42 protein-coding genes and 1 pseudogene are annotated in these 47694 nt (G+C 70.4%); 28 read left to right on the top strand and 15 right to left on the bottom strand.

The window, feature by feature from the left end:
- The coding region (locus tag ACWCP8_RS18515; RefSeq protein WP_451116960.1) for a sterol carrier protein domain-containing protein at positions 1–176 on the top strand (176 nt) is incomplete at its 5' end.
- Between the two features lie 281 nt (positions 177–457).
- Here the strand turns inward: ACWCP8_RS18515 and ACWCP8_RS18510 are convergent.
- Positions 458–1267, bottom strand: a complete 810-nt coding sequence (locus tag ACWCP8_RS18510; protein WP_352262164.1) for an Fpg/Nei family DNA glycosylase — start codon at positions 1265–1267, stop codon at positions 458–460.
- A gap of 83 nt (positions 1268–1350) precedes the next feature.
- Positions 1351–1839, bottom strand: a complete 489-nt coding sequence (locus tag ACWCP8_RS18505) for a ribose-5-phosphate isomerase (protein ID WP_352262166.1) — start codon at positions 1837–1839, stop codon at positions 1351–1353.
- A gap of 252 nt (positions 1840–2091) precedes the next feature.
- On the opposite strand from ACWCP8_RS18505, the gene ACWCP8_RS18500 reads away from it, so the two are divergent.
- Positions 2092–3561, top strand: coding sequence for an amino acid permease (locus tag ACWCP8_RS18500; RefSeq protein WP_328627807.1), 1470 nt, complete (start codon positions 2092–2094; stop codon positions 3559–3561).
- Positions 3562–4215: 654 nt separating this feature from the next.
- On the opposite strand, the gene ACWCP8_RS18495 is transcribed toward ACWCP8_RS18500, so the two are convergent.
- Positions 4216–4809, bottom strand: coding sequence for a biotin transporter BioY (locus tag ACWCP8_RS18495; RefSeq protein WP_352262171.1), 594 nt, complete (start codon positions 4807–4809; stop codon positions 4216–4218).
- A gap of 260 nt (positions 4810–5069) precedes the next feature.
- Here ACWCP8_RS18495 and ACWCP8_RS18490 point away from each other — a divergent pair, with 260 nt between their 5' ends.
- Together ACWCP8_RS18490 and ACWCP8_RS18485 are read left to right on the top strand one after the other, a co-directional pair.
- Positions 5070–6461 (top strand): amino acid permease, encoded by a 1392-nt coding sequence (locus tag ACWCP8_RS18490; RefSeq protein WP_352262173.1) that lies wholly within the window; start codon positions 5070–5072, stop codon positions 6459–6461.
- A gap of 44 nt (positions 6462–6505) precedes the next feature.
- Positions 6506–6793: pseudogene (locus ACWCP8_RS18485) on the top strand (hypothetical protein); the annotation flags it as partial.
- Here the strand turns inward: ACWCP8_RS18485 and ACWCP8_RS18480 are convergent.
- Positions 6783–7415, bottom strand: coding sequence for a histidine phosphatase family protein (locus ACWCP8_RS18480; protein ID WP_352262175.1), 633 nt, complete (start codon positions 7413–7415; stop codon positions 6783–6785). The pseudogene ACWCP8_RS18485 and the gene ACWCP8_RS18480 sit on opposite strands and share 11 nt — an antisense overlap.
- Positions 7412–7885, bottom strand: a complete 474-nt coding sequence (locus ACWCP8_RS18475) for a hypothetical protein (RefSeq protein WP_451116935.1) — start codon at positions 7883–7885, stop codon at positions 7412–7414. Before ACWCP8_RS18475 ends, ACWCP8_RS18480 begins: the two co-directional genes overlap by 4 nt.
- Positions 7886–8074: 189 nt before the next feature.
- Between ACWCP8_RS18475 and ACWCP8_RS18470 the strand changes: the two genes are divergently transcribed.
- The 5 genes from ACWCP8_RS18470 (at position 8075) to ACWCP8_RS18450 (ending at position 11630) form a co-directional block, all read left to right on the top strand.
- Entirely contained in the window at positions 8075–8716 is a 642-nt protein-coding gene (locus ACWCP8_RS18470) for a superoxide dismutase (protein WP_451116933.1), read from the top strand.
- A gap of 157 nt (positions 8717–8873) precedes the next feature.
- Positions 8874–9212 carry a metalloregulator ArsR/SmtB family transcription factor gene (locus tag ACWCP8_RS18465; RefSeq protein ID WP_030970052.1) on the top strand — a complete coding sequence of 113 codons (339 nt, stop codon included), beginning with the start codon at positions 8874–8876 and terminating at the stop codon, positions 9210–9212.
- Entirely contained in the window at positions 9209–9940 is a 732-nt protein-coding gene (locus ACWCP8_RS18460) for a DUF2071 domain-containing protein (RefSeq protein ID WP_352262179.1), read from the top strand. The genes ACWCP8_RS18465 and ACWCP8_RS18460 overlap by 4 nt, the downstream gene beginning before the upstream one ends.
- 203 nt (positions 9941–10143) lie before the next feature.
- Positions 10144–10794, top strand: coding sequence for a CatB-related O-acetyltransferase (locus tag ACWCP8_RS18455; RefSeq protein ID WP_352262181.1), 651 nt, complete (start codon positions 10144–10146; stop codon positions 10792–10794).
- A complete protein-coding gene (locus ACWCP8_RS18450; RefSeq protein ID WP_451116930.1) occupies positions 10791–11630 on the top strand; it encodes an MOSC domain-containing protein in 840 nt (279 codons plus the stop codon). Before ACWCP8_RS18455 ends, ACWCP8_RS18450 begins: the two co-directional genes overlap by 4 nt.
- A gap of 6 nt (positions 11631–11636) precedes the next feature.
- On the opposite strand, the gene ACWCP8_RS18445 is transcribed toward ACWCP8_RS18450, so the two are convergent.
- Positions 11637–12215: a TetR/AcrR family transcriptional regulator gene (locus ACWCP8_RS18445; protein ID WP_352262184.1), complete on the bottom strand. Its 579-nt coding sequence runs from the start codon at positions 12213–12215 to the stop codon at positions 11637–11639.
- An 80-nt stretch (positions 12216–12295) separates the two neighbouring features.
- Between ACWCP8_RS18445 and ACWCP8_RS18440 the strand changes: the two genes are divergently transcribed.
- From ACWCP8_RS18440 to ACWCP8_RS18430, 3 genes are read left to right on the top strand one after another with little or no spacing between them, the layout of a single operon-like run.
- Complete coding sequence (locus ACWCP8_RS18440; RefSeq protein ID WP_382836225.1) at positions 12296–13114, top strand: NAD(P)H-binding protein; 819 nt, start codon at positions 12296–12298, stop codon at positions 13112–13114.
- Positions 13111–13500, top strand: coding sequence for a pyridoxamine 5'-phosphate oxidase family protein (locus ACWCP8_RS18435; protein WP_451116927.1), 390 nt, complete (start codon positions 13111–13113; stop codon positions 13498–13500). The genes ACWCP8_RS18440 and ACWCP8_RS18435 overlap by 4 nt, the downstream gene beginning before the upstream one ends.
- A gap of 11 nt (positions 13501–13511) precedes the next feature.
- A complete protein-coding gene (locus ACWCP8_RS18430) occupies positions 13512–14375 on the top strand; it encodes a haloalkane dehalogenase (RefSeq protein WP_352262189.1) in 864 nt (287 codons plus the stop codon).
- A 156-nt stretch (positions 14376–14531) separates the two neighbouring features.
- On the opposite strand, the gene ACWCP8_RS18425 is transcribed toward ACWCP8_RS18430, so the two are convergent.
- Complete coding sequence (locus ACWCP8_RS18425) at positions 14532–15182, bottom strand: mycothiol-dependent nitroreductase Rv2466c family protein (RefSeq protein ID WP_267005167.1); 651 nt, start codon at positions 15180–15182, stop codon at positions 14532–14534.
- Positions 15183–15313: 131 nt separating this feature from the next.
- Between ACWCP8_RS18425 and pepN (ACWCP8_RS18420) the strand changes: the two genes are divergently transcribed.
- The 4 genes from pepN (ACWCP8_RS18420) (at position 15314) to ACWCP8_RS18405 (ending at position 23933) form a co-directional block, all read left to right on the top strand.
- A complete protein-coding gene (gene pepN / locus ACWCP8_RS18420) occupies positions 15314–17932 on the top strand; it encodes an aminopeptidase N (RefSeq protein WP_451116924.1) in 2619 nt (872 codons plus the stop codon).
- A 259-nt stretch (positions 17933–18191) separates the two neighbouring features.
- A complete protein-coding gene (locus ACWCP8_RS18415; protein WP_451116922.1) occupies positions 18192–19247 on the top strand; it encodes a hypothetical protein in 1056 nt (351 codons plus the stop codon).
- 167 nt (positions 19248–19414) lie between these two features.
- Positions 19415–22714: a S8 family serine peptidase gene (locus tag ACWCP8_RS18410; protein WP_451116920.1), complete on the top strand. Its 3300-nt coding sequence runs from the start codon at positions 19415–19417 to the stop codon at positions 22712–22714.
- A gap of 190 nt (positions 22715–22904) precedes the next feature.
- Complete coding sequence (locus ACWCP8_RS18405; RefSeq protein ID WP_352262197.1) at positions 22905–23933, top strand: aspartate-semialdehyde dehydrogenase; 1029 nt, start codon at positions 22905–22907, stop codon at positions 23931–23933.
- 96 nt (positions 23934–24029) lie between these two features.
- Here ACWCP8_RS18405 and ACWCP8_RS18400 read toward each other — a convergent pair whose 3' ends face one another.
- Both ACWCP8_RS18400 and ACWCP8_RS18395 read right to left on the bottom strand, forming a co-directional pair.
- Positions 24030–24377 (bottom strand): type II toxin-antitoxin system PemK/MazF family toxin, encoded by a 348-nt coding sequence (locus tag ACWCP8_RS18400; RefSeq protein ID WP_352262199.1) that lies wholly within the window; start codon positions 24375–24377, stop codon positions 24030–24032.
- Positions 24370–24594, bottom strand: coding sequence for a ribbon-helix-helix domain-containing protein (locus tag ACWCP8_RS18395; RefSeq protein WP_030921349.1), 225 nt, complete (start codon positions 24592–24594; stop codon positions 24370–24372). The genes ACWCP8_RS18400 and ACWCP8_RS18395 overlap by 8 nt, the downstream gene beginning before the upstream one ends.
- A gap of 103 nt (positions 24595–24697) precedes the next feature.
- Between ACWCP8_RS18395 and pepN (ACWCP8_RS18390) the strand changes: the two genes are divergently transcribed.
- Positions 24698–27274, top strand: coding sequence for an aminopeptidase N (gene pepN / locus ACWCP8_RS18390; protein ID WP_451116917.1), 2577 nt, complete (start codon positions 24698–24700; stop codon positions 27272–27274).
- A 93-nt stretch (positions 27275–27367) separates the two neighbouring features.
- Here pepN (ACWCP8_RS18390) and alc read toward each other — a convergent pair whose 3' ends face one another.
- The 5 genes from alc to ACWCP8_RS18365 form a co-directional block, all read right to left on the bottom strand.
- Complete coding sequence (gene alc / locus ACWCP8_RS18385) at positions 27368–28513, bottom strand: allantoicase (protein ID WP_451116915.1); 1146 nt, start codon at positions 28511–28513, stop codon at positions 27368–27370.
- Positions 28514–28573: 60 nt separating this feature from the next.
- Positions 28574–29494, bottom strand: coding sequence for a LysR substrate-binding domain-containing protein (locus ACWCP8_RS18380; protein WP_451116913.1), 921 nt, complete (start codon positions 29492–29494; stop codon positions 28574–28576).
- Positions 29495–29637: 143 nt separating this feature from the next.
- Positions 29638–29868, bottom strand: coding sequence for a hypothetical protein (locus ACWCP8_RS18375; RefSeq protein ID WP_078852643.1), 231 nt, complete (start codon positions 29866–29868; stop codon positions 29638–29640).
- A 20-nt stretch (positions 29869–29888) separates the two neighbouring features.
- A complete protein-coding gene (gene malQ / locus ACWCP8_RS18370) occupies positions 29889–32195 on the bottom strand; it encodes a 4-alpha-glucanotransferase (RefSeq protein WP_451116911.1) in 2307 nt (768 codons plus the stop codon).
- Positions 32196–32426: a hypothetical protein gene (locus ACWCP8_RS18365; RefSeq protein WP_352262210.1), complete on the bottom strand. Its 231-nt coding sequence runs from the start codon at positions 32424–32426 to the stop codon at positions 32196–32198.
- Between the two features lie 310 nt (positions 32427–32736).
- Between ACWCP8_RS18365 and ACWCP8_RS18360 the strand changes: the two genes are divergently transcribed.
- The 4 genes from ACWCP8_RS18360 (at position 32737) to ACWCP8_RS18345 (ending at position 38474) form a co-directional block, all read left to right on the top strand.
- Positions 32737–35730 (top strand): beta-N-acetylglucosaminidase domain-containing protein, encoded by a 2994-nt coding sequence (locus ACWCP8_RS18360; protein ID WP_451116909.1) that lies wholly within the window; start codon positions 32737–32739, stop codon positions 35728–35730.
- Between the two features lie 113 nt (positions 35731–35843).
- Positions 35844–36404, top strand: coding sequence for a PadR family transcriptional regulator (locus ACWCP8_RS18355; protein ID WP_356001172.1), 561 nt, complete (start codon positions 35844–35846; stop codon positions 36402–36404).
- Complete coding sequence (locus ACWCP8_RS18350) at positions 36401–37144, top strand: ABC transporter ATP-binding protein (protein WP_425895318.1); 744 nt, start codon at positions 36401–36403, stop codon at positions 37142–37144. Before ACWCP8_RS18355 ends, ACWCP8_RS18350 begins: the two co-directional genes overlap by 4 nt.
- On the top strand, positions 37134–38474 hold the full coding sequence (locus tag ACWCP8_RS18345; protein WP_352262217.1) for an FtsX-like permease family protein: 1341 nt from the start codon (positions 37134–37136) through the stop codon (positions 38472–38474). Before ACWCP8_RS18350 ends, ACWCP8_RS18345 begins: the two co-directional genes overlap by 11 nt.
- A 52-nt stretch (positions 38475–38526) precedes the next feature.
- Here the strand turns inward: ACWCP8_RS18345 and ACWCP8_RS18340 are convergent, their stop codons facing one another.
- On the bottom strand, positions 38527–39063 hold the full coding sequence (locus ACWCP8_RS18340; protein WP_018552807.1) for an HNH endonuclease: 537 nt from the start codon (positions 39061–39063) through the stop codon (positions 38527–38529).
- A gap of 364 nt (positions 39064–39427) precedes the next feature.
- On the opposite strand from ACWCP8_RS18340, the gene ACWCP8_RS18335 reads away from it, so the two are divergent.
- The 7 genes from ACWCP8_RS18335 to ACWCP8_RS18305 all read left to right on the top strand — a co-directional run bounded on the left by ACWCP8_RS18335 (position 39428) and on the right by ACWCP8_RS18305 (position 47477).
- Positions 39428–40489, top strand: coding sequence for a mechanosensitive ion channel family protein (locus ACWCP8_RS18335; RefSeq protein ID WP_451116905.1), 1062 nt, complete (start codon positions 39428–39430; stop codon positions 40487–40489).
- A 229-nt stretch (positions 40490–40718) separates the two neighbouring features.
- The gene (locus ACWCP8_RS18330; protein ID WP_352262220.1) at positions 40719–41942 is read left to right on the top strand and encodes an ROK family transcriptional regulator; all 1224 of its coding nucleotides are present in this window, start codon (positions 40719–40721) and stop codon (positions 41940–41942) included.
- A gap of 101 nt (positions 41943–42043) precedes the next feature.
- Positions 42044–43381 (top strand): ABC transporter substrate-binding protein, encoded by a 1338-nt coding sequence (locus ACWCP8_RS18325; RefSeq protein WP_451116903.1) that lies wholly within the window; start codon positions 42044–42046, stop codon positions 43379–43381.
- Between the two features lie 7 nt (positions 43382–43388).
- Complete coding sequence (locus tag ACWCP8_RS18320; protein ID WP_352262224.1) at positions 43389–44330, top strand: carbohydrate ABC transporter permease; 942 nt, start codon at positions 43389–43391, stop codon at positions 44328–44330.
- A gap of 1 nt (position 44331) precedes the next feature.
- Positions 44332–45234: a carbohydrate ABC transporter permease gene (locus ACWCP8_RS18315; RefSeq protein WP_352262226.1), complete on the top strand. Its 903-nt coding sequence runs from the start codon at positions 44332–44334 to the stop codon at positions 45232–45234.
- A 3-nt stretch (positions 45235–45237) separates the two neighbouring features.
- A complete protein-coding gene (locus tag ACWCP8_RS18310) occupies positions 45238–46503 on the top strand; it encodes a 6-phospho-beta-glucosidase (protein ID WP_451116900.1) in 1266 nt (421 codons plus the stop codon).
- On the top strand, positions 46494–47477 hold the full coding sequence (locus tag ACWCP8_RS18305) for an N-acetylglucosamine kinase (RefSeq protein WP_451116898.1): 984 nt from the start codon (positions 46494–46496) through the stop codon (positions 47475–47477). Before ACWCP8_RS18310 ends, ACWCP8_RS18305 begins: the two co-directional genes overlap by 10 nt.
- The last annotated feature ends 217 nt before the right edge of the window (positions 47478–47694 follow it).

Below are 47694 nucleotides of genomic sequence, written 5' to 3'. Positions count from 1 at the left end.
ATCCGGCGGATCTGGCGCTTTCCGTACGGGAGCTGGGATCGGTGTACCTGGGCGGCGAATCGCTGGTCTCACTGGCACGGGCCGGGCGGGTACAGGAGCTGCGGGCGGGCGCGGTGGCGGAGGCGGCGTCGGCGTTCTCGGGGATGGTGGAGCCGTGGCTTCCGTGGGGGTTCTGAGGGCCGTCCCGTCATCCCTGGTGGATCAGCGCGCGGCGTCGGATGCGGTGCATCGCAAGACGGAGGGGCATCCCCGTACCGGGCGTATTCGGGCGCTCCGACAACGCAGCGAGGTGCCGTGGCTGTCGTCGTGCGCCCGCCAGGGATCACGGGACAGTCCTTGGCGGGGGTGACGTCGCCGGAGGCGCCCGGCGGTCGTTCGGGGCTCGGAGAAGACCCGCGGCCTCGAAGGCGCCTGCATGAAGGGAAATCAAGCCCGTCCGGCGATTGAGGACACGAGGCTAGGCGCGCTGGCAGGTCGGGCACCAGAAGAGGTTGCGGGCCGCCAGCTCCGCCGCGCGGATCTCCGCGCCGCAGATGTGGCACCCCTGCCGAGCCCGCCGGTACACGTACACCTCGCCCCCGTGGTCGTCCACCCGCGGCGCCCGCCCCATCGTCTCCGGCATGTGCTCCGGGCGCACCGTGTCGATCCGGTTGTTCCGTACACCCGCGCGCATCAGCGTCACCAGGTCCGCCCAGATCGCGTCCCACTCCGCACGGGTGAGGTCCTTGCCCTGGCGGAACGGGTCGATGCCGTGCCGGAACAGGACCTCCGCCCGGTACACGTTGCCGACGCCCGCGATGACCTTCTGGTCCATCAGCAGCGCGGCCACCGTGATACGGCTGCGTGAGATCCGCCGCCAGGCGCGTTCGCCGTCCTCGTCGGTCCGCAGCGGGTCCGGGCCCAGCCGGTCGTGTATCGCGCGCTTCTCGGGTTCCGTGATGAGGGCGCAGGTGGTCGGGCCGCGCAGGTCCGCGTGGTGGTCGTCGTTGGCCAGACGCAGACGGACGGTGTCCGTGGGCGGCGGAACCGGTGTCGTACCGAAGTGGAGCTTGCCGAACAGGCCGAGGTGGATGTGGATCCACCCGGCGTCCTCGAAGCCGAGGAACAGGTGTTTGCCGTGCGCGTCGACGCCGGTGAACCCACGGCCGTCGAGGAGCGCCGCGCTGTCCGAGAACCTGCCCTGCGGGCTGCTGACCCGCACCGGCCCGCCCACGAACCGGTCGCGGTGGTCCGCGGCCAGGCGGTGGATCGTGTGTCCCTCGGGCACGGCGGCGGCTCTCCTCGGTGTCGTGGGATATGGGGAAATGGCTGTGCCGCCGGGCAGGCCGGCGGCACGGGGGGGTGGGGCGGTCAGCCCTGCTGCGGGTGGTGGGCCGGGATCGGGGGAAGCTCGCCCGTCGTCTCGTACGCCGTCAGCATCTCGATGCGGCGGGTGTGACGCTCCTCACCCGAGTACGGCGTGGCGAGGAAGATCTCGACGAACTTCGTCGACTCCTCCACCGTGTGCATGCGGCCACCGATGGACACCACGTTGGCGTTGTTGTGCTCGCGGCCGAGAGCGGCGGTCTGCTCGCTCCAGGCGAGCGCGGCGCGTACGCCCTTCACCTTGTTGGCGGCCATCTGCTCGCCGTTGCCGGAGCCGCCGATCACGATGCCGAGGCTGCCCGCGTCCGCGGCCGTCTTCTCGGCGGCGCGCAGGCAGAACGGCGGGTAGTCGTCCTGGGCGTCGTAGATGTGGGGGCCACAGTCGACGGCTTCGTGGCCCTGGGCCGTGAGCCACTCGACGAGGTGGTTCTTGAGTTCGAAACCGGCATGGTCTGAGCCGAGGTACACGCGCATGTGTCGAGTGTGGCATGCGGATCACGGGGAAGCCGTCATCGGGGTCGGGACCCTCCGGGCCTACCCCGTGCGGAGCCCTTGTGCGGGGGGGGGTGTGTGCAACCCCACACCGGCAACGATCCGGACAATGATCCGGAAGAGGGGGTTCCGCTTCCGGGGTTCTGCGGGCTTCAATGCCTGGGACTCGCCGCCCACCACCGTGCAGCGGCACAGCCACGGAACCGAGTGATCCAGAACGTAAGGATTCGATCCATGACGCAAACGACTCTGGCAGGGCCGGGCCACCAGCCCGGCGAGCCGGGCCGGGCGGACAAGCCGGGCTCCTCGGACGGGCTCCAGGCCGGTCTCAAGAACCGTCACCTCTCGATGATCGCCATCGGCGGAGTGATCGGCGCGGGCCTCTTCGTGGGTTCCGGTGCCGGTATCGCCGCCGCGGGACCGGCCATTCTGCTCTCGTACGCGCTGGTCGGCCTCATGGTCGTCTTCGTGATGCGGATGCTCGGCGAGATGGCCGCGGCCCGGCCCAGCTCGGGCTCCTTCTCCGCCTACGCCGACCGGGCCCTCGGCCGCTGGGCCGGCTTCTCGATCGGCTGGCTGTACTGGTTCTTCTGGGTCGTGGTGCTCGCCGTCGAAGCCACGGCGGGTGCCAAGATCCTGGAGGGCTGGGTACCGGCCGTCCCGCAGTGGGCATGGGCACTGATCGTCATGTTGGTGCTCACCGCGACGAACCTGGTCTCGGTCAGTTCGTACGGAGAGTTCGAGTTCTGGTTCGCCGGGATCAAGGTCGTGGCGATCGCCGCGTTCGTGGTCGTCGGGCTGCTCGCCGTCTTCGGGCTGCTGCCGGGTTCGGACAACCCGGGCTCGGGGCTCGCGCATCTCACCGACAGTGGCGGCTTCTTCCCCCACGGGCCGGGTGCCATCCTCACCGGTGTGCTCATGGTCGTCTTCTCGTTCATGGGCAGCGAGATCGTGACACTGGCGGCCGGCGAGTCGGAGAACCCGCAGCGCGCCGTCCAGAAGGCCACCAACAGCGTGATCTGGCGGATCGCCGTCTTCTACCTGGGCTCGATCTTCATCGTGCTGACGCTGCTGCCGTGGAACGACGCGTCGATCCTCAAGGACGGCAGCTATGTCGCCGCACTGAACTCGATCGGCATTCCGCACGCCGGACAGGTGATGGACGTCATCGTGCTGACGGCCGTGCTGTCCTGCCTCAACTCCGGCCTCTACACGGCCTCGCGGATGGCGTTCTCGCTCGGCGAGCGCGGTGACGCACCGAAGGCGTTCGCCCGGACGAACAAGCGGGGCGTGCCGCGGGCGGCCATCCTGTCCTCCGTCGTCTTCGGCTTCGTCGCCGTGTTCTTCAACTACCAGTGGCCGGACACCGTCTTCCAGTTCCTGCTGAACTCCTCCGGTGCCGTCGCCCTGTTCGTCTGGCTGGTCATCTGCTTCACCCAGCTGCGGATGCGCGGCATCATCCTGCGCGAGTCGCCGGAGAAGCTGGTCGTGCGGATGTGGCTCTTCCCGTATCTGACCTGGGCGACCATCGCGATGATCTCGTTCGTGCTGGTCTACATGCTGACCGACGACAGCGGCCGTGAGCAGGTGCTGCTCTCGCTGCTCGTCGCAGCGATCGTGGTGGCGATCTCACTGGTACGTGAGGTCCGTCAGCGCAAGGCCGGAACGGCCGCGGTCACGGCGGACGCGTCCGCCGACGCCTGATCCAGCCCGTCCCTGCCTGACGGTCGATGTCGGGTATACCGGGGAGGCTCTCTCCTGCCGCACACCGGGCGAACGGAGAGCCTCTCCACGAACGACCAGCTGCCTGCCCCGATCACCTTCCGCCCCGGCGACCCCGGACATGCGGAGGAACTGGCCGGGTTCCGGACAGGTTCCGCGCTTCGGCCCGGACCTCGTCGGCGTCACCGATGCCGACGAGGTCCGGGCCGCCGCCGTGTACGCCGCCGGGCGCGGACGGCGCGATGCCGAGCGGACCGGGCGCGGACGGGCTCTGCGGACCCTGGCGTTGACCGGGCCGAGGGCGCCGATGATGACGGTGGTGCATCAGTCACCTGGGCAGGCCGCCGGCCGCGGTGCCCAATGCCGTACCGCGACCCCGCCTGTCCGGTGCGGCTGCTGTCGCCGCTCGCCTTAGGGACGTGACGGCGGTACAGGTGCTGTACGCGCGGGCATCCGGGGCCTTGGAGCCGCCGACCGTGGGTCGGTCGCTGAGCTTCTCGTTCGGCGGCGGGGACCGTACCGAATCACTTCACGACGCCCGGACACGGAAGAGGCTCGCCGGTCTGCTGTCGCAGTACGACCCGGCGAGCCTCTTCGGAGGGACTTACGGAAGCGCGTGAGGCGCGTGAGCCTCCGTCAGCCGCGGCGGCCGACGAGCTTCCAGGCGGCGGGCAGCGCGCCCATCGCCAGCGCCGCCTTCAGCGCGTCACCGAGCAGGAACGGCACCAGTCCGGCCGCGATCGCGGCGCTCGCCGACATCCCGGTGGACAGCGCCAGGTACGGGACACCGACCGCGTAGATGATCGCGGAGCCGAGCACCATGGTGCCGGCGGTGCGCAGCACGGAGCGGTCGCCGCCGCGGCGGGCGAGGGCGCCGACCACAGTGGCGGCGAGGAGCATGCCGAGGACGTAACCGAACGAGGCGCCGCCCGCGCCGGAGCTGCCGCCCGCGAACCACGGCATGCCCGCCATGCCGACGAGCGCGTACACGGCGAGGGAGAGAAAGCCGCGGCGGGCACCGAGCGCGGTGCCGACGAGGAGCGCGGCGAAGGTCTGGCCGGTGACGGGGACCGGGGAGCCGGGGACCGGGACGGCGATCTGCGCGGCGATGCCGGTGAGCGCGGCGCCGCCGACGACCAGGGCGGTGTCGATGGCGTAGCGGTGCCTGACGGCGGGCAGCAGGTCGGCGAGGACCGCTCCGGTACGGATGGGGGCGGCAGCAGTGCTCATCGGGACTCCGCGGTGGTGAGGGCAGGTGGGGACAGACTGAGGCTGACGTTAGCCCACGGGTTAACGCTCGATCACCATCAGCCGCCCACAAAGCGGCGGTTGACGGATTGGTGGGGTTCGGACAAAGACCGGTACGCAATCACGTGACGGCGTGATGCTCGTCACTGAGGTGGGGGCCTGGAGGGGGCGCCCGACGGGCTGGGTCTCGCAGCGTGAGACTGTAGGTTCCCCATAAATTATCCGAGAGTGACCCGCACCCCATGCACGACGCCCCTCCCCCCACGCAGCAGGAACCGCTCTCGCACGGGCTGAAGCAGCGCCATCTGACCATGCTCGGCCTGGGCGGGGTGATCGGCGCCGGGCTCTTCGTCGGTTCGGGCGCCGGGATCGCGGTCGCCGGGCCGGGCATCGTCGTGTCGTATCTGATCGCCGGCGCGCTCGCGATGCTGGTGATGCGGATGCTCGGCGAGATGTCGGCCGCGATACCCGCCTCCGGCGCCTTCTCCGTCCATGCCGAGCGAGCACTCGGCCGCTGGGCCGGGTTCAGCGTGGGGTGGCTCTACTGGTTCCTGCTGGTGGTCGTCCTCGCTGTGGAGGCGACGGCCGCCGCACAGATCGCCCACGGCTGGGTGCCGGGCGTGGACCAGTGGGCGTGGGTGCTGGCGTTCATGGTGGTGTTCACCGTCACCAATCTGACCGCGGTGAAGAACTTCGGCGAGTTCGAGTTCTGGTTCGCCGCGCTCAAGGTTGCCGCGATCGTGATCTTCCTGGTGCTCGGGCTGCTCGCCGTCTTCGGTCTGCTCCCGGACACCGATCCGGTCGGGCTGACCAATCTCACCGGGCAGGGCGGCTTCCTGCCGAACGGCTGGGGCGGCGTCGTCTCAGGTGTGCTGACCGTCGTCTTCGCGTTCGGCGGCCTGGAGGTCGTGACGATCGCCGCGGCCGAGACCGACAATCCGGCGCGCGCGGTGGGACGTGCGGTGCGCAGCGCGGTCGTGCGGATCCTCTTCTTCTACGTCGGCTCGATGCTGGTGATCGTCACGGTGCTGCCGTGGACCGCGCAGCAGGCCGGTCTGAGCCCGTACGTGAAGGTCCTGGACGCGATCGGGGTGCCGTCGGCCGGGCAGATCATGAACATCGTGGTGTTCGTGGCGCTGCTCTCCGCGCTGAACGCCAATCTCTACGGCGCGTCCCGGATGGTCTTCTCGCTGGCCGAACGCGGCGAGGGGCCGCGCGGGCTGCTCAAGGTGTCGGGGAGCGGTGGCGCGGGCGGAGTGCCGCGGCGGGCGGTCCTCGCCTCGGTGGCCTTCGGCTTCGTCTCCGTACTGCTCAATCTGAAGTGGCCCGACTCCGTCTTCCTCTATCTGCTCAACTCGGTGGGCGCGGTGCTGCTGTTCGTCTGGGGGCTGATCGCCGCGTCGCAGTTGCGGCTGCGCCGCCGGCTGGAGCGCGAGGCGCCCGAGGCACTGACCCTGCGGATGTGGTGCTTCCCGTGGCTGACCTGGGTGACGCTGGCCGCGCTCGTGGCCGTACTGGTGCTGATGCTGACCGATGACGTGGCGCGCCCGCAGGTGCTGTGGTCGGCGGGGGCGACGGGTCTGGTGCTGCTCGTCGCGGGGGCGCGGGAGCTGCGGGACCGGCGACGGGCCTGACGGGGCGGATCCGCGGCGGGCGTGTACGCAGGTGTTCACCTTGAGCCGAGTCCGAGAACCCGGTGCGGGGCGTCGCCGAGGCGGTCCGGACGGCGATGTGGCGGATCGCGCTCTTCCACGTCGGTTCGATGGCGGTCATCGTCACCCTTGTGCCGTGGGACGACCCGAAGGTCGCGACGCTGCTCGCGCCGGCTGCCATGGCCGCCGTCTTCCTGCTGATGCTGCGCCGGCCCGACACGCGTGACCAGCTGCTGGCGACCGGTGCGCTGACTGTCGTACTGGCGGTCATCGGTGTCGTACGCCAGCGCCGGGCCGCGGCCGTCAAGAACTGACGTCGGGGGCGCACGGCACGTTGAGGGAGAGCAGCGCGCCGCCCTCGTCCCCCAGCTGCACCTCGCTCACCGCCGCGTTGCGCAATTGCGGAAGGACCCGGCGGTAGGCGCCGAGCGGAATCGACAGCAGTTCGCACAGCACCAGCCGCAGCAGCGTGTTGTGTGCGACGACCAGTACCCGCTGCCCCGGATGGAAGTGTGCGATCCGGCGCAGGGCCGCCGTCCCCCGGGCCGCCGCCGTGCGCGGGTCCTCGGCCCCGGGGAAGGGATGGGTCACCGGGTCCGCGACATACGCCTCGGCCCAAGCCGGGTCCTCGGCGGCGAATTCGGCGAGGGTGCGCCCCTCCACCGCCCCGAAGTCGCACTCGCGCAGATCGTGTTCGCGCCCGGGTACGAGGCCGAGCGCCCGGCAGGCGGGTTCGGCGGTCTCGATGGCGCGGGAGACGGTCGACGTCCAGATCGCGGCGACCGGATGCCGGACCGCCCAGTCCGCCAGCTGCTCGGCCTGGCGGCGGCCCTCGTCGGTGAGTGCGACGTCGCTGACCCCGGCGTAGCGGTTCTGGGAGTGCCAGACGGTCTGTCCGTGCCGGGCGAGCAGCAGGGTCGTGGGGAAGATGGTCATCGGCTCTCCGTTCGGGCCCGGGCGTGGGCGGCGAGCGCCCCGGGCCGCCGGCCCCGCCGTTCCAGTTCGTCCACCAGCTTGAGGTACGGCGCGGTGTGGCGGGCAGTGCGCGCCGGGTACGGGCGCAGGACCTGCCGGATTCCGACCGTGTGGCCCGCCGCCGGCGGCTCGTGGTCGCGGGCCGAGGCGTCCAGTCGCGCCGGGACCTGCCCAGGGAAAGCGGCGGCCAGCGTCCCGCTGCCGCTGCCCGACGCTCCGCCGGGCAGCCAACTCCCTTCCGGGGCACGGTAGTTGCAAACCACACCGGTACGGTACCGGACCGGCGAGGCGGTGACGCCCTTGAGGACCGGGGTCGCACCGAGCACCGAATTCCGCGATCCGACGGGCGGCGCGCCGGAGGCGACACCCGAGGCGATCCGCGCCGCGCAGCCGCCCGTCACCCCGGCAGCGATGAACCTGCCCGCCGGCATGCCGGTCTCCTCGGCCCCGCTCGCCCGTCGCCGTACATCAGGCCGGCGGTGAGCCACCTGGCAGTGATCACGCGGGGCGGCCTGCAGCCTTGGACCGAAGGGCTGATCACACTCCCCCGTTCCTGCTGTTAGCCTGCTCTTGCATATAGATTGCAATAACAACAGGACAGCAGCTGGAGGGTTCGCCCCATGGCCACGTACACGCTCCCGGAACTCCCGTACGACTACGCGGCGCTCGAACCGGTCATCAACCCGCAGATCATCGAGCTCCACCACGACAAGCACCACGCCGCCTACGTCAAGGGCGCCAACGACACCCTGGAGCAGCTGGAGGAGGCACGGGACAAGGAGGCCTGGGGAGCCATCAACGGCCTGCAGAAGAACCTCGCGTTTCATCTCTCCGGCCACATCCTGCACTCGATCTACTGGCACAACATGAGCGGCGACGGCGGCGGCGAGCCCCTCGCGGCGGACGGTGTCGGCGACCTCGCGGACGCCATCACCGACTCCTTCGGCTCGTACGCGGGCTTCAAGTCCCAGCTGACGAAGGCCGCGGCCACCACGCAGGGTTCCGGCTGGGGGGTGCTGGCGCACGAGCCGCTCAGCGGCAGGCTGATCGTCGAGCAGGTCTACGACCACCAGGGCAACGTCGGCCAGGGATCCGTTCCGATCCTGGTCTTCGACGCCTGGGAGCACGCCTTCTACCTCCAGTACAAGAACCAGAAGGTCGACTTCATCGAGGCCATGTGGCGCGTCGTCAACTGGCAGGACGTGGCGAAGCGGTACGCGGCCGCCAAGGAGCGCGCCGACGTTCTGCTGCTCGCCCCCTGACCCGGGCGCACGGACGCCCTGCCTCGTGATCGTCTTCTCAACCTTCACCGGCAGGCGGTTGAACGGGGAGCCCCCGCGAGGACGTGACTCGCGGGGGCTCCCCCATTCCCGCATATTTAGCTTGTTTGCTAATTAGCCCATGTGCTAAACATCTGGCATGGCAACGACCGATGACGAGGCGAGCGCCTTCCGCGCCCTCGCCGATCCGACCAGGCGCCAGATCCTGGAGGACCTCCGAGGCGGCGAACTGGCGGCCGGGGAGATCGCGGCCCGGTTCGCGATCAGCGCACCGTCCATCTCCCGCCACCTCGGCGTACTGAAGGGCGCCGGACTGGTCACCGAGCGCCGCGACGGCAACCGCATCCTCTACTCGCTGGCCGAGGACCGGCTGGCGACCAGCATCGGACGGTTCCTGAGCTCCGTCTGCCCCGAGCAGATCGTCCTGCGCCACACCAAGTGGCGGTCCGCCACGCAAGAGGAAGGCGGCACATCATGATCCAGCCCCGACTCTCCAGCGTCATCGAGCGCCGCCTCCTGGTGAACTACCGGGTCACCCCGGACGCCGCCGCCCGCCTGCTGCCCGCCGGCCTGCGGCCCCAGTTGGTACGCGGCCACGCCGTCGCCGGTATCTGCCTCCTGCGCCTGGGCTCCGCACGCCCCACATGGGCGCCCCCGCCGGTGGGTCTGCGCAGCGAGAACGCCGCGCACCGCATCTCCGTCGAGTGGGACGGCCCGGACGGCGTCGAGACCGGCGTCTACATCACACGCCGCGACACCGACTCACGGATCAACTCCTGGGCGGGCGGGCGGATTTTCCCAGGTGAGCACGGTCGCGCCGACTTCACGGTGCACGAGACGCCCGAAGAGGTACGGGTCGCTCTCGCCACCCGGGACGGCGAGATCCGGGTCGACGTCACGGCCGAGGTCGCCGACGAACTGCGCGGCAGTGAACTCTTCACCGATCTCCTGGAGGCATCGGACTTCTTCCGCGCCGGGGCCAGGGGCCTGTCCCCGACGGCTTCAGGCCGCCGTCTCGACGCCATGGAACTGGAAACGGACGCGTGGCGGGTGGAAGCCGGGCGGGTCCGATCCGCGCGGTCGTCCTTCTTCGACGACCCGGACCGCTTCCCGCCCGGCACCGCGACCCTGGACAGCGTCCTGGTCATGCGCGACGTCACCGCCCGCTGGCGCCCGCTACCGACGAGGGCCACGGCCCGTCGCTGACGAGCAGTGTCCATCAGCCCGTCGTGCCCCTTGGCACCGACGGTCCGTACCGCGGTGGCACCCTGCGTCGGCCCGACTGCGACCGGTTCGGTGAACCGGCGCCCTCCCGGCACCTTGCGCCGAGGTCATGGCATTGCCCCCTCGGTATCGAGCGAGCCCTCGAGGAAACGCGAGCCCTTCGGGGTGAATGCGATGATGGCGCCATGAGTCCGGTCCCCGCCGACCCCACCGCTGTGCACCCCATGCCCGGACAGCCGCGTGTGGTCCTGCTGAAGCCCCTGGTGACGTCGGAGCTGATCGAGGTCGGCGCCTACTCGTACTACGACGACCCCGATGACGCGACCGCCTTCGAGACCCGCAATGTGCTGTATCACTACGGCCCGGAGAAGCTCGTCATCGGAAAGTTCTGCGCGCTCGGGACCGGGGTGCGGTTCCTCATGAACGGCGCCAACCACCGTATGGACGGCCCCTCCACGTTCCCGTTCCCCACCATGGGCGGCTCCTGGGCCGACCACTTCGACCTGCTGACCGGACTGCCGAACCGGGGCGACACCGTCGTCGGCAACGATGTCTGGTTCGGCTACGGCTCGACGGTCCTGCCAGGTGTACGGATCGGGCACGGCGCCGTCATCGGTGCCGGATCGGTCGTCGTCGGCGACGTCCCGGACTACGGCATCGTCGGTGGCAACCCGGCGCAGCTGATCCGTACCCGCTACGACGACGAGACCGTCACCCGGCTCCTCGCCGTCGCCTGGTGGGACTGGCCCATCGAGCTCATCACCCGGCACATCCGCACGATCATGTCCGGCAGCATCGACGCGCTCGAAGCGGCTGCCCGGGAGGGGACGTCATGACCATCACCGTTCAGGGACTGGCGTACTACCCCGTCAAGGGCTGCGGCGCTGTTCCGGTCGACCGGGCGGAGATCACCCGGACCGGCCTCGTGCACGACCGTACGTTCATGGTGGTGGACGCCGAGGACGGCGCGTTCCGCAGTCAGCGGACACACCCCGCGATGGCGGCGATCAGGGCCGAAGTCCTGCACGGCGGCGCCGTGTTGGCCCTCTCCGTGCCGGACCTGGAGCCCCTGGAGCTGGGCGTCGACCGGGACGGCCCGCGCCGTGCGGTCAGTATGTTCGACCGTCCGCTCGGCGAGGCGTGCGACCAGGGGGACGCGGTCGCCGAGTGGTTCTCGGAGGTGCTCGGTGCGAAGTCCCGGCTGGTACGGGCCGCGCCCGAGTTCGACCGCGACGGCTGGGGCGAGACCCCCGGCAAGGTCGCCTTCGCCGACGCCCATGCGGTGCTGGTCGCCTCCACCGCGTCGCTGGCCGGTCTCAACACCCGTATCGAGGCCCGTGGCGACGCGGCCGGCGTGCCGATGGACCGCTTCCGCCCGAACATCGTCCTGTCCGGCGCCGACGAGCCGCACTTCGAGGACCGGGTACGCCGGATGACCATCGGATCGGCCGAACTGGCGTACTCCGTGAGGGCGATGCGGTGCAACGTCCCGCTGGTGGACCAGTCGACCGGCCTCCGGGCGGGCCCGGAGCCGGTCCGGACCCTGGCGACGTACCGCCGCGAACCCGACTACGGCAACAAGGTCAGCTTCGGCGTGAAGAACGCGGTGATCCGCGAGGGTGTGGTGGCTGTCGGTGACGCGGTCGAGATCACGAGCCGGCTCGACGCGTGAACCCCGTCAGGCGAGCGAGTCGATCCAGCGTTCCAGCCGGCGCCCTTCGGCGGCCATCAGGTCGGGGTCCCGGAAGGTGTTGGTGAGCAGCGAGATCCCCTGGTAGGCGGCGATCAGGGCGACCGCGAGTTCACGGGAGTCACTGCGGCCCATCGCCCGGAACTGCTGCTCGACCCAGTCGAGCAGCACCTCAATGACCTTGGCGACCGACTGGTCGAGGCCGTCGGCCCGTTTGTCGAGTTCCGAGGCCATGGTCCCGGTGGGACAGCCGTACTGAGCCGTGAGCTCGCGCTGCTCGACCCAGCCGTTCAGGAGTGCCTTGAGCCGGTCCTGGGGCGCGGGAAGCTCGTCGAGCACGCCGATCATCGACCTCAGGCTCTGCGCATGCGCGTCGATCGCCGCCTCGACGAGCTGATCCTTGGTCTTGAAGTAGTAGTAGACGTTGCCCAACGGGACGTCGGCCGCTCGTGCGATGTCGGCGATCGTGGTCTGTTCGACACCTTGCTCGTGAAGTACCCGGGCCGCGGCGGCGGCCAGCCTTTCCCGCTTGCCCGGTGATTGCCGGACACCTTTTGAGTGAGTCACCTGACTAACTGTAGACGCGCGACGGGCGACCGGCTATCGTCACATCTAAGTCAGTCAACTAACTAACACATGGAGTACTCATGATCGTTGCAACGGGTGCGACCGGAAACGTCGGACGGGAACTCGTGCGGATCCTTGCCTCGGCCGGTGAGCAGGTGACGGCCGTCTCCCGGCGGCCTCCGGCGCAACTGCCCGACGGCGTACGGCACCAGCGGGCCGATCTCGCCGATCCGGAGAGCCTGCGCACCGCGCTGGACGGCGCCGACGCACTGTTCCTGCTCGTCGCGGGCGACGACCCGCAGGGCATCCTCGACATCGCAGCAGCGGGCGGGGTCCGGCGCGTCGTACTGCTCTCCTCCCAGGGGGTCGGGACGCGACCGGAGGCCTACCGTCACCCGGGAGCGTTCGAGGACGCCGTCCGCCGGACGGGCCTCGCATGGACGGTCCTGCGGTCCGGCGGCCTGAACTCCAACACCTTCGCGTGGGCCGAGTCGATCCGTACGCAGCGCACAGTCGCCGCACCCTTCGGCGACGTCGGGCTGCCCACCGTCGACCCGGCGGATGTCGCCGAGGTCGCGGCCGTGGTCCTGCGCGACGCCGGCCACGCGGGCCGTACGTACGAACTGACCGGGCCCGCGCCGGTCACCCAGCGGGAACGGGCCGAGGCGATCGGCGACGCGCTGGGCACTCCGGTCCGGTTCGTCGAGCAGACCCGCGAGGAGGCCCGCGCGCAGATGCTGCAGTTCATGCCCGCGCCGGTGGTGGAGGGCACGCTCGGCATCCTCGGCGAGCCACTGGCGGCGGAGCAGAAGGTCAGCCCCGACGTCGAACAGATCCTCGGCCGCGCGCCGCGCACCTTCGCCGACTGGGCCGCACGCGCCGCCGAGTCCTTCCGGTGAAACCACTGCCCGGCTCGGTGGAGGCATTCCTCGCCGAGCCCCTCCTCGCCACCTTGACCACCATGCGCCCCGACGGCTCGCCGCACGTGGTGCCCGTCCGCTTCACCTGGGACGGCGCCGCCGGCCTCGCCCGCGTCATGACGGTGGCCTCCTCGCGCAAAGCCAGGAACCTGGTCGCCGCACCGGGCGGCCGCGCCGTCCTCTGCCAGGCGGCGGGCTTTCGCTGGATCACGCTCGAAGGCGCCGCCGCGGTCCTTGCCGACCCGCTCCGCGTGGCCGAAGGGGTGTACCGCTACACCGCACGCTACGGGTCGCCGCCGCCCGAACCGCCGGACCGGATCGTGGTCGAGATCGCGGTGGACCGAATGATGAACCTCGACACCTGACAGGACCTGCCATGCCCGTACAGCCTGTACTCGACTCGACGATCTCCTACCGGGAATTCGGCACCGGCACGCCGATGGTCTTCCTGCACGGCAACCCCACCTCCTCCCACCTGTGGCGGAACGTTCTTCCGGCCATCGGTGCCCCGGGCCGCCTGCTGGCCCCGGACCTGATCGGGATGGGAGAGTCCGGCAAACCCGACATCGACTACACGTTCGCCGACCAGGCCCGTTACCTGGACGGCTGGTTCGAAGCGCTCGGTCTCGACGACGTGGTGCTGATCGGACACGACTGGGGCGGCGCACTCGGCTTCGACTGGGCCGCCCGGCATCCCGGACGCGTGCGCGGCATCGCGTTCACCGAGACCATCGTCAAGCCGATGTCCTGGCAGGAGTTCCCCGAAGGTGGTCGTCCGCTCTTCGAGGCGATGAAGACGCAAGGCGTGGGCGAGTCCATGATCCTCGACGACAACGCCTTCATCGAGCAGACGCTGCCCCAAACCGTCGCCACCCCTCTCGACCAGCGCGACGTGGACATATATCTGCGGCCGTATCCCACCAGGGAAAGCCGCCGTCCGTTGCTGCAGTGGCCGCGATCGATGCCGCTGGGCGGCGAACCCGCGGACGTCGTGGCCAGGATCGAGGCATACGACTCATGGTTGGCTACCAGCGCGGACGTGCCGAAACTGCTGCTCACCTTCGAACCCGGACCGGGAGCCATGACGAGCCCGGAGACCGTCGACTGGTGTGCGGCGAACATCGCCGGCCTCGAGATCGAGCACCACGACGTGGCCGCGGGACACCACAATCCCGAGGACCATCCACTCCTGATCGCCACAACCGTCGCAGCGTGGGCGGACCGCCACGAACTCCGCTGAACCGCCCGGCTGTTGCCCCTTCGGAGCCGATTGCCGGACCCGTCCGGACGCTGCGCCGGGTGGCCGGGCGGCTGCCGAAGCCCGCCCAGATGTACGCGTGACGCATCACGGTGCGGGTTCCGGACGGTGGGCCGGAACCCGCACCGGGTGGGTACGTCAGTCGAAGATCGGGCCCTGCGTCCGGGTCCGCTTGATCTCGTAGAAGCCGGGGATCGACGCCACCAGCAGCGTGCCGTCCCACAGCTTCGCCGCCTCCTCGCCCTTCGGGGCAGGGGTGACGACCGGGCCGAAGAAAGCGACCTGCTCGCCGTCGGAGCCCGGCACGGCGATGACCGGCGTGCCGACGTCCTGGCCGACCTTGTCGATGCCCTCCTGGTGGGAGGCGCGCAGCTCCGCGTCGTACGTGTCCGAGTCGGCGTACTCCGCGAGCTCGGCCGGCAGACCGACGTCTTCGAGCGCCGCCACGATCGCCTCACGGGTGGGGCCCTCGCCCTGGTTGTGGAAGCGGGTGCCGAGCGCGGTGTACAGCGGGCCGACGATGTCGTCGCCGTGCTTCTGCTGGGCGGCGACGACGACGCGGACCGGGCCCCAGGCCTTGGTCTCGAGCATGTCGCGGTACTCGTCGGGCAGCTCGTCGAGCCTGTTCTCGTTGAGGACGGCAAGGCTCATCACATGCCAGCGGACCTCGACGTCGCGGACCTTCTCCACCTCCAGCATCCAGCGGGAGGTCATCCACGCCCAGGGACAGAGCGGGTCGAACCAGAAATCGGCGGGCGTCTTGCCGTTCACCGTGGCGTTCTCAGACATGTCTCTCCTCAAGAGGCGATCGCACCTGTGCGCCAGAACACCGCCGAACGGCCCTGCCATTCCCGCGCGCCCCGGCCGGAAGGCACATGGGAGGATCAAACTGTTCGAACGTGACACAAAGGAGTGCACCAGTGCCCGGTCAAAACCTGTCCCGCGACGAAGCCCACGAGCGGGCCGAGCTGCTGACCGTCGACGGATACGACGTCGTGCTCGACCTGCGGTCCGCGATCGGTGATCCCGAGGGCGGCGGCGGGGACGGCGGGGACCGGCCGGCCGATCCCCGGACCTTCCGCTCGGTGACCACGATCCGGTTCCGCGCCGCGCGGGCGGGGGCGTCGACGTTCGCGGATCTGCTGGCGCCGAGCGTGACCTCGGTGACCCTGAACGGGCAGGCGCTCGACCCCGCCGTCGTCTTCGACGGGACGCGGGTGGCGCTGGACGGTCTGCCGGAGGGCGAGAACGTCCTCGTGGTCGACGCGCAGTGCGCGTACAGCCGTACGGGCGAGGGCATGCACCGGTTCGTCGACCCGGAGGACGGCGAGGTCTACCTCTACACGCAGTACGAGCCGGCCGACGCGCGGCGCGTCTTCGCGAACTTCGAGCAGCCCGACCTGAAGGCTCCCTTCCGCTTCGAGGTGACGGCGCCCGAGGGGTGGACGGTCTGGAGCAACGGGGCCGAGGAGTCCCGGGACGGCGGGGTCTGGCGGTTCGCCGAGACGAAGCCGATCTCGACGTACATCACGGCGGTCGTCGCCGGCCCGTACCACTATGTGACCGACTCGTACAGCCGTACCTTCGACGACGGCACGACGCTGGACATCCCGCTCGGCGCGCTCTGCCGCAAGGGACTCGCCCGGCACTTCGACGCGGACGATATCTTCCTCGTCACCAAGCAGGGCCTGGACTTCTTCCACGACAACTTCGACTACCCGTACCCGTTCGGGAAGTACGACCAGGCGTTCGTGCCCGAGTACAACCTCGGCGCGATGGAGAACCCGGGCTGCGTCACGTTCCGCGAGGAGTACATCTTCCGCGGCAAGGTGACGCAGGCGTCGTACGAGAGCCGCGCCAACGTCATCCTGCACGAGATGGCGCACATGTGGTTCGGCGACCTCGTCACCATGCAGTGGTGGGACGACCTGTGGCTGAAGGAGTCGTTCGCCGACTTCATGGGCGTCTTCGCCATGGTGGAGTCGACCCGCTTCAAGGACGGCTGGATCACCTTCGCCAACAACCGCAAGTCCTGGGCGTACCGCGCCGACCAGCTGCCGTCCACGCACCCGATCACGGCCGACATCCGTGACCTGGAGGACGCCAAGCTGAACTTCGACGGCATCACGTACGCCAAGGGTGCGTCGGTGCTGAAGCAACTGGTGGCGTACGCGGGACGGGACGCGTTCCTGGAGGGTGCCAGGCGCTACTTCAAGAAGCATGCGTACGGCAACACGCAGCTGGGCGACCTGCTGTCGGTGCTGGCCGAAACGTCCGGGCGGGACATGGTCACCTGGTCGCGGTCGTGGCTGCAGACGGCCGGCGTCAACTCGCTGACACCGGTGGTGACGTACGGCGCGGCGGACCGGATCACCGAGCTGGCGGTCCTCCAGGAGGCCGCCGACTCGCACCCCGAGCTGCGGCCGCACCGGGTCGCGGTCGGCCTGTACCGCCGTACGACCCGCGGCGACCTGGTGCGGTACGCGCGCGCCGAGGTGGATGTGGCGGGGCCGCGCACGGTGGTCGCCGCGCTGGCCGGCCTGGAGCGGCCCGAGCTGATCCTCGTCAACGACGACGACCTCACGTACTGCAAGGTCCGCTTCGACGAGGCGTCCCTCGCCACCCTGCGCGCGCACCTCGGGGACATCACCGACCCGCTGGCGCGGGCGCTGTGCTGGTCCGCGCTGTGGAACCTGACGCGTGACGGGCTGATGCCGGCCCAGGACTTCATCTCGCTCGTGCTGGCCTTCTCCGGCCAGGAGTCCGACATCGGCGTCCTGCAGATGCTGCATGCCTGGACCCGGACCGCTCTCGTCCACTACGCCGCCCCCGGGTGGCGTGAGGAGGGCGGACGGGCGCTGGCCGAGGGTGCGCTGCGGGAGCTGCGGATCGCCGAGCCGGGGAGCGAGCACCAGCTGGCGTGGGCGCGGTTCTTCGCGACGGTCGCGGACTCGGACGCGGACTTCCAGCTGCTGTCCTCACTGCTGGGGGAGTCCGCGCGGATCGACGGTCTGGAGGTCGACCAGGAGCTGCGGTGGGCGTTCCTGTCCGCGCTGGCCGCGCACGGGGTCGCCGGCGAGTCGGTGATCAATGCCGAACTGGCCCGGGACGACACGGCGTCCGGCAAGCGGCACCAGGTGCGGTGCCTGGCCTCGCGGCCGTCGGCTGCGGTCAAGGCGCAGGCGTGGGCGGCCGTGGTGGAGTCGGACGCGCTGTCCAACGCGCTGGTGGAGGCGACGATCGCGGGGTTCGGGCAGTCGTCGCAGCGGGAGTTGCTGGCGCCGTACGCGGCCCGGTACTTCGAAGCGATCGAACGGGTGTGGGCCGAGCGGTCGATCCAGATCGGGATGTCCGTGGTGAAGGGGCTGTTCCCGGCGCTGCAGGACGACCCGGCGACGCTGGCGGCGACGGACGCCTGGCTGGAGGCGCATGCGGATGCGGCACCGGCCTTGCGTCGGCTGGTGCTGGAGGCGCGGGACGATCTGGCACGGGCGCTGCGGGCGCAGGCGTGTGACGCGGGGGCGGGGGCCGGCCTCTGACGGGGCGCCCCGGGGCGAGCGCGGCAGCGTTGCCCTCAATCCCCGGACGGGCTTGATTTTCGGCCCGTCCGGGGCTGGGGCCGGCGGAATCGCCGGGCGGACCGGAGTGGCCCGCGTGGGCTGACGGGATGCACAATCCCCGGCGGGATCGCCCTTTTCGGTTGTCGAACGTGCGTACTTCAGGACGGCGTTGTCCTGAATTGTCGACGGGCGTGTAACAGGGGTTAGCCGCACCGCGGCCTGCGGCATACCCCGGAGCATGACCCAGAACACCCCTCTCTCCCCCTGTCACTTCCGCCTCCCCGTCGGCGAACGGCAACGCGTGCTGTCCGTCGAGCAGTTGAAGACACTCGGCGTGTCCCCCGCGCGGGCTGCCGCGCAGTGCCGGGCCGGTGGTCCGTGGCAGCAGCCGTTGCCCGGCGTGTATGTGCTGCACCCGGCGCCGCCCACCGGCGAGGAGCGCCTGCGGTCCGCCCTGCTGTACGTCGGGCGGCGGCGTACCGTCCCCGCGCAGGGCGGCGCGGCGCGGTCGACCGGGTACGGCGAGGCCATGGTCACCGGCCCGGCCGCGCTCGCCCTCCACGGGTTCTCCCTCGTACCGCCGATGAGTTCGCTCGACCGGATCGACGTGCTGGTGCCGCGCACCCGGCGGGTGCGGTCCGTCCGGTACGTGCACGTGGTGCGGACGACCGAACTGCCCTGCCCCGAGCAGCTCGCCGGCCTGCCGGTGGCCCCCGTGGCGCGGGCACTCGCGGACGCGGTCACCGGCCTCGGGGACACCGGCGCCGTACGGCTGCTGCTCACCGAGGCGGTCCGCGGCGGACACTGCGAACCCGCCGCGGTCGTACGTGAGCTGAGCCGCAGCAAGTTGCTGGACCGGCCCCACGTCGTGAACGCCGTCGACTCGCTGCTCGCCGAGGGGCGGGCGCTGGCGGAGAGCCGGCTGTACGAGATGGTGCGGACCTACGACCTGCCGGAGCCGCTCTGGAACGTGGACCTGCGACTGCCCGGCGGCCCGCACCTCGGTGGGGTGGACGCCTACTGGCCCGACCAGGCCGTCGCTGTCGAGCTCGACAGCCGGGCACCTCTGCACAGCACGCTCGACGACGACCGGCGCCAGGAGGAGCACGACGCCGAGTGGTCCGGCTACGCCGCCGAGCGGGAGCATCTGGAACGGCTCGGGGTCACCGTCGTCCACGTCGCACCGAGGAAGCTGCGCACCGCGGCGGAGCAGCAGGCGACCGTGGTGCGTACCGCGCTGATGGCGGCGGCCGACCGCGAACCCGCCGCGTATGTGGTCATCCTGCCCCGATGAAGGGCAGTTATCGACCCTTTCGTCCCTCGTGACGCATCGGCCCCAATGGCGGGAGTACGCCATGACCACATCTCGCCTCCCTCAACCCTCTACAAACCCAGGTCATTTGCGACAGGGTGAGCGGTCATCCGGTACCGAATTCCGGACTTTCTCTTTCACATACAGGGATGCTGATGACCTCCGAATCCCCCAGCTCCATATCCGGGGCGAGACGCGTGGCCCGAGTCGCGGCCGCTGCCGGTCTGGTGGCCGCACTGGCCACCTCCGGTGCCGCCCCGGTCTTCGCCGCCGACGCCCCGGCCACCACCACCCCCGTGAAGGCAGCCGCCGACAGCGACAAGCTCGGTGCGGCCGATGCCGATGCTCTGACCGAGGCGCAGGCCAAGGGCGAGAAGAACATCACCATGATGGTCGCCACCGCGCCCGGTGCGACCGAGCAGGTCGCCAAGCAGCTGGACGCCGTCAAGGGGGCCGTGCTGGGGCGTACGTACGACAAGCTCGGCTACGTCCGCGCGACCGTACCGACCTCGACCGCCGAGGCGACCATCAAGGCGGCCTCGAAGCTGACGTCCGTCGACGGCATCGATCTCAAGCAGGAGATCATGCTCGACGACCCGACGCCCTCGGGCGACCGGGCCGCCGGGGCGAGCACGACGTCCGCAGGCACCTACTCGGCGCCCAGCAGCAGGACGCCGGCGAAGAACCCGTACAACCCGTCCTTCGAGACGGGCGCGGTCGACTTCGTCCAGCAGCACCCGCAGGCCGACGGCCGCGGCGTGACCATCGGCATCCTGGACTCGGGTGTCGACCTCGGTCACCCGGCACTCCAGAAGACCACCACCGGCGAGCGCAAGATCGTCGACTGGGTGACCTCGACCGACCCGGTTTCCGACGGCGACTTGACCTGGCGGCGGATGAACACCGCGGTCTCCGGGCCGACGTTCACCTACAACGGCCGTACCTGGCAGGCTCCGGCCGGCTCGTACGACGTGAACATGTTCCGCGAGTCGGTCACCGCCGGCGGTGACGAGGCGGGCGACGTCAACCGGGACGGCGACACCACCGACGAGTGGGGCGTGCTCTACGACCCGGCCGCCGGGACCGTGCGCGTCGACCTGAACAACGACGGCGACTTCACCAACGACACCGCCATGAAGCCGTACAAGGACGGCTTCCAGGTCGGTTACTTCGGTACGGACAACCCGGCGACCGATGTCGTCGAGCGCGTCCCGTTCGTGGTGGAGACCCGCAAGGACGTCGTCTACAACGCGGCCGGCGCCAAGTCCGACTACGTCAACATCGGCGTCATCGAATCCGAGCACGGCACCCACGTCGCGGGCATCACCGCCGCGAACAGCCTGTTCGGCGGCAAGATGAACGGCGCCGCCCCCGGCGCCAAGCTCGTCTCCTCGCGCGCCTGCACCTGGTCCGGCGGCTGCACCAACATCGCGCTCACCGAGGGCATGACGGACCTCGTCGTGAACCGCCACGTCGACATCGTCAACATGTCGATCGGCGGCCTGCCGGCGCTGAACGACGGCAACAACGTGCGCGCTGCTATCTACAAGCGCCTCATCGACACCTACGGCGTCCAGCTGGTCATCTCGGCCGGCAACTCGGGCCCCGGCGTCAACACCATCGGTGACCCGGGCCTCGCGGACCATGTCATCTCCGTCGGCGCCACCATCTCCAAGGAGACCTGGGCGTCCAACTACGGCTCGGGGGTGGAGACGAAGTACAACATGATGCCGTTCTCCTCCCGCGGCCCGCGCGAGGACGGCGGCTTCACGCCGACGCTCTCCGCCCCGGGTGCGGCCATCAACTCCACCCAGACCTGGCTGCCCGGTTCGCCGGTCGCCGAGTCGGGTTACTCGCTCCCGGCCGGTTACTCGATGCTCCAGGGCACCTCGATGGCCTCCCCGCAGGCGACCGGCGCGGCCGCACTGCTCGTCTCGGCCGCCAAGCAGCAGCACATCGCGCTGAACCCGGCCGACCTGCGCACCGCGCTGACATCGACGGCCAAGCACATCCCGGGTATTCAGGCGTACGCCGAGGGCGCGGGTCTGATCAACATCCTCGGCGCCTGGGACGCGATCAAGGACGGCGCGACCGCCCACGATTACACCGTCCAGGCCCCGGTCGACACCGCGATCGACTACGCGCTGAAGACCCCGGGCTTCGGCACCGGCATCTACGACCGCGAGGGCGGCCTGCAGGCCGGCCAGCGCAAGACGTACGACGTCACCGTCACCCGCACCACGGGCCCGGCGACCCCCGTCAAGCACCGCCTGTCGCTCAAGAACAACGACGGCACCTTCCGCATCCTGGGCGAGGACACGGTCTGGCTGCCGCTGGGCAAGCCGGTCACCGTCAAGGTCCAGGCGCAGCCTTCCTCGGCAGGCACGCACAGCGCCATCGTCGAGGTCAATGACGCCCGCACGGTCGGCGTGGACCAGCAGATCCTGGCCACGGTCATCGTCTCCAAGCCGCTCGCCAAGCCGGCCTACACCTTCACGGCCTCCGGCTCGGTGCAGCGCAACAGCACCGAGTCGTACTTCGTGACGGTGCCCGCGGGCGCGAAGTCCCTGCAGGTCGCGATGGGCGGTCTCAAGGGCCTCAGCCAGACCCGGTTCATCGCGATCCACCCGTACGGTGTCCCGGTCGACGACACGGGGACGCCGAACTGCTACCCGAACTACAACCCGGCCAACACCTGCCGCCCCGACCTGCGCTCCTACGCGAACCCGCAGCCGGGCGTCTGGGAGATCGAGGTCGAGTCGCGGCGTACGTCACCGTACCTGGACAACCCGTACAAGCTGGATGTCTCGCTGCTCGGTGCCGCCTTCGACCCGGCCGTGCAGACCATCGCCTCGGCGAAGATCGGCACCCCGACCGCGGTGAACTGGAACGTCACCAACGGCTTCGCCGCCCTTGAGGGCAAGCTGAAGGGCGGCTCGCTCGGCTCGGCGAAGATCGACAAGCCGACCATCGGCCAGGACGACGTCAAGATCACCACGGTCACCATCGGTGAGGGCGTCGAGAACCTGGACGTCGCCATCGGCGGGGTCTCCGACAACGCCGCCGACCTGGACCTGTTCGTCTTCTACAACGGTGGGGCGACCCCGGTCGCCCAGTCCGCGGACGGCGACTCGGAAGAGGCGGTCAGCCTCAAGCACCCCGCCGCCGGTACCTACACCATCGAGGTCGACGGCTACTCGGTGCCGTCCGGGTCGACGACGTACAACTACCAGGACGTGTACTTCGCGCCGTCCCTCGGTTCGGTCAGCGTCGACGACTCGAAGGTCGTCTCCCTGGCCAACGGCGCTTCGGCGCCGGTCGGCGCCGATGTCACCGTCGCCGGTGCGGCACCCGAGGGCCGTGAGTTCTTCGGCAGGGTCCAGCTGCTGAACACGGCCGGCACTCCGGCAGGCACCGGCAGCGTCAAGATCGAGACGGTCACGCCGTAACCGCAGCATGCTGAATGTGTGATCCGTACGACAGTGGGGCGGGCGTTCCTGTGGACTCCCGCCCCACTGCTCTGTCCGGCCCGCGCCGGGACACTGTCCGTCTGCCGGACAATGGATTGGACAAGGAAGCCGTGGACAAACGCATCATGGAGCGGCAACCGTGCCAGTTCGTACGTTTGAAGGAGTCCCTGTGAAGGTCGGAATCGTCGGCGCCACCGGTCAGGTCGGCACAGTCATGCGCAGGATCCTGGCCGAGCGGAAATTCCCGACCGACCAGCTGCGGCTCTTCGCCTCCGCCCGCTCCGCAGGCTCCACGATCGAGTGGCAGGGCCGGCAGATCACCGTCGAGGACGCCTCCACCGCGGACTACACCGGTCTCGACATCGTGCTGTTCTCGGCCGGCGGCGCCACCTCGAAGGCCCTCGCCGAGAAGGTCGCCGCCCAGGGCGCCGTGGTGATCGACAACTCCTCCGCATGGCGCAAGGACCCCGAGGTCCCGCTCGTCGTCTCCGAGGTCAACGCGCACGCGATCAAGAACCGCCCCAAGGGCATCATCGCGAACCCGAACTGCACGACGATGGCCGCGATGCCCGTGCTGCGCCCGCTGCACGACGAGGCCGGTCTCGACGCACTGGTCGTCACCAGCTACCAGGCGGTCTCCGGCTCCGGTCTGGCCGGCGTCTCCGAGCTGCACGGACAGGCGTCCAAGGTGATCGCCGACGCCGACAAGCTCACCCACGACGGCGGCGCCGTCGAGTTCCCCGAGCCGGCCGTCTACAAGCGGCCCATCGCCTTCAACGTGCTGCCGCTGGCCGGTTCGATCGTCGACGACGGCTCCTTCGAGACCGACGAGGAGCAGAAGCTCCGCAACGAGTCCCGCAAGATCCTGGAGATCCCGGAGCTCAAGGTGTCCGGCACCTGCGTCCGGGTCCCGGTCTTCACCGGCCACTCGCTCCAGATCAACGCCCGCTTCGCCCGCCCGATCGGCGTGGAGCGCGCCTACGAGCTGCTCAAGGGTGCCGAGGGCGTCGAGCTCTCGGAGATCCCCACCCCGCTCCAGGCGGCCGGCCAGGACGTGTCGTACGTGGGCCGCATCCGGGCCGACGAGACCGTCGAGAACGGTCTGGCGCTCTTCGTCTCCGGCGACAACCTGCGCAAGGGCGCGGCGCTGAACGCCGTGCAGATCGCGGAGCTGGTCGCTGCCGAGCTGAACGGCTGACGCCCGTAAGCATGTGAAAGGGCGGCCACCGGTGCTCGGTGGCCGCCCTTTCGCATGCGCCGGAGAGCGTGTGCGGGCTCCGTCGTCCGCATGTGTTCAGAGCGCGAGGTGACGTCGCAGGGCGGCGTCGATCTCGGCCATGCGCGGGCGCGGGACGGTGCCGATCCGCTTCAGGACACGGTCCGGAGAGACTGCCCGGACCTGCTCGCACTGGACCTTCGAGTCCTTCAGCAGACGGCTCTCGTCAGCCCTGAGGAGGACCTGGAACGTGAGAACACGCGCGACGTTCGACGTCACCGGCACCACGGTGATCACACCTCGGCCGCTGAGCTCCGCCGACTGGTTGGCCGCGTTGTTGGACACGATCACAGCCGGCCTGACCTTGTTGGCCTCACTGCCTCTGGCCGGCTCCAGATCGACCAGATGGATATCGCCTCTACGCATCGGCGATTCCGTCCCCCACCGTGCGGTCCCAGAGCGCGGCGTCCTCGCTCGCGTCCCACTCCTCGAACGCCTCCGTGTACTCCGCCTCGAGTCCGGCGACACGCAGCAGCTCGATGGCGGCATGTATCACGGCGGACCGGGAATCCGCGTCGGTCTTCATGGCGTACTCGTCGACGAAGGCGACATCCTCCTGCGGCAAGCTCACACTGATCTTCATACCACAAATGCTACCGCAGTAGGCAAAGGGTGGCTACTCCGCTTCTTCCGGCGACCGGCGTGGAAGGATGACCGGAAACGTCACCATCGAAGGAGATGACCGCGTGCCTGGCACGAATCTGACCCGCGAAGAGGCACAAGAGCGGGCGCGCCTGCTGACCGTGGACGCGTACGAGATCGATCTCGACCTCTCCGGAGCGCAGGAGGGCGGCACCTACCGGTCCGTGACCACCGTCCGCTTCGACTCCGCCGAAGCCGGTGCGGAGACCTTCATCGACCTGGTCGCCCCGGCCGTGCACGAGGTCGAGCTGAACGGCAAGGCCCTGGACGTCGCGGCCGTCTTCCGCGACTCGCGGATCGCGCTGCCGCACCTGCACGCGGGCTCCAACGTGCTGCGGGTGGTCGCGGACTGCGCCTACACCAACACCGGCGAGGGTCTGCACCGGTTCGTCGACCAGGTCGACCAGCAGGCGTACCTGTACACGCAGTTCGAGGTCCCGGACGCGCGCCGGGTCTTCGCGAGCTTCGAGCAGCCCGACCTGAAGGCGACCTTCCAGTTCACCGTGAAGGCGCCGGCGGGCTGGACGGTCATCTCGAACTCCCCCACGCCGGAGCCCAAGGACGACATCTGGGTCTTCGAGCCGACGCCGCGCATCTCGACGTACATCACAGCCCTGATCGTCGGCCCGTACCACGCGGTACACAGCAGCTACGAGAAGGACGGCCAGTCCGTTCCGCTCGGCATCTACTGCCGCCCGTCGCTCGCCGAGTTCCTCGACGCGGACGCGATCTTCGACGTCACACGGCAGGGCTTCGACTGGTTCCAGGAGAAGTTCGACTACGCGTACCCGTTCGCCAAGTACGACCAGCTGTTCGTCCCGGAGTTCAACGCGGGCGCGATGGAGAACGCGGGCGCGGTCACCATCCGCGACCAGTACGTGTTCCGTTCGAAGGTGACGGACGCGGCGTACGAGACGCGCGCCGAGACGATCCTGCACGAGCTGGCCCACATGTGGTTCGGCGACCTCGTCACCATGGAGTGGTGGAACGACCTGTGGCTGAACGAGTCGTTCGCCACGTACACGTCGATCGCCTGCCAGGCGTACGCGGAGGGCTCGAAGTGGCCGCACTCGTGGACGACGTTCGCCAACTCCATGAAGACGTGGGCGTACCGCCAGGACCAGCTGCCGTCGACGCACCCGATCATGGCGGACATCCGTGACCTGGACGATGTCCTGGTCAACTTCGACGGCATCACGTACGCCAAGGGCGCCTCGGTCCTGAAGCAGCTCGTGGCGTACGTCGGCATGGACGAGTTCTTCAAGGGCGTCCAGGCGTACTTCAAGGCGCACGCGTTCGGGAACACCCGCCTGTCCGACCTGCTGGGCGCGCTGGAGGAGACCTCCGGCCGTGACCTGAAGACCTGGTCGAAGGCGTGGCTGGAGACGGCCGGCATCAACATCCTGCGCCCGGAGATCACCACCGACGGGAACGGTCACGTCACCTCGTTCACCGTCCTCCAGGAGGCCCCGGCGCTGCCCGCCGGTGCCAAGGGCGAGCCGACGCTGCGCCCGCACCGGATCGCGATCGGCTGCTACGACCTCGACGGGGCCGGAAAGCTGGTCCGCACGAACCGGATCGAGCTGGACGTCGACGGCGAGCGCACCGAGGTCCCGTTCCCGGCCGGCACCGCCCGCCCGGCGGTCGTCCTGCTCAACGACGACGACCTGTCGTACGCGAAGGTCCGGCTCGACGAGGAGTCGCTGCGGGTCGTCACCGAGCACCTCGGCGACTTCACCGAGTCGCTGCCGCGCGCCCTGTGCTGGGCCTCCGCCTGGGACATGACCCGCGACGGCGAACTGGCCACGCGCGACTACCTCTCGCTCGTGCTGTCCGGCATCGGCAAGGAGTCGGACATCGGCGTCGTCCAGTCGCTGCACCGCCAGGTGAAGCTGGCCCTGGACCTGTACGCGGCGCCGGAGTTCCGCGAGGCGGGCCTGACCCAGTGGACGGAGGCGACGCTCGCGCACCTGCGCGCCGCGGAGCCGGCCGGCGACCACCAGCTGGCCTGGGCCCGCGCCTTCGCGGCGACGGCCCGCACCCCTGTCCAGCTGGACCTGCTCCGGGCGCTGCTGGACGGCACGGAGACGGTCGAGGGTCTCGTCGTCGACACCGAGCTGCGCTGGGCGTTCGTGGAGCGGCTGGCCGCGGTCGGCCTGCTGGACGAGGACGAGATCGCCGCCGAGTACGAGCGCGACAAGACGGCCGCGGGCGAGCGTCACGCGGCGACGGCCCGCGCGGCGCGCCCGTCGGCCGACGCGAAGACGGAGGCCTGGGCCTCGGTCGTCGAGTCCGACAAGCTCCCGAACTCCCTCCAGGAGGCAGTCATCGGCGGATTCGTCCAGACCGACCAGCGCGAACTGCTGGCCCCGTACACCGAGAAGTTCTTCGCAGCGGTGAAGGATGTCTGGGACTCGCGGAGCCACGAGATGGCCCAGCAGATCGCCGTCGGCCTCTACCCGGCGCTCCAGGTCTCGCAGGACACCCTGGACGCAACGGACGCCTGGCTGGACTCGGCGGAGCCGAGCGCGGCACTGCGCCGGCTGGTCTCCGAGTCGCGGGCAGGCGTGGAGCGCGCGCTGAAGGCCCAGGCGGCGGACGCGGCCGCGGCGACCGCGTAGCGTCTGCCCACGAGCAGAGGGGTGCCCCGGACCGTCCGCACGGTCCGGGGCACCCCCGTTCCACAGCCGTTCGCCGGGTGGCGGCAACAGGGATTACGCGCTCGACTCCTCGTAGCGGGCCGCCAGTGCGGTGGCGCCCGGTTCCGTGAGTGTGCCGTGCAGGCGCATGCGGGCCACTCCGCCGTCCGGGAAGGCGTCGAGGCGGACGTGGGTGACCACTGCCTGGGCGTGGAGCGGGAAGCGGTGGAGGGTGTCGGGCTGGAGCCCGGTGCGGGGGATGATTTCGAACCATTCGCCCGTCTCGCCGTTGCGGCCCTGAAGGGCGGTCCAGCCGGCCGCATTGCCCTTGAGGCAGGCTGTGTCGATCTCGACCGCACGGACTGCCCCCTGGGCGACCAGGCGGAAGCGGACCCAGTCGTTCGTGTCGCGGACGCGGCGGCGGCGGTTCTCCCAGCCGTCGTCCATCTTGCGGGAGGTGCCGGGCAGGATGATCTGGGTCGGTGAGGAGTAGAAGCGGTCCGAGGCGTCCTCGTACACGCCGCCGTTGAGAACCGCGATCAGGTCGATCGTGCCGAGGGTCGCCAGCCAGGCGGGGTCGGGAACCACCTCGCCGTGGACGCGGAGGCGGGCGACGCCGCCGTCGGGGTGCTGGCAGAGGCGGATGTGGGTGTAGCGGCGGCCGCCGGTGATCTCGAAGCCGTTGGCGGCGTGGCCGCGCACGGGCGTCGGCGGGACGATCTCCTCCCACTTCACGTCGTCGGCAAGGAGCTCCGAGGGGCTGGGTGAGCCCTCGACCGATGTCGCCTGCATCGAGACGCGCTGTGGGTAGTTGCCGCGGAAGTGGGCGGTGTCGACGACGATGCCGCGGATGATGCCGGGGGCGCCGAGTCGGACGAGGGCCCAGTCGTGGTCCTCGGGGGCCGGGAAGGGGTGTGCGGCGTCGGAGCCGCGGCGGCGCCGGGTCTCCCAGCCGTCCATGATCTTGCCCTTGTGCCCGAAGTGCTCGGGGTCGAACACGGCGCGTTCACGGTTCAGCAGGTTCTCGCGCTCGGCGAAGAACTCGTCGTTCGCGGCGACCACGCCCGCGCCCAGGCGGCGGTCGGCGAGGTCCACCAGTTCGGCGAAGGGGAAGTCGCCGGTGCGGTAGTCGGCGTACGGGTCGCCCCCGCTGTACGGGGCCGCGTCATTGGCGTGGGGGTCGTTGTCCTTGGCAGGGTTCTCGTTCACGTCGGAGGTCATGTACGGAACTGTCGTACCGAATGACCTATCAGGTCCATCGAAAGTTTTCGCATGATTCTTTCAGTTCAGCTGAACGGTTCGCGCCGCACCGACCTGCTGAAGCACGGCCAGGACCCGGGCCACCGCCGGTCCGCCCTCCGCACCCTGCCGCACGGCGGCGACCACATGGCGCCGGGGCAGGTCCGCCCCCAGGACGCGCATCACCACACCGTTGCGGCGCTCCGCCGACGCCATCCGCGGGATCAGCGCGACACCCATGCCCGCTTCGACCATGGCGAGGATCGCGGTCCACCCGGAGGCGCTGTGCGCCTGCTCGGGTACGAATCCGGCGGCTTCGCACGCGGCCGTGGTGATCTCCGACCAGGGGCCCGAGCCGCCGAAGATCCACGGCTCGGCGGCGAGGTCGGCCAGCCGCAGCCCGGGGGCGTCCGCCAGCCGGTGTCCGGCGGGGAGGGCGACATCGAGCGGGTCGGCGAGCAGAGGGAGGAGGGTGAAGCGGGGGTCATGGGCGGTCGGCGCGTGCGCGGCGAGGGACAGCGCGAGATCGACGTCGCCGGCCGACAGGAGTTCGTACGCCTCCGCGGCCTCCGCCTCCCGTACCCGCAGGGACGGTCCGGGCCGGTCGTCGGCGCGCAGGAGCCGGACCGCCGGTACGACGAGGGCGGGCACGGCCGTCGGGAACGCCCCGACCCGCACCTCCCCCGCCTCGCCCCGCAGATACCCCGTCAACTCTGCGTCGGCACGTTCCAGTTGGGCGAAGACCGCTTCGGCGTGGCGGAGTACGAGATGTGCGGCGTCGGTGAGCCGGACCCGGCGGCCCTGGGCTTCCAGCAGGGGTACGCCGAGTTGCTTGGCCAGGTTGGAGAGCTGCTGGGACACCGCCGAGGGGGTCATCAGCAGCGACTCGGCCGTTGCCGTGACGGTCCCGCGCTCGCTCAGCACGCGCAGGATCCTGAGCTTCCTGATGTCCCACTCGGTCATGTCCGCACATTAGCCGCCGAGGCAGACCCGGCCCGTCCGGCCCCGGAACGCGGAGCAGGGCGCCTCGAAGTGCTCACGCACTTCGAGGCGCCCTGAGAAGCGCTGATGGAACTACGCGGGCCCGCCCCCGCGCAGCGGGAGGGTCAGGCCTGCTTCTTGGACTTGTCCAGGAGCATGACCAGGCCCACGATGATCACGAACAGGGCGATGGGCGCCACGACGTAGAGGCCGATCGTGTCCATCACGCTCAGGCCGGGGCCCGGGTCGTCACCGTCGTCACGGGTCAGCGCAAGCGCGGGGGACGACATGAGCAGCATCATCAGCGTCGTACCGGCCGCCACGGCGCCGGCGCGCATTGCGTTCTTCTTGTCCACGGTGCAAACGTAGCGAACGTCTAGGAGCGGCGCGCGCCCGGGGGTGCCGTACGGGGCGTCGACTGCTCTTTCGGGTGTCTGTCCACAGGCTTCAGTACCTCCATCAGATGGTGCAGACGCGGCGACGACGCAAGCTCCTCCAGGGTGACCGGGTGGCCTTCCGCATCCGCGACCGGCAGCCGCCAGTTGGGGTACTGGTCCCAGGTGCCGGGAAGATTCTGCGGACGGCGGTCGCCGACCGTGTCCGGGAGCCAGACGCCGACCATGCGGGCAGGGGTGCGCAGCAGGAAGCGGTGGACGGCGCGGACCGCCCCCTCCTCGTCGCCCTCCCCCTCCGGCAGCATGCCGAGCCGGGCGAGCAGGCCGAGCCACGTGGCGGTGTCGGCGGCGTCCTCGGCCTGTTCCTGCTCCAGGGTGCGGGTGAGCAGTCCCAGGCGGTGGCGGAGTGACACATGGTCGCCGGTCAGCCGGGCGGCGGTGGACGGCAGGTCGTGGGTGGTGGCGGTGGCGAGGCAGCCTTCCCGCCAGCGCTCCGGGGGCAGCGGGCGGCCGGTGCCCGTCCAGTCGCGCTCGAACCAGAGCACGGAGGTGCCGAGCACTCCGCGCCGGGCGAGCGCCTCGCGTACGCCCGGTTCGACCGTGCCGAGGTCCTCCCCTATGACGACCGCACCGGCCCGGTGCGCCTCCAGGACGAGGACGGCGAGCATCGCCTCGGCGTCATGGCTCACGTACGTGCCGTCGGTGGGCGGTCTTCCCTCGGGGACCCACCAGAGCCGGAACAGGCCCATGACGTGGTCGATGCGCAGGGCGCCGGCGTGGGCGAGGAGGCCGCGCAGCAGCCCGCGGTACAGGGCGTAGCCGGACGCGGCAAGGACGTCGGGGCGCCACGGCGGCAGCCCCCAGTCCTGACCGCGCGCGTTGAAGGCGTCCGGGGGCGCGCCGACCGACATGCCGTGCGCGAAGGCGTCCTGCTGGGCCCAGGCGTCGGCGCCGCCGGGGTGCACGCCGACGGCGAGGTCGTGGACGATGCCGACGGCCATCCCGGCGTCCCGCGCGACGCTCTGGGCGGCGGCGAGCTGGTTGTCGGTCAGCCAGGCGAGCCGGCAGTGGAAGTCGACCCGGTCGAGCAGCTCGGCACGCGCGCGGGCGACCTGCGGGGAGCGGGGGTCGCGCAGTGCGGACGGCCAGGCGTGCCAGTCGGAGCCGTGCACCTCCGCGAGGGCACACCACACGGCGTGGTCCTCCAGCGCCTGCCCCTGGGTGGCGAGGAAGTCGCAGTACGCGGCACGCCGGCCGGGGGTCAGCGGCACCTCCTGTACGAGCTCGAGAGCCTGACGCTTGAGGTCCCAGACGGCGTCCCGGTCGATCAGGGCGCCCTTGTTCAGCACGGTGTCGCTCAGTGTTTCGGCGCTCTGCCGCAGGTCGGCGAGGGCGGCCCGGTCCTGTACGTGCGCGTATTCCGGGATCGACTCGACGTGCAGATGGACGGGGTCGGGGAAGCGGCGCGAGGACGGGCGGTACGGCGACGGGTCGGTGGGTGTACCCGGCACGGCGGCGTGCAGCGGGTTGACCTGGACGAACCCGGCGCCGAGGGTCCGCCCCGACCAGGCGGCGAGATCGGCGAGGTCACCGAGGTCGCCCATGCCCCAGGAGCGGCCGGAGAGCAGGGAGTAGAGCTGGACGAGGAAGCCGTGGATGCGCCGTGGCGGCTGGGGCACCCGGGCCGGGGCGACGATCAGGGTGGTGGTCACGGTCCGGCCGTCCTGGGCACGGACGGTCAACCGGTGCACCCCGAGCGGGGGTTCGGTCCACCAGGCGGGGGTCGGGGCGGGTGCACCGGGAGCGGAATCGGTACTGCCGGTTCCGGTGGCCGTCCCGACGGGGGCCGTCCCAAGGGGGGCCGCTTCGAGGGCTTTGGCGGAGCCCGCTCCGGAGACCGTGTCGGCGGCGACACCGACGACCGTGCCGGCCGTCGCCGAAACGGCCGGATCCGGTCGCCCGCTCGGCACCCGCATCCGTGGCGGGGGAGGCGAACCGGCCGCGTCCCCGGGCTCGATCTCCAGCGTGGTACCGGGCCGCAGCGCGGTCAGGGCGGCCGGCAGCGGCTCCCCGGTCCACACCACCAGCGTGGGCGGGAGCAGCCGGGAGGCGGCCACCGACTCGGCGGCGGCAAGCGATTCCTGCACCGCTTCAGGGGTGGCGGCGTTCACGCCCAGCGCGGCGAGCACGGCGATGACCGTGTCGTCGGGGACGGACACCGTGACGTCCGCGGACGGTGCGTAGGAGGTGGCGACGCCGTGCAGTGCGGCGAGCCGGGACAAGCCCATTCAGACTCCTGGGGACTCCGTGCCCCGCGCAGCGCCGGGGGCGGTCGGCTCGCTGGTCAGTGGGGCGATGACGGCGAGCGGCGGCTCGCTGGTCAGAGGTGTGGCATCGGCGAGCGGCGGCTCGCTCGTCAGGGGTATGGCATCGGCGAACGCGGGCTCGCCGGTCGACGGTGCGGGGTCCGGCACCTGTTTGGACAGGGCGGAGAGCAGAAGCTGCGCGGCAGCGGACATGGCGGCCTCCTGGCCGTGGAGAACTGGACACAGCAGGCCTACCCAGCGGACACCGCCGCAGACATAGGCGTTACGACAACGATTTCGACGTGCTCCGGGTCACATTCCCTTCCCCAGCGGCCAGTTACCCGCAAGACGTCCGCCGTATTCGGCCATTCGACGACATCTCTGCTGCAGCCGGCCGGTCGCCCCCGGCGCCCCGCCCCATCCGCCACAACGGGCATATGCGGCACAACGGCCACACACATTGACACCCTCACGCGTGGGGTGGTGGGCTCGGAGCCCATCGGTGGGAGCGAGGGAGTGCGGCATGCGGCTCAGGCACAGAAAGCACGCGACGGCCGTCGCTGTCGCCGTGCTCGGCGGACTGCTCTCCACCGGGACCCCGGCCGCCTTCGCCGCGCCGTCGGACCCCGGCTCCCCCGCCGTCACCACACCCGACCGTACGGACGAGGGCGCGCTGCCCACCGTGTGGCCGCGGCCACAGACCATCAAGGCGTCCGGGGCGGCCGTACCGCTCCCCAACGAGGTGACCCTCGTCGCCGACGCGCACGCCGATCCGTACGCCGTCGACGCCGCCAGGCAGGTGCTGCGCGACGCGGGCGTGCGGACCGTGCACGAGGCGCTGCCGGGACGCGGGCCGGTCATCCGGCTCGGCGGCGACGGCGCGCAGGACGCCCTGCGCACGCTGCGCGCCCCCGAGCGCGCCGATCTGCCGTCCGGCGGCTACCGGATCGCGGTCGGCACGGTCGCGGGCCGCTCCACCGTCGCCCTGGACGGTGTCGGCGACGACGGCCTGTTCCACGCCGTGCAGACGCTGCGCCAGCTGGTCCGGAACGGGAGCGTCGCCGGGGTCACCGTGCGGGACTGGCCGGGCACCGCCGTACGCGGAATGACCGAGGGGTTCTACGGGCAGCCGTGGACCCGCGAGGAGCGGCTCGCGCAGATCGACTTCATGGGGCGCACGAAGCAGAACCGGTACCTCTACGCGGCGGGTGACGACCCGTACCGGCAGGCCCGCTGGCGTGATCCGTACCCCGCCGAGCGGCGCGCCGACTTCCGGGCACTGGCCGAACGGGCCCGCGCCCGGCACGTGACCCTCGGCTGGGCGGTCGCCCCGGGCCAGGCCATGTGCATGTCCTCCGACGGCGATGTGAGGGCGCTGACCCGGAAGATCGACGCGATGTGGGCGCTGGGCGTGCGCGTCTTCCAGCTCCAGTTCCAGGACGTCAGCTACAGCGAATGGCACTGCGACAACGACGCCGCCACGTTCGGCAGCGGCCCGGAGGCGGCGGCGAGGGCGCAGGCCCGGGTCGCGAGCGAGGTCGCCCGGCATCTCGCGCAGCGGCATCCGGGCTCGGAGCCGCTGTCGGTGATGCCGACGGAGTTCTACCAAAACGGGGCCACGGACTACCGGACCGCGCTCGCCAAGGAGCTGGACGACCGGGTGCAGATCGCCTGGACCGGGGTCGGCGTCGTACCGCGGACCATCACCGGACGGGAACTGGCCGGTGCACGCGCCACGTTCCGGCATCCGCTCGTCACGATGGACAACTACCCGGTCAACGACTACGCGCAGGACCGTATCTTCCTCGGCCCGTACACCGGCCGGGACCCTGCGGTCGCGATGGGCTCGGCGGCGCTGCTCGCCAATGCGATGGAGCAGCCGTCCGCGTCCCGCATCCCGCTGTTCACCGCAGCCGACTTCGCCTGGAACCCGAAGGGTTACCTGCCGCAGGAGTCCTGGCAGGCGGCGATCGACGATCTGGCGGGCGATGACGCGGAGGCCCGGGAGTCGCTGCGTGCGCTGGCCCGGAACAGTGCGACGTCCGTGCTGGGCGGCGACGAGTCGGCGTATCTGCAGCCGCTTTTCGCCGCGTTCTGGAAGTCCCGTACGACGGCGAATACGACGGCGCAGGCGGACGCGGCGCGCGAGCTACGGGCCGCCTTCACGGTGATGCGCCAGGCACCGCAGCGGCTGAAGGGCCCGGCGGACGGGCGGCTCGACGACGAAGTACGGCCGTGGACCGAGCAGTTGGCCCGGTACGGCCGGGCGGGCGAGCTCGCCGTCGACCTGCTGCAGGCCCAGGCGCGCGGCGACGGCGCGGCCGCATGGAAGGCGTCGCTGGCGCTGGAGCCGCTGCGGAAGGCCACCGGGGCGAGCAGTGCGACGGTCGGCAAGGGTGTCCTCGGTCCGTTCCTGGACCGGGTGCGCAAGGAGGCCGACGCGTGGACCGGCGCGGACCGGGACGCCGGCACGGTGACCGAGACCCCGGGCAGCTATACGGTCCGGCTGGAACGGGCCCGCCCGATGGAGGCCGTGACCGCGATGACCGTTCCCGGGGTGGGGGCGGACGCGACGCTGCAGGCCCATGTGCCGGGCGAGGGCTGGCGCAGCCTCGGCCCGGTGTCGCGGACCGGCTGGACCCAGACCGCGGCCGAGGGCCTCAGAACCGACGCGATCCGGCTGATCTGGCCCACGGGCTCCTTGGCGACGGCCCCGGGCGCGAGCGCGGACACGCTGCCGCCGATCGTCTCCGGAACCGTCATGGCATCCGAAGCCCCCCGGGTGCGCGCCCTCGTGCCGTGGTTCGGCGACGAACCCGCCGCCTGGCTCGATCTCGTACGCGGCGAGACCGACGCGGAGATCGGCGGCAGGCCGCAGCGGGTCCAGGCGCGGCTCGCCGCCCGCCGCCCCGCCGCGGTGCGCGGCGCACTCACCGCGAAGGCTCCGAAGGGCATCAAGGTGTCCGTCCCCGGCCGGACGACGGTACCGCGCGGCTCCCGTACCGACGTCCCGGTGGAGATCACGGTCCCGGCGAACACGCCGGCCGGCGAGTACGAGGTGCCCTTCAGATTCGGTGACGAGGAGAGCACCCTCACCGTCCGGGCCTACCCGCGCACCGCCGGCCCCGATCTGGTCCGCACCGCCACCGCCTCCTCGTCCGGCGACGAGACCCCGGACTTCCCGGCCGCGGCCGCCTCGGACGGCGATCCCACCACCCGCTGGTCGTCCCCGGCCGAGGACGGCGCCTGGTGGCAGGCGGAGTTGGCGGAGCCCGCCAGGATCGGCCAGGTGGTGCTGCAGTGGCAGGACGCGTACGCCTCCCGCTACCGCGTACAGGTCTCCGCGGACGGCCGCACCTGGCGTACGGCGGCGACCGTCCGGGACGGCAAGGGCGGCCGCGAGTCCGTCCGGATGGACGCGAAGGACACCCGCTTCCTCAGGATTCAGGGCGACGGCCGGGGCACCGAGTTCGGCTACTCGCTCTGGTCGGTGGAGGCGTACGCCGTCGCGGAGTAACCGCGCACATCCGGCACGAACTCCCCTGAAACACGAGTGGTTCACCACTCCTGCGGTAGTTGCCCACCGTCAAGTATTCACTCAGTACATATACCGAGTATATAGTCCGCCTCATGAGCACCCGCCATGTCCTTCTGGGACTGCTCGCCGGAGGTTCCAGCCACGGCTACGACCTCAAACGGCGGTACGACGAACGCTTTCCGCAGGCCCGCCCACTGGCCTACGGGCAGGTCTACACCACCCTGCAACGCCTGGTACGTGACGGTCTGGCCGCCGTCGAAGGCACCGATTCCGACGGTGGCCCCGAGCGCACCCTCTACCGCTCCACGGACGAAGGGTCACGCGAACTCGCCAGGTGGGCCGACGAGGTCACCCCGCCGGCACCTTTCGTGACGAACGAGATCTTCGCCAAGGTCGTCGTCTCGATCCTGGTCGCGGCTGCCGCCGGCGGCAGCGACCGCACGTCCGACGCAGCCGCGTATCTCCAGGCCCAGCGTGCCGCCCACATGGCGCGCATGCGCGAACTGACCGAACTCAAGACAACGCCGGGCACCGACCTCAGCACGGTGCTCTCCGCCGACTACGCCCTCGCCCATCTGGACGCCGACGTGCGGTGGATGACCACCACAGCGACCCGTCTCGCCACCCTGACCGCGGAGGTCGACACAGCATGAGTACGCAACCCGAGCAGCCCTCCCGGGCGACAGCGCCCCTGCTCACGGCCACAGGCCTGAAGAAGTCGTACGGGAGGGCCGCCCAGGCGCTGCGCGGCGCGTCGGTCGACCTCCACGCAGGTGAGATTCTCGCCGTCACCGGCGCCAGCGGCAGCGGAAAGTCCACGCTGCTGCACTGCCTGGCCGGGATCGTCCGTCCCGACGAGGGTTCGGTCTCGTACGGACAGGAGCGGCTCGACCGGATGCCCGAGGCGCGCCTCAGCGAGCTGCGGCGCACCGACTTCGGCGTGGTGTTCCAGTTCGGGCAGCTGATCCCCGAGCTCACCGCGCTCGACAACGTGGCGCTGCCGCTGCTGCTCGCGGGGACCGCCCGCGCCGAGGCGCAGAGTCGGGCGGACGAGTGGCTGGAGCGCTTCGGCGTGCGCGGACAGGCCGGTCTGCGGCCCGGCGAGCTGAGTGGTGGCCAGAGTCAACGGGTAGCACTGGCACGGGCGTTGGTGACAGGGCCGAAGGCCGTCTTCGCGGACGAGCCGACCGGCGCGCTCGACTCGCTCGCCGGGGAGCAGGTGATGACCGCTCTGGTGCACGCCGCCCGCGAGTCCGGCATCGCGGTGCTGTTGATCACACATGACGCACAGATCGCGGCGTACGCGGACCGGGAGGTGTGGCTGCGGGACGGGGCCGTCCACTCCGGCACGGCGCAGTTCACCGCCCAGGAGGTCGCTCACCATGAAGGCTGACGCCCGCATCGCCTGGATCCTGACGCGCGGCTCCGACCGCCGTGAGTGGTGGCGGATCTCGCTCACCGCGGTGGGCGCCCTGCTCGCCACGGGCTTCGCCCTCGCGGCGATCACAGTCGCCGCCGTCTCGGGGCAGGTCTCGATCCCGTACGGGCACGGCCTGCTGAACCAGCCCGGCCAGCGCGCCGGTGTGGTGGTCACGCTGCTGCTCCTGCTCGTCCCTGTGCTCGGTTTCCTCGGCCAGTGCGCCCGCATCGGCGCCGTGCACCGCGACCGGCGGATGGCCGGGCTGCGGCTCGCCGGGGCGTCACCCGCGCAGGTGCGGCGCATCGCCGCGCTGGAGTCCGCGTTGGCGTGCCTGGCGGGATCGGTCGGCGGATTCGTCGTCTTCGCCGCGGTTCTCGCCGGCTCCGGTCGTACGCCGCCGCCCCTGGCCTGGGTAGCCTTCGTGGTGGTCGTTCTCGTCGTGCCGGTGGTCGCGGCGCTGGTGAGCACGCTCGCACTGCGCCGGGTGGTCGCCTCGCCGCTCGGCTGGGTACGCCGGGTACGGCCGGAGCGCGGACACCGGACGTTGCTCGCGCTCCTGATTCCGACGGTGCTGATCGCCGCGGCGGCCTTCCTCCTCGTCCTCCGGGGCAGCGGCCTCGACGCGGCGTCGTTCCCGCTGCTGGTGTTCGCGGTGGTGTTCCTCACCGGAGCGGGTGCGGTCTGGGCGGCCGGGGCCTCGGCCGCCTTCATGGGCCGACGGCTGACGGTCCGTGCGAAGAGTCCCGCCGTGCTGATCGCCGCGGGCCGCCTCAAGGACGACCCGTGGGCCGCCGCGCGTACCCATGCCGCACTGCTGATGGTGACCGTCGTCGGGGTGGGTTTCGTGGGGGTACGGGAAGTGCTGCTCGCCGAGTTGCGCGGGCGCGACCACTTGGCGGAGGACCTCGATTTCTACACCACCGGTATCGATCTCGCCGGGGCCGCCGTCCTGGTGGCCCTGGTCATCAGCCTCTTCGGCCTCGCCGTGGGCACCGCGGAGTCCCTTGCCACTCGCCGCAGAGGGCTCGCCACCCAGGCCGCGGCCGGAGTACCGCACGCGGTGCTGGCCAGGACCCTCCTTTTGGAGACCGCGCTCCCGCTGGCCCCCGCGGTCCTGCTCGCGGGCATCGGCGGCATGGCGGTGCACCTCGCGTACGCCGCCGTCGTCGCACCCGGCTCCGTGCCCTCGATGCTCCCGCTGCTCGTACCCGTGGTGGTGTACGCCGGCTGCCTGCTGGCCGCGGCGACATCACTGCCGCTGCTGCGGCGCGCGGCGCACCCCGCGGAGCTGCGTTTCACGTAGCGCGCGGCGCTCCGGGGATCCGCACCCCCTGGAGACGCAGAAGCCCGGATCGTCAGGCTGAAATGCCATCGATCCGGGCCATTGCGTCGTCCGCGCCGAACGGTTGCAGGTACGGAAGCCATCGCGGGTCCCGGTGGCCCGTCCCGATGATGCGCCACGCGAGGCCGGTCGGCGGGGCGGGCTGTTGGTGCAGCCGCCAGCCGAGCTCCGGCAGATGGCGGTCGGCCTTGACGTGGTTGCAGCGGCGGCAGGCCGCCACCACGTTGTCCCAGGCGTGCTGGCCACCACGGCTGCGTGGAATGACATGGTCGACGCTGGTCGCGGCGGCGCCGCAGTACATGCAGCGGCCGCCGTCCCTGGCGAAGAGCGCCCGGCGGGTGAGTGGAACGGGCCCCCGGTAGGGGACCCGTACGAACCGCTTCAGGCGGACGACGCTGGGTGCCGGTACAGCACGGGTGGCACTGTGCATGAAGGCGCCGGACTCCTCGAGGCAGATGGCCTTGTTCTCGAGGACGAGGACGAGCGCGCGGCGGAGCGGTACGACGCCGAGCGGCTCGTACGACGCATTGAGAACCAGGACATGCGGCACGGTGGATGCCTCCTTGTACGCCGGCGGCGCGTGGCTCGCGCCGGGACGATCCGATCTCAGTCTCTCCTCCTGCCTGGTGGAAGCGCCACCACGTGCGAGTAACGGGCCGGAAGGATTTTCCCCGGCCCGCTGTCGCGCGCACCGCCCGAAGACCCCGGATCAGGCGCTTCGGGGCCGCCGCCGCGGCGGCCCCGGCCCGGTGTGCGATCGGCCACACCCGGCCCGGCGCCCTGATTCGGCTCCGGCCCCCACACCTTCTGTATCCCCGGTCCGAACGGGTCTCTCCCCTCCGTCACGGCAACGGAGCACTCCGGATGCCCCGTTAGTGTGGTTGGTCAGCCCTCGCTCATATGGAGGTTCCGCCGTGTCCCTGTCCGCGCTGTTGGCCGCTGCCCCGTCACCCGAGCCGGGCGGCTCGCTGGACGAAGCTGCCAAGCAGGCCGGCGATGCCGCGGGCTGGGTGGAGGAGAACTGGTCCACCTGGCTGAACACCGGTCTGCGCATCGTTCTCATCGCGGCGATCGCGATCGTGTTGCGCATCGCGATCCGTCGTGCCCTCAGCAAGCTCATCGAGCGGATGAACCGCAGCGCCCAGGCCGTCGAAGGCACCGCGCTCGGCGGGCTGCTGGTCAATGCGGAACGGCGCCGTCAGCGCTCCGAGGCCATCGGGTCCGTCCTCCGGTCGGTCGCCTCTTTCCTGATCCTCGGTACGGCCGGCCTGATGATCCTGGGCGCGTTCCAGATCGATCTGGCCCCGCTGCTCGCCTCCGCCGGTGTCGCCGGTGTGGCGCTCGGCTTCGGGGCGCGCAACCTCGTCACCGACTTCCTCTCCGGCGTCTTCATGATTCTGGAGGACCAGTACGGCGTCGGCGACACCATCGACGCGGGTGTCGCCTCCGGCGAGGTCATCGAGGTCGGGCTGCGGGTCACCAAGCTGCGCGGTGACAATGGTGAGATCTGGTACGTCCGCAACGGCGAGGTGAAGCGGATCGGCAACCTCAGCCAGGGCTGGTCGACCGCCGGGGTCGATGTGCAGGTGCGCCCCACGGAGGATCTCGACCGGGTACGTACGGTGATCACCGAGGCCGCCACGACGATGGCCAAGGAGGACCCGTGGAGCGAGCGCCTGTGGGGTCCGGTGGAGGTCCTCGGCCTGGACTCCGTGCTCCTCGACTCGATGACGGTCCGGGTGACGGCCAAGACGATGCCGGGCAAGTCCCTGGGCGTGGAGCGCGAGCTGCGCTGGCGGATCAAGGTCGCCTTCGACGAGGCGGGCATCCGGATGGTCGGCGGCGTACTGGCGCAGCCGGACGAGCCGTCGGCGGCGGACCCGACGGCCGCAATGGCCGCCCCGTCGGCGTACGCGTCGACGACGTCGCCGCAGTCGCTGGCCACGTCACCGATCACCCCGCCGCAGGGCAAGTAGGCCCACGGATCCAAGGGCGTCCGGCCCGGCCCTCAAGGAGCCGCGCCGGGCGCCCTTCGGCGTGAATGCGGCTTGACCGGGCCGCGCACCTTGGCATGAATGCGGCTTGACCGACCCTCCAGGTAACGCTTTGGTTGCCGGCGAAGCCCTGCCCATTGACGGGTCGGTGACGTGCGTCATACCGTCCTCTCATCGAATAGGAAAGTTTCCTAACAGAGGGCAGGTGCTCATGGCCGGAACAACACCGGGTACCCCCCGCGTCCTGCGGGCCATGAACGACCGGGCCGCCCTCGACCTGCTGCTGGAGCACGGCCCCCTCTCCCGGACCAGGATCGGCAAGCTGACGGGCCTCTCCAAACCCACCGCCTCGCAGTTGCTGGCCCGACTGGAGGCGGCCGGTCTGGTCGTCGCCACCGGCACCGTCGCGGGACGGCCGGGGCCCAACGCCCAGCTGTACGCGGTCAACGCCCGGGCCGCCCATGTCGCCGGACTCGATGTGAACGCCCAGCGGATCGTCGCCGCCGTCGCCGATGTGACCGGTGAGACGGTCGGCGAGTTCGAGCTGCGCACCCCCGGCCGGCGCGCCGACAGCGTGGTGCGGCAGGTGACCGAGGCGCTGGACGGCGCGGTCAAGGACGCCGGACTCACCCGCGCCGAGGTGCACCGGGTGGTCATCGGCACACCGGGCGCCTTCGACCCCGGCACCGGACGGCTGCGGTACGCCTCCCACCTGCCGGGCTGGCACTCCCCCACACTGCTCGACGAGCTGGCCGCGTTCCTGCCGATGCCGGTCGAGTACGAGAACGATGTGAACCTCGTCGCCGTGGCCGAGCAGCGGCGCGGCGCGGCCCGCGGACACGACGACTTCGTCCTGCTGTGGAACGAGGAGGGGCTCGGCGCCGCCCTCGTCATCAACGGGCGGCTGCACCGCGGCTTCACCGGCGGCGCCGGTGAGGTCGGCTTCCTGCCGGTGCCCGGCGCCCCGCTGGTCCGCCAGGTCACCAAGGCGAACTCGGGCGGCTTCCAGGAACTGGCGGGCGCGCAGGTGCTGTCCCGGCTGGCCGGGCAGCTCGGCATAGACGACGAGCTGAGCCGCGCGGACGGCACCCACCATGAGGTCGCGGCCGGTCTGATCGCCCGGGCCGCCGAGGCCGCGGAGCGCGGCGAGAACGGCCCGTACCTCCGGCTCCTCGATCTGTTCGCCACCGGGCTCGCGACCGGTCTGGCCTCCATGGTGGCCGTGCTCGACCCCGAACTCGTGGTGCTCTCGGGCGAGTTGATCACGGTCGGCGGCGAACCGTTGCGCGAGCGGGTGCAGGCGGAACTCGCCGAGCTGGCGGCCTCCCGGCCCCGGCTGATCGCCGGCGCCGTGACCCAGCGGCCCGTACTGCGCGGGGCGCTGGAGAGCGCCCTCGCCACGACCCGCGACGAAGTCTTCGACACCTCACGCTGATCCCCTGCCACGGCCGTCCCCACGCGGACCCGCACCTTCACAGACCCGCACGTTCGCAGACCCAGCCTCTTCCCCGTCCCAACCCATCGGGAGACACTGCCATGTCCGGAAACCGCCGGAAGACGGCCGCCGCGCTCGCCGCGACCGCCGCGATATCCCTCTTCGCCTCTGCCTGTACCGGTCAGAGCGGCAACGGCGCCAGTGATGATCCGTCCAAGGAGACGACCATCAATTTCTGGCACGGCTGGAGTGCCCCGAGCGAGGTCAAGGCCATTCAGGCCACCGTCGACTCCTTCGAGAAGGCGCACCCGAACATCCATGTGAAGGTCGTCGGCAACATGACCGACGACAAGATCAACCAGGCTCTGCGGGCGGGCGGTTCCAAGGCACCTGACGTGGTGTCCTCGTTCACCACGAACAATGTGGGCAAATTCTGCTCGTCCAAGGCCTTCGTCGATCTGAACTCCTTCCTGAAGAAGGACGGGATCGACCCCGACAGGACGTTCCCGAAGGCGATGAACGAGTACACCCAGTACAACGGGGTGCGCTGCACGCTGCCGCTGCTCGGTGACGCGTACGGGCTGTACTACAACAAGGACGCGTTCAAGGCCGCCGGGATCACCGCCCCGCCGAAGACCTGGTCGGAGTTGGCCGAGGACGCCAAGAAGCTGACGAAGACCAAGGGTGACTCGTACGAGCAGCTCGGCTTCATGCCGAACTACCACGGCTACGAGTCGACGACCGAGCACTACCTCGGCGGCTGGAACCCGACGTACTTCGATGCCGACGGCACGTCGAACATCGCCAAGGACCCGGCCTTCGCATCCATGCTCACCACGCAGAAGAAGCTGGTCGACGACCTGGGCGGCTACGCGAAGCTGGAGAAGTACCGCACCTCGTTCGGTGACGAGTGGGGCGCCAAACACCCGTTCCACACCGGCCAGGTGGCCATGCAGCTGGACGGTGAGTGGCGGCTCGGCATGGCCGAGGACACCAAGCCGAAGTTCGAGATCGGGGTGGCCCCGATGCCCGTCGCCGACGACGAGGCCGACACGTACGGCAAGGGCTACCTGACCGGCACCATCGCCGGTATCGCGTCCACCTCCACCAAGCAGAACGCGGCGTGGGAGCTGGTGAAGTTCATGACGACCGACACCGACGCGGTGGTCGCCTTCGCCAACGCCATTCACAATGTGCCGTCGACGTTGGCGGCCCTGAAGTCGCCGAAGCTGAAGTACGACCCGCGGTTCAAGACCTTCCTGGACATCGCCGCGAACCCCCACAGCACCACCACCCCGCCCTCGGTGAACGGCGGCGCGTACCTGGTGTCCCTGCAGAACCTCGGATTCGACATCGAGAAGGGCAAGCAGACGGACATCAGGGCGGGTCTGGAGAAGACCGCCAAGGAAATCGACGCAGCCGTCGCACAGGCGAAGTAGCACCGCGATGAGCACGTACACACTCCGTTCGAAGCGCCGCCGTGCGGCGCTTCGAACGGCGGCCTTCATGTCGCCGTGGCTGATCGGGTTCTGCGTCTTCTTCGCCTACCCGCTGATCTCCACGCTCTATTTCTCCTTCACCCACTACGACGGTTTCGCGGCCCCTGAGTTCAACGGGCTGAAGAACTGGTCGTACGTCTTCAACGACTACCCGCTGTTCTGGCCCGCCCTGCGGAACACCCTGTGGCTGGTCGTGGTGATGGTCAGCTGCCGGGTCGTCTTCGGTCTCGGCGTCGGCCTGCTGATCACCAGGATCAAGACGGGTACGGGTGTCTTCCGCACCCTGTTCTACCTGCCGTATCTGGCCCCGCCGGTCGCGGCGACCCTGGGTTTCGTCTTCCTGCTCAACCCGGGGACGGGGCCGGTCAATTCGATCCTCGGCGATCTGGGGCTGCCCACGCCGGGCTGGTTCACCGACGCCGCCTGGTCCAAGCCGGCCCTGACCGCGCTCGCGGTGTGGGGGGTGGGCGACCTGATGGTGATCTTCATGGCCGCGCTGCTCGACGTACCGAAGGAGCAGTACGAGGCGGCGGAGCTGGACGGGGCGACCTCGTTCCAGCGGTTCCGCTTCGTCACGCTGCCGAACATCTCGCCGATCGTGATGTTCGCCGTGGTCACCGGGATCATCCAGACGATGCAGTACTACACCCAGCCACTCGTGGCGGGGAAGGTCGCCTCGGGTGTGATGGGTGGCTCCGGGCAGCAGTTCGAACCGGGTTATCCCGACAAGTCGACACTGACGCTTCCGCAGCTCGTCTACAACCTCGGCTTCCAGCGTTTCGACTACGGGTCCGCCTGTGTGGTCGCGCTCGTTCTCTTCGTACTCGCCATGGCGTTCACCGCACTGCTGATGCGGCGCCGCAGCGGGCTGATCCAGGCAGGTGAGTGACGTGGCGCAGGCTCTCGACACCTTCAAGGCCACCGACCCGTCCGCCGGGCCGGTCACCCCGGCCGAGCGCGTCGCACGCCGCAAGGCACTCCTGAACTGGATCGCCGTGCACGCGCTCGGCGTCGCGGCCGCGCTCTTCTTCGTGCTGCCCTTCGTCTTCCTGTTCCTCACCTCGCTGATGAGCGATCAGCAGGCGCTGACCCGCGATCTGTGGCCGCACCCCTTCGAGTGGAGCAACTACCGCAGGGTGTTCGACACCCCGGGCTTCCTGACCTGGTGGAAGAACACCCTGCTGTACGCGGGGCTCGGCACCGTCCTCACGGTCGTGTCGTCGCTGCCCGTGGCGTACGCGCTCGCCAAGTTCCGCTTCCGCGGCCGGCAGCTGTCGCTGATGCTCGTCATCTCGATGATGATGCTGCCGCCGCAGGTCGTCGTCATCCCGATGTATCTGTTCTGGGCGAAGCAGCTGGACATGTCCGGGACACTCTGGCCGCTGATCATCCCGATGGCCTTCGGTGACGCGTTCTCCATCTTCCTGCTGCGGCAGTTCCTGCTGACCATCCCGAACGAGTACCTCGACGCGGCGAAGGTCGACGGCTGCGGCGAACTGCGCACCCTGCTGAAGGTCGTGGTGCCGATGGCCAGGCCGGGCATCGCCGCCGTCGCGCTGTTCCAGTTCTTCTACGCCTGGAACGACTACTTCGGGCCGCAGATCTACGCCTCCGAGAACCCGGCCGCCTGGACGCTCAGTTACGGACTGGAGTCCTTCAAGGGCGCGCACCACACCGACTGGAACCTGACCATGGCCGCGACCGTACTGGTCATGGCCCCCGTGATCCTCGTCTTCTTCTTCGCTCAGAAGGCTTTCGTCGAGGGCGTCACACTGACCGGAGTAAAGGGCTGACCTATGAAGCTCGCAGTAGTTGGTGGCGGGTCCACCTACACACCTGAACTGATCGACGGCTTCGCCCGGCTGCGGGACACGCTGCCCGTCGAGGAGCTCGTGCTCGTCGACCCGGCGGCCGACCGCCTCGAACTCGTCGGCGGCCTCGCCCGGCGGATCTTCGCCAAGCAGGGCCACCCGGGCCGCATCGTCACCACCTCGGACGTCGACGCGGGCGTCGCCGACGCCGACGCGGTCCTGCTCCAGCTGCGCGTCGGCGGCCAGGCCGCCCGCAACCAGGACGAGACCTGGCCACTGGAGTGCGGCTGCATCGGCCAGGAGACCACCGGGGCCGGCGGTCTTGCCAAGGCGCTGCGCACCGTCCCGGTCGTCCTCGACATCGCCGAGCGGGTCCGCCGTACCAACCCCGACGCCTGGATCATCGACTTCACCAACCCGGTCGGCATCGTGACCCGGGCGCTGCTCCAGGCCGGGCACAAGGCCGTCGGTCTGTGCAACGTGGCGATCGGATTCCAACGGAAGTTCGCCGCGCTGCTCGACGTCACCCCCGGCGAGGTGCACCTGGACCATGTCGGGCTCAACCACCTGACGTGGGAGCTCGGGGTCCGGCTCGGCGGCCCGGACGGCGAGAACGTGCTGCCGAAGCTGCTCGCCGAGCACGGCGACTCGATCGCCGACGGTCTGCACATGCCCCGGGCGATCGTCGACCGGCTCGGCGTCGTCCCCTCGTACTACCTGCGGTACTTCTACGCGCACGACGAGGTCGTACGGGAGCTCGGCACCAAGCCGTCCCGGGCGGCCGAGGTCGCCGCGATGGAGAAGGAACTCCTCGCCATGTACGGCGACCCGGCACTGGACGAGAAGCCCGCGCTGCTCGCCCGACGCGGCGGCGCGTTCTACTCGGAGGCGGCCGTGGACCTGGCGTCCTCACTGTTGGGCTCGGGCGGCTCCGCGGTGCAGGTGGTCAATACGTACAACAAGGGGACGCTGCCGTTCCTGCCGGAGGACGCCGTGATCGAGGTGCAGGCCCGGGTCGACGGCACGGGCGCGACGCCACTCGCCGTTCCCGAGCTGGATCCGCTGTACACCGGTCTGATCTCCCATGTGACGGCGTACGAGGACCTCGCCCTGGAAGCGGCACTGCGCGGGGGCCGGGACCGGGTCTTCAAGGCACTGCTCGCCCACCCGCTGATCGGCCAGTTCGAGTATGCCGAGGCACTCACCGACAAGCTGATCGCGCACAACCGGGAGCACCTGGCGTGGGCGTGAACGCTGCGGTCCTCGCCATCGACGCGGGGAACAGCAAGACCGATGTGGCACTGATCGGACCGGACGGAACGGTGCTGAGCACGGCCCGCGGGGGCGGCTTCCAGCCGCAGGCCGTCTCCGTCGCGGCGGCAGTGGACGTCCTCGGCGCGACGCTCGACGAGGCACTGGCGAAAGCACGTGGGACCGGCGGCCCCGTCGACTCCGTCGGCCATGTGTCGGCCTGTCTCGCCAATGCCGATCTCCCGTTCGAGGAGCGGGAGTTGACCGAGGCACTGCGGGCCCGTGGCTGGGGCGGCACGGTCGAGGTCCGCAATGACACCTTCGCGATCCTGCGCGCGGGCGTCGACGAGCCCCGGGGCGTGGCCGTCGTCTGCGGTGCGGGGATCAACTGTGTCGGCATGGTGCCGGACGGGCGGACCGCTCGCTTCCCCGCGATCGGCCGGATCTCCGGTGACTGGGGCGGCGGTTCGGGTCTCGCCGAGGAGGCCATGTGGTTCGCCTCGCGGGCCGAGGACGGGCGCGGTGAGCCGACGGAGCTGGCCCGCACGCTCCCCGCCCACTTCGGGCTCGACTCGATGTACGCGCTGATCGAGGCGGTGCATCTGGGGCACATCGAGTTCGAGCGCCGGCACGAGCTGACGCCGGTGCTGTTCGCGACCGGGGCTGCCGGGGACCCGGTGGCGCGTGCTCTGGTGCACCGGCTCGCGGAGGAGGTCGTCGCGATGGCGTCGGTCGCGCTGACCCGCCTCGAGCTGCTGGACGAGGAGGCACCGGTGGTGCTGGGCGGCAGTGTGCTGGCGGCCCGTCACCCGCAGTTGGACGACGCGATCGCCGAACTCCTCGCGGTACGCGCCCCGAAGGCGGTGATCCGGTTGGTGGCGGAGCCGCCGGTGCTGGGCGCCGGGCTGCTGGGCCTGGATCGCACGGGGGCGGCACCGGAGGTGCACAACAGGCTCCGTGCACAGTACGGCTGACGCATCGGGAACATCGGGAACGCGGACGGGCGTCCTGTGGCCATCGTGCTGCGGGACGCCCCTTGCGTACGGGAACCGATCAGTTGTCCCGAACGTGTTCATGGATGGGGAGATCGGTCCGCTTCGGGGACTGCGCCGCCGATCGTCTTGATCGACGGCGCCGTCCTTGATCGAATGCGTGTGCATCCGTGGCCCGGTGCAGGATCCAGGTGTTCCT

The sequence above is a fragment of the Streptomyces sp. NPDC002206 genome (assembly GCF_053593595.1).
This window is presented reverse-complemented; position numbering and strand designations above follow the sequence as displayed.

What these genes read in the sequence shown, in the direction of transcription:
- ACWCP8_RS18500 (WP_328627807.1), top strand. Translation starts at nt 2,092, where the DNA reads ATGACGCAAACGACTCTGGCAGGGCCGGGCCACCAGCCCGGCGAGCCG.
- ACWCP8_RS18355 (WP_356001172.1), top strand. Translation starts at nt 35,844, where the DNA reads ATGAGCACCCGCCATGTCCTTCTGGGACTGCTCGCCGGAGGTTCCAGC.
- ACWCP8_RS18425 (WP_267005167.1), bottom strand. Translation starts at nt 15,182, where the DNA reads ATGTCTGAGAACGCCACGGTGAACGGCAAGACGCCCGCCGATTTCTGG.
- ACWCP8_RS18470 (WP_451116933.1), top strand. Translation starts at nt 8,075, where the DNA reads ATGGCCACGTACACGCTCCCGGAACTCCCGTACGACTACGCGGCGCTC.
- ACWCP8_RS18460 (WP_352262179.1), top strand. Translation starts at nt 9,209, where the DNA reads ATGATCCAGCCCCGACTCTCCAGCGTCATCGAGCGCCGCCTCCTGGTG.
- ACWCP8_RS18430 (WP_352262189.1), top strand. Translation starts at nt 13,512, where the DNA reads ATGCCCGTACAGCCTGTACTCGACTCGACGATCTCCTACCGGGAATTC.
- malQ (WP_451116911.1), bottom strand. Translation starts at nt 32,195, where the DNA reads ATGGGCTTGTCCCGGCTCGCCGCACTGCACGGCGTCGCCACCTCCTAC.
- alc (WP_451116915.1), bottom strand. Translation starts at nt 28,513, where the DNA reads ATGACCTCCGACGTGAACGAGAACCCTGCCAAGGACAACGACCCCCAC.
- ACWCP8_RS18440 (WP_382836225.1), top strand. Translation starts at nt 12,296, where the DNA reads ATGATCGTTGCAACGGGTGCGACCGGAAACGTCGGACGGGAACTCGTG.
- ACWCP8_RS18310 (WP_451116900.1), top strand. Translation starts at nt 45,238, where the DNA reads ATGAAGCTCGCAGTAGTTGGTGGCGGGTCCACCTACACACCTGAACTG.
- ACWCP8_RS18330 (WP_352262220.1), top strand. Translation starts at nt 40,719, where the DNA reads ATGGCCGGAACAACACCGGGTACCCCCCGCGTCCTGCGGGCCATGAAC.
- ACWCP8_RS18495 (WP_352262171.1), bottom strand. Translation starts at nt 4,809, where the DNA reads ATGAGCACTGCTGCCGCCCCCATCCGTACCGGAGCGGTCCTCGCCGAC.
- ACWCP8_RS18400 (WP_352262199.1), bottom strand. Translation starts at nt 24,377, where the DNA reads ATGCGTAGAGGCGATATCCATCTGGTCGATCTGGAGCCGGCCAGAGGC.
- ACWCP8_RS18410 (WP_451116920.1), top strand. Translation starts at nt 19,415, where the DNA reads ATGCTGATGACCTCCGAATCCCCCAGCTCCATATCCGGGGCGAGACGC.
- ACWCP8_RS18505 (WP_352262166.1), bottom strand. Translation starts at nt 1,839, where the DNA reads ATGCGCGTGTACCTCGGCTCAGACCATGCCGGTTTCGAACTCAAGAAC.
- ACWCP8_RS18360 (WP_451116909.1), top strand. Translation starts at nt 32,737, where the DNA reads ATGCGGCTCAGGCACAGAAAGCACGCGACGGCCGTCGCTGTCGCCGTG.
- ACWCP8_RS18450 (WP_451116930.1), top strand. Translation starts at nt 10,791, where the DNA reads ATGACCATCACCGTTCAGGGACTGGCGTACTACCCCGTCAAGGGCTGC.
- ACWCP8_RS18475 (WP_451116935.1), bottom strand. Translation starts at nt 7,885, where the DNA reads ATGCCGGCGGGCAGGTTCATCGCTGCCGGGGTGACGGGCGGCTGCGCG.
- ACWCP8_RS18415 (WP_451116922.1), top strand. Translation starts at nt 18,192, where the DNA reads ATGACCCAGAACACCCCTCTCTCCCCCTGTCACTTCCGCCTCCCCGTC.
- ACWCP8_RS18480 (WP_352262175.1), bottom strand. Translation starts at nt 7,415, where the DNA reads ATGACCATCTTCCCCACGACCCTGCTGCTCGCCCGGCACGGACAGACC.
- ACWCP8_RS18320 (WP_352262224.1), top strand. Translation starts at nt 43,389, where the DNA reads ATGAGCACGTACACACTCCGTTCGAAGCGCCGCCGTGCGGCGCTTCGA.
- ACWCP8_RS18455 (WP_352262181.1), top strand. Translation starts at nt 10,144, where the DNA reads ATGAGTCCGGTCCCCGCCGACCCCACCGCTGTGCACCCCATGCCCGGA.
- ACWCP8_RS18350 (WP_425895318.1), top strand. Translation starts at nt 36,401, where the DNA reads ATGAGTACGCAACCCGAGCAGCCCTCCCGGGCGACAGCGCCCCTGCTC.
- ACWCP8_RS18465 (WP_030970052.1), top strand. Translation starts at nt 8,874, where the DNA reads ATGGCAACGACCGATGACGAGGCGAGCGCCTTCCGCGCCCTCGCCGAT.
- ACWCP8_RS18380 (WP_451116913.1), bottom strand. Translation starts at nt 29,494, where the DNA reads ATGACCGAGTGGGACATCAGGAAGCTCAGGATCCTGCGCGTGCTGAGC.
- ACWCP8_RS18325 (WP_451116903.1), top strand. Translation starts at nt 42,044, where the DNA reads ATGTCCGGAAACCGCCGGAAGACGGCCGCCGCGCTCGCCGCGACCGCC.
- ACWCP8_RS18395 (WP_030921349.1), bottom strand. Translation starts at nt 24,594, where the DNA reads ATGAAGATCAGTGTGAGCTTGCCGCAGGAGGATGTCGCCTTCGTCGAC.
- ACWCP8_RS18490 (WP_352262173.1), top strand. Translation starts at nt 5,070, where the DNA reads ATGCACGACGCCCCTCCCCCCACGCAGCAGGAACCGCTCTCGCACGGG.
- ACWCP8_RS18345 (WP_352262217.1), top strand. Translation starts at nt 37,134, where the DNA reads ATGAAGGCTGACGCCCGCATCGCCTGGATCCTGACGCGCGGCTCCGAC.
- ACWCP8_RS18365 (WP_352262210.1), bottom strand. Translation starts at nt 32,426, where the DNA reads ATGTCCGCTGCCGCGCAGCTTCTGCTCTCCGCCCTGTCCAAACAGGTG.